Origin of the sequence: Actinomadura sediminis, from assembly GCF_042675525.1 — a bacterium.
Taxonomy (GTDB): domain Bacteria; phylum Actinomycetota; class Actinomycetes; order Streptosporangiales; family Streptosporangiaceae; genus Spirillospora; species Spirillospora sediminis.
Genome location: NZ_JBHTJA010000051.1, coordinates 1 through 48,490 on the forward strand (window position 1 = coordinate 1; position 48,490 = coordinate 48,490).

The 48,490-nt window shown below is 74.5% G+C and carries 41 protein-coding genes, 1 tRNA gene, 2 pseudogenes and 2 riboswitches; of the genes and pseudogenes, 16 read left to right on the forward strand and 28 right to left on the reverse strand.

Annotated elements, in window-relative coordinates:
• From ACFQ11_RS22865 to ACFQ11_RS22880, 4 genes and pseudogenes are all read right to left on the reverse strand, one after another.
• Positions 1-284, reverse strand: a pseudogene (locus tag ACFQ11_RS22865) (hypothetical protein); the annotation flags it as partial.
• The gene (locus ACFQ11_RS22870) at positions 278-3,160 is read right to left on the reverse strand and encodes a bifunctional glycosyltransferase/CDP-glycerol:glycerophosphate glycerophosphotransferase (protein ID WP_378301885.1); all 2,883 of its coding nucleotides are present in this window, start codon (positions 3,158-3,160) and stop codon (positions 278-280) included. The pseudogene ACFQ11_RS22865 and the gene ACFQ11_RS22870, both read right to left, overlap by 7 nt.
• 162 nt (positions 3,161-3,322) lie before the next feature.
• Entirely contained in the window at positions 3,323-4,141 is an 819-nt protein-coding gene (locus ACFQ11_RS22875) for a CHAP domain-containing protein (protein ID WP_378301887.1), read from the reverse strand.
• A gap of 12 nt (positions 4,142-4,153) precedes the next feature.
• A riboswitch (cyclic di-AMP (ydaO/yuaA leader) is annotated at positions 4,154-4,308 on the reverse strand.
• A gap of 448 nt (positions 4,309-4,756) precedes the next feature.
• Positions 4,757-6,655, reverse strand: a complete 1,899-nt coding sequence (locus ACFQ11_RS22880) for a PP2C family protein-serine/threonine phosphatase (protein ID WP_378301889.1) — start codon at positions 6,653-6,655, stop codon at positions 4,757-4,759.
• Between the two features lie 288 nt (positions 6,656-6,943).
• Between ACFQ11_RS22880 and ACFQ11_RS22885 the strand changes: the two genes are divergently transcribed.
• Positions 6,944-7,017: transfer RNA gene (locus tag ACFQ11_RS22885), tRNA-Pro, on the forward strand.
• Positions 7,018-7,969: 952 nt separating this feature from the next.
• On the opposite strand, the gene ACFQ11_RS22890 is transcribed toward ACFQ11_RS22885, so the two are convergent.
• The 4 genes from ACFQ11_RS22890 to ACFQ11_RS22905 form a co-directional block, all read right to left on the reverse strand.
• Positions 7,970-8,431, reverse strand: coding sequence for a hypothetical protein (locus ACFQ11_RS22890; protein ID WP_378301891.1), 462 nt, complete (start codon positions 8,429-8,431; stop codon positions 7,970-7,972).
• 240 nt (positions 8,432-8,671) lie between these two features.
• On the reverse strand, positions 8,672-9,679 hold the full coding sequence (locus ACFQ11_RS22895; RefSeq protein WP_378301893.1) for a YbgA family protein: 1,008 nt from the start codon (positions 9,677-9,679) through the stop codon (positions 8,672-8,674).
• Positions 9,676-10,173 (reverse strand): RNA polymerase sigma factor, encoded by a 498-nt coding sequence (locus ACFQ11_RS22900; protein WP_378301895.1) that lies wholly within the window; start codon positions 10,171-10,173, stop codon positions 9,676-9,678. Before ACFQ11_RS22900 ends, ACFQ11_RS22895 begins: the two co-directional genes overlap by 4 nt.
• A gap of 107 nt (positions 10,174-10,280) precedes the next feature.
• Complete coding sequence (locus tag ACFQ11_RS22905; RefSeq protein ID WP_378301897.1) at positions 10,281-11,225, reverse strand: MerR family transcriptional regulator; 945 nt, start codon at positions 11,223-11,225, stop codon at positions 10,281-10,283.
• Positions 11,226-11,403: 178 nt separating this feature from the next.
• Between ACFQ11_RS22905 and ACFQ11_RS22910 the strand changes: the two genes are divergently transcribed.
• The 6 genes from ACFQ11_RS22910 (at position 11,404) to ACFQ11_RS22935 (ending at position 18,151) form a co-directional block, all read left to right on the forward strand.
• Positions 11,404-12,693 (forward strand): cryptochrome/photolyase family protein, encoded by a 1,290-nt coding sequence (locus tag ACFQ11_RS22910; RefSeq protein ID WP_378301899.1) that lies wholly within the window; start codon positions 11,404-11,406, stop codon positions 12,691-12,693.
• Between the two features lie 135 nt (positions 12,694-12,828).
• A complete protein-coding gene (locus tag ACFQ11_RS22915) occupies positions 12,829-12,975 on the forward strand; it encodes a hypothetical protein (protein WP_378301901.1) in 147 nt (48 codons plus the stop codon).
• A gap of 15 nt (positions 12,976-12,990) precedes the next feature.
• Positions 12,991-14,526 (forward strand): SDR family oxidoreductase, encoded by a 1,536-nt coding sequence (locus tag ACFQ11_RS22920; protein ID WP_378301903.1) that lies wholly within the window; start codon positions 12,991-12,993, stop codon positions 14,524-14,526.
• 145 nt (positions 14,527-14,671) lie between these two features.
• On the forward strand, positions 14,672-16,177 hold the full coding sequence (locus tag ACFQ11_RS22925) for a phytoene desaturase family protein (RefSeq protein WP_378301905.1): 1,506 nt from the start codon (positions 14,672-14,674) through the stop codon (positions 16,175-16,177).
• Positions 16,174-17,100 carry a phytoene/squalene synthase family protein gene (locus tag ACFQ11_RS22930; RefSeq protein WP_378301907.1) on the forward strand — a complete coding sequence of 309 codons (927 nt, stop codon included), beginning with the start codon at positions 16,174-16,176 and terminating at the stop codon, positions 17,098-17,100. Before ACFQ11_RS22925 ends, ACFQ11_RS22930 begins: the two co-directional genes overlap by 4 nt.
• A 1-nt stretch (position 17,101) precedes the next feature.
• Positions 17,102-18,151 carry a phosphate acyltransferase gene (locus ACFQ11_RS22935; protein ID WP_378301909.1) on the forward strand — a complete coding sequence of 350 codons (1,050 nt, stop codon included), beginning with the start codon at positions 17,102-17,104 and terminating at the stop codon, positions 18,149-18,151.
• Between the two features lie 5 nt (positions 18,152-18,156).
• Here the strand turns inward: ACFQ11_RS22935 and ACFQ11_RS22940 are convergent, their stop codons facing one another.
• Entirely contained in the window at positions 18,157-18,828 is a 672-nt protein-coding gene (locus ACFQ11_RS22940) for a spheroidene monooxygenase (RefSeq protein ID WP_378301966.1), read from the reverse strand.
• 40 nt (positions 18,829-18,868) lie between these two features.
• On the opposite strand from ACFQ11_RS22940, the gene ACFQ11_RS22945 reads away from it, so the two are divergent.
• Positions 18,869-19,591 (forward strand): glycerol-3-phosphate acyltransferase, encoded by a 723-nt coding sequence (locus ACFQ11_RS22945; protein WP_378301911.1) that lies wholly within the window; start codon positions 18,869-18,871, stop codon positions 19,589-19,591.
• A 286-nt stretch (positions 19,592-19,877) separates the two neighbouring features.
• On the opposite strand, the pseudogene ACFQ11_RS22950 reads toward ACFQ11_RS22945, so the two are convergent.
• The 3 genes and pseudogenes from ACFQ11_RS22950 to ACFQ11_RS22960 form a co-directional block, all read right to left on the reverse strand.
• Positions 19,878-20,588: pseudogene (locus ACFQ11_RS22950) on the reverse strand (glycosyltransferase family 2 protein); the annotation flags it as partial.
• Complete coding sequence (locus ACFQ11_RS22955; RefSeq protein ID WP_378301913.1) at positions 20,585-22,042, reverse strand: phytoene desaturase family protein; 1,458 nt, start codon at positions 22,040-22,042, stop codon at positions 20,585-20,587. The pseudogene ACFQ11_RS22950 and the gene ACFQ11_RS22955, both read right to left, overlap by 4 nt.
• Positions 22,030-22,797 carry a carotenoid biosynthesis protein gene (locus ACFQ11_RS22960; protein WP_378301915.1) on the reverse strand — a complete coding sequence of 256 codons (768 nt, stop codon included), beginning with the start codon at positions 22,795-22,797 and terminating at the stop codon, positions 22,030-22,032. Before ACFQ11_RS22960 ends, ACFQ11_RS22955 begins: the two co-directional genes overlap by 13 nt.
• Before the next feature lie 458 nt (positions 22,798-23,255).
• Between ACFQ11_RS22960 and ACFQ11_RS22965 the strand changes: the two genes are divergently transcribed.
• Entirely contained in the window at positions 23,256-23,885 is a 630-nt protein-coding gene (locus tag ACFQ11_RS22965) for a hypothetical protein (protein ID WP_378301917.1), read from the forward strand.
• A 23-nt stretch (positions 23,886-23,908) separates the two neighbouring features.
• Entirely contained in the window at positions 23,909-24,754 is an 846-nt protein-coding gene (locus ACFQ11_RS22970; protein ID WP_378301919.1) for an NAD(P)H-binding protein, read from the forward strand.
• Between the two features lie 68 nt (positions 24,755-24,822).
• On the opposite strand, the gene ACFQ11_RS22975 is transcribed toward ACFQ11_RS22970, so the two are convergent.
• The 4 genes from ACFQ11_RS22975 to ACFQ11_RS22990 form a co-directional block, all read right to left on the reverse strand.
• Positions 24,823-25,557 carry an SAM-dependent methyltransferase gene (locus tag ACFQ11_RS22975; RefSeq protein ID WP_378301921.1) on the reverse strand — a complete coding sequence of 245 codons (735 nt, stop codon included), beginning with the start codon at positions 25,555-25,557 and terminating at the stop codon, positions 24,823-24,825.
• A gap of 210 nt (positions 25,558-25,767) precedes the next feature.
• Positions 25,768-26,661 carry an NAD(P)-dependent oxidoreductase gene (locus ACFQ11_RS22980; RefSeq protein ID WP_378301923.1) on the reverse strand — a complete coding sequence of 298 codons (894 nt, stop codon included), beginning with the start codon at positions 26,659-26,661 and terminating at the stop codon, positions 25,768-25,770.
• 11 nt (positions 26,662-26,672) lie between these two features.
• Complete coding sequence (locus tag ACFQ11_RS22985; RefSeq protein ID WP_378301926.1) at positions 26,673-28,133, reverse strand: MFS transporter; 1,461 nt, start codon at positions 28,131-28,133, stop codon at positions 26,673-26,675.
• A gap of 37 nt (positions 28,134-28,170) precedes the next feature.
• Positions 28,171-28,758 carry an NADPH-dependent FMN reductase gene (locus tag ACFQ11_RS22990; RefSeq protein ID WP_378301928.1) on the reverse strand — a complete coding sequence of 196 codons (588 nt, stop codon included), beginning with the start codon at positions 28,756-28,758 and terminating at the stop codon, positions 28,171-28,173.
• A gap of 149 nt (positions 28,759-28,907) precedes the next feature.
• On the opposite strand from ACFQ11_RS22990, the gene ACFQ11_RS22995 reads away from it, so the two are divergent.
• Positions 28,908-32,129 (forward strand): BTAD domain-containing putative transcriptional regulator, encoded by a 3,222-nt coding sequence (locus ACFQ11_RS22995; RefSeq protein ID WP_378301930.1) that lies wholly within the window; start codon positions 28,908-28,910, stop codon positions 32,127-32,129.
• 123 nt (positions 32,130-32,252) lie between these two features.
• On the opposite strand, the gene ACFQ11_RS23000 is transcribed toward ACFQ11_RS22995, so the two are convergent.
• Entirely contained in the window at positions 32,253-32,513 is a 261-nt protein-coding gene (locus tag ACFQ11_RS23000; RefSeq protein ID WP_378301932.1) for a helix-turn-helix domain-containing protein, read from the reverse strand.
• Positions 32,513-33,013, reverse strand: a complete 501-nt coding sequence (locus tag ACFQ11_RS23005; protein WP_378301934.1) for a DUF2975 domain-containing protein — start codon at positions 33,011-33,013, stop codon at positions 32,513-32,515. The genes ACFQ11_RS23000 and ACFQ11_RS23005 overlap by 1 nt, the downstream gene beginning before the upstream one ends.
• A gap of 178 nt (positions 33,014-33,191) precedes the next feature.
• On the opposite strand from ACFQ11_RS23005, the gene ACFQ11_RS23010 reads away from it, so the two are divergent.
• Entirely contained in the window at positions 33,192-33,686 is a 495-nt protein-coding gene (locus tag ACFQ11_RS23010; RefSeq protein WP_378301936.1) for a DnaJ family domain-containing protein, read from the forward strand.
• Positions 33,687-34,019: 333 nt separating this feature from the next.
• The gene (locus tag ACFQ11_RS23015) at positions 34,020-35,369 is read left to right on the forward strand and encodes a YibE/F family protein (RefSeq protein ID WP_378301938.1); all 1,350 of its coding nucleotides are present in this window, start codon (positions 34,020-34,022) and stop codon (positions 35,367-35,369) included.
• 60 nt (positions 35,370-35,429) lie between these two features.
• Here ACFQ11_RS23015 and ACFQ11_RS23020 read toward each other — a convergent pair whose 3' ends face one another.
• Complete coding sequence (locus ACFQ11_RS23020; RefSeq protein ID WP_378301940.1) at positions 35,430-36,038, reverse strand: HNH endonuclease family protein; 609 nt, start codon at positions 36,036-36,038, stop codon at positions 35,430-35,432.
• Between the two features lie 339 nt (positions 36,039-36,377).
• Between ACFQ11_RS23020 and ACFQ11_RS23025 the strand changes: the two genes are divergently transcribed.
• Positions 36,378-36,800 carry a PPOX class F420-dependent oxidoreductase gene (locus tag ACFQ11_RS23025; protein WP_378301942.1) on the forward strand — a complete coding sequence of 141 codons (423 nt, stop codon included), beginning with the start codon at positions 36,378-36,380 and terminating at the stop codon, positions 36,798-36,800.
• Positions 36,801-36,819: 19 nt separating this feature from the next.
• Here the strand turns inward: ACFQ11_RS23025 and ACFQ11_RS23030 are convergent, their stop codons facing one another.
• From ACFQ11_RS23030 to ACFQ11_RS23070, 9 genes are all read right to left on the reverse strand, one after another.
• Positions 36,820-37,686 carry a TIGR03620 family F420-dependent LLM class oxidoreductase gene (locus tag ACFQ11_RS23030; protein ID WP_378301944.1) on the reverse strand — a complete coding sequence of 289 codons (867 nt, stop codon included), beginning with the start codon at positions 37,684-37,686 and terminating at the stop codon, positions 36,820-36,822.
• A 114-nt stretch (positions 37,687-37,800) separates the two neighbouring features.
• Complete coding sequence (locus ACFQ11_RS23035; protein WP_378301946.1) at positions 37,801-38,265, reverse strand: pyridoxamine 5'-phosphate oxidase family protein; 465 nt, start codon at positions 38,263-38,265, stop codon at positions 37,801-37,803.
• A gap of 211 nt (positions 38,266-38,476) precedes the next feature.
• Positions 38,477-39,136 (reverse strand): M15 family metallopeptidase, encoded by a 660-nt coding sequence (locus ACFQ11_RS23040; protein ID WP_378301948.1) that lies wholly within the window; start codon positions 39,134-39,136, stop codon positions 38,477-38,479.
• A gap of 3 nt (positions 39,137-39,139) precedes the next feature.
• Positions 39,140-39,318: riboswitch (cyclic di-AMP (ydaO/yuaA leader) on the reverse strand.
• Positions 39,319-39,512: 194 nt separating this feature from the next.
• Positions 39,513-40,118, reverse strand: a complete 606-nt coding sequence (locus ACFQ11_RS23045) for a dihydrofolate reductase family protein (protein WP_378301950.1) — start codon at positions 40,116-40,118, stop codon at positions 39,513-39,515.
• Positions 40,119-40,647: 529 nt separating this feature from the next.
• On the reverse strand, positions 40,648-40,836 hold the full coding sequence (locus ACFQ11_RS23050; protein ID WP_378301952.1) for a ferredoxin: 189 nt from the start codon (positions 40,834-40,836) through the stop codon (positions 40,648-40,650).
• Positions 40,833-42,125: a cytochrome P450 gene (locus ACFQ11_RS23055; RefSeq protein WP_378301954.1), complete on the reverse strand. Its 1,293-nt coding sequence runs from the start codon at positions 42,123-42,125 to the stop codon at positions 40,833-40,835. The genes ACFQ11_RS23050 and ACFQ11_RS23055 overlap by 4 nt, the downstream gene beginning before the upstream one ends.
• A 121-nt stretch (positions 42,126-42,246) precedes the next feature.
• Entirely contained in the window at positions 42,247-43,452 is a 1,206-nt protein-coding gene (locus ACFQ11_RS23060; protein ID WP_378301956.1) for an acyl-CoA dehydrogenase family protein, read from the reverse strand.
• A gap of 2 nt (positions 43,453-43,454) precedes the next feature.
• Positions 43,455-44,510, reverse strand: a complete 1,056-nt coding sequence (locus ACFQ11_RS23065; RefSeq protein WP_378301958.1) for an acyl-CoA dehydrogenase family protein — start codon at positions 44,508-44,510, stop codon at positions 43,455-43,457.
• Positions 44,511-44,628: 118 nt separating this feature from the next.
• Entirely contained in the window at positions 44,629-45,648 is a 1,020-nt protein-coding gene (locus tag ACFQ11_RS23070; protein ID WP_378301960.1) for an enoyl-CoA hydratase/isomerase family protein, read from the reverse strand.
• A 53-nt stretch (positions 45,649-45,701) separates the two neighbouring features.
• Here ACFQ11_RS23070 and ACFQ11_RS23075 point away from each other — a divergent pair, with 53 nt between their 5' ends.
• Together ACFQ11_RS23075 and ACFQ11_RS23080 are read left to right on the forward strand one after the other, a co-directional pair.
• Positions 45,702-46,907, forward strand: a complete 1,206-nt coding sequence (locus ACFQ11_RS23075; RefSeq protein WP_378301962.1) for a CoA transferase — start codon at positions 45,702-45,704, stop codon at positions 46,905-46,907.
• A 314-nt stretch (positions 46,908-47,221) separates the two neighbouring features.
• A partial coding sequence (locus ACFQ11_RS23080) for an amidohydrolase family protein (RefSeq protein WP_378301964.1) occupies positions 47,222-48,490 on the forward strand: 1,269 nt, incomplete at its 3' end.

A 48,490-nucleotide genomic window follows, 5' to 3' on the forward strand; every position in this document is an offset into this window, starting at 1 on the left:
CGCGGCGAGCGCGGCCGGAGGGCGAGGGCGGGCGGCCGCCAGCGGCCGTGCAGCGCCACCACCCGGTACGCGCCGGCCGGATCGTGCGCGGCGGGCCCCGGCCCCCGGGTGATCCCGACGAGGGTGACGCGGTCGCCGCGGGCCGCGAACAGCCGCGCCATGTGGTGCGCCCACCGCTGGACGCCCCCGATGTCGTCGGCGTTGTTGCAGACGACGAAGACGTCCCGTCCCGCCGCGGCGCCCCCGGCGTCGCCGCCTCCGCCCGGCTCCCTGCCCGTCAGCATTCCCGCCCCCGATCGGCGAAGTAGCGTTCCACCACCGTCCGCGCCGCCGTGCCGCGGTCGTGCTCGCCGAACCGCGCGGCGAACGCCCGGCGCCGGGGGGCGTGCACCGCCTCCGCCGCGTCCAGATCCGCGAGGGCGGCGACGAGCTCGTCCGGCGTCCGGGTGATCGGCCCGGGCGCGTCCCGTTCGAGGTCGACGTACCCGCGTTCGGGGTCGCCCCCGGCACCGGACGGGGCGTCCGGGAGGTGCAGGACGATCGGACGGTCCAGCAGCGCGAAGTCGAACATGATCGACGATCGGTCGGTGATCAGCGCGTCCGCGAGCAGCAGCAGCGGGGTGACGTCGGGCACGTCGCCGGCGTCGCGCATGTACGCGCGCGCGGACGGCGGGAGGTCGGCCCGGCAGAGGTAGTGGGGGCGCAGCAGCAGCACGAACTCCTCGCCCAGCTCCCGCGCGAACACGTCCGGGGCGACCGGCGGCTCCAGCGTCCGGACGGGACGGCCGCGGGGGTCCGTCGCGAACGTCGGCGCGTACAGCAGCACCCGGCGCCGGTCGCCCTCCAGCCCGAGGGAGCCGCGCAGCGCGGCGACCTCGGCCGCCGTCTCCGGATCGGCGTCCGCGCCGCGGACCAGCGGATCGTTGCGGGGATACCCGGCGGGCAGCGCCTCGGCGCGGACGCCCAGAGCCGGGCACAGGGTTCGGACGTCGTGGTCCGAGCGCACCAGGAAGCAGTCGTAGCGCTCCACCATCCGGCGGAGCCGGTGCCGGTCCGCCGCGGGAGCGCCCTTCAGCCGCGGCTGGTCGAGGCCCATCGGCTTGACCGCCGAACCGTGCCACGTCTGGACGTAGGTCGTCTCCGGCCGTTTGCGCAGACCGTCCGGGAAGCCTTGGTTGTCGATCCAGAACTCCGCCCGTGCGAGCGCCCGGTAGTACGCCCACGAGCCGCGCCGGACGAGCCTGGCGTCGGGCGGGAACCCCTCCGGCGACGACCGGTAGGACCACACCGCGTCCACGGCGCGTCCCGATCTGCGCAGCTCGCGGTAGATGTACTTGGGGCTGTCGGAGTAGGACCGGCCGAGGTGGCTCTCGAACACCGCCAGCCCGGGCCGGACCGGGAGCCGCGTCAGGACCCGGTTGAACACGGCCGTCTTCGTCCGCCGCGACGCCAGCGCCCGCCGCGCCGACCGGTGCCGCCGCCGCGCCCGCCGCCAGGACCGCCGCCCCGCCGGAGTCGCCGCCGCGCCCCGCACGACCGCCCCGGCGAACCGCGCGCCGCGGCCGCGCCCGTCCAGGACGAACGACAGGTGCCCGGCCGCGGTCACGTGCGAGCGCAGGACGTCCCCCGCGAGGCGGGTCAGCCGGGGCCGCACCGGGAGGTCCACGTCGTTGAGCGGGGGCGACCCCGTGCCGCTCCCCGGCCGGGTCACCATCGTCTCGCCGTTCACCGTCACGCGCAGCCGCACGTCCCACAGCGGGTCGACGAAGCCGACCGGCCGGACGCACCGCCGCGGATCGAACTCCGCCCGCCACGCCAGCCGGTCGCCGCGGTGCTCGACGTCGGCGCCGACCCGGGCCGCCGGGGCCCGCCCGCGCCGGTCCCGGAACACCAGCACGGCCGACAGGTCGGCGTCCGGCGGCACCCGGCCGAGCGGGTTCAGGACGTGCCCGGCGATCCGGGCGCAGCCGTCGCGGACCTCCAGCCGCGTCACCGTGTTCCCCGGGGACAGCTCCCGCAGCGGCCGCAGGTGGAAGCCGAACCCGGTGACGTCCAGCACGCGCCGTCCGAGCGCCCCGCGCGGCGGGCGGGCGCCCCAGTAGATCCGGCCGTCCCGCTCCGCCAGCGGCGCGCCCAGCACGGGATGGTCGGGACGGTGCTCGGCCGCGGCCAGCGCCGCCGCGTGGTCGCCCTCCCGGACCAGGTAAGCGGCGACCGCCGCCATCGGGTTGGCGTCCTCGAACGCCCGCGGGTCCAGCTCGGCGAGGTAGCCCGCGGCCAGGTCGAGGAAGCGCGCCCGGTGACCGGGGTCGCGGCCGCGCAGCTCGCGCAGGTACAGCAGCAGGTCGTGGTTGAGGAACTTGACGTCCTTGGCGCGCTTCAGCCCGTGGGCGCCGCGCAGCGCGAACAGCATGTCGATGCGGCGGTGGATCTCCAGCCGGTCCGCGAAGTTGGCGAGCTCGGCCCGCCGGTTGGAGATCGACGGGCCCGCCGCGGCGTCCTTGACCAGCCAGTTGTAGACGCGGTGCGGGATCAGCGCGGTGCGCCGGGCCGCCAGGTAGGCCTCGGCGGTGAACAGCAGGTCCTCGTAGTGGAGCCGTTCGACGAACCGCAGCCCCTGCTCGTCCAGGAACTCCCTGCGGTACGCCTTGTTCGTGGACAGCGTGTCGTACAGCAGATCGGGGTTCTCGCTGAGAGAACCGTAGACGGCGCTGCGCTCGTACAGCCACGGATACCAGGGACGGGTGCGGTTCTTCGCGCCCGCCGGCCGGTTCAGGAACACCCTCGTGCACAGGCCCGAGACGAGGTCGGCGCCCGTCTCCTCTCCGGCGGCGACCAGGTTGAGGCACGCGTGCCGGTCCAGCAGGTCGTCGCTGTCGAGGAACATCACGAACCGTCCGTCCGAACGGTCGACCCCGGTGTTGCGGGGACGGCCGCAGCCCCCGGAGTTGACCGGGAGGTGCACGGCCCGGACCCTGCCCGGGTGCGCGGCGGCGAGGCGTTCCGCGACCTCCCCGGTGCGGTCGGTGCTCGCGTCGTCCACGATCACCGTCTCCACGGAGCGCAGCGACTGCGCCAGCGTCGAGGCGACCGCTCGGGGCAGCCGCCGCGCGTCGTTGTAGGCGATCACCACCACACTGACATCCGGGCGCACCCGCATGGGCCTCCCTCCGCTGCTCCGCGTGCCAGGGATTCCTTTCCAGGAACGGCGGAGGGAGGTCCAAGCGCGGCCAAAGCCTGTCAATGGTTCGCATTACCGTCGGAACGCCGAAGGCGCCCGGCGGAGCGCCGGGCGCCTTCGTGATCGGCCGGTGCCGGTCGATCAGGCGTACTCGGGGTAGCCGTAGCCCACGATCTGGCCCTTGTCGCGGACCTTCTCCTCGACGGCGTCGTTGCTGTTGCCCTCGATGGTGCTGACGGTCCCGTCGCCGTTGTCCTTCTCGACGATGCCGACGTGGTCGATGTCGCCGATGGAGCCGTCCGAACCGGCGCCCCAGTCGAAGAACACGATCGCGCCGGGCTTGGCCTCCTGGCCCCAGCGGCCCTGGTCCTTGAACCAGCTCGCGTGCGAGACGGTGTAGGCGTCCCAGCCCATGCCCTTGACGCCGGTCTGCGCACCGAGCCAGGACACGAACATGTCGCACCACGCGGCGCCGTCATAGGCGTCCACCGAGAAGCCGCCGCTGCTGGCGGCCGACTCGGCGCGCGGCGTGGAGGTCCACCACTCGTGGAACTTGGTCATGTTGCCGGGGCCCTCTTCCTCGATGCCGACCTGCTCCTTGGCCAGGTCGATCACCTCGGACGCCTCGACGGCGCGCGGCGGCACCTTCCAGCCCTCGGCGCGGGCCTCGGCCAGGCTCATCGTCGAAGACGACGACTCGGCCTTCTCGGAGGTGTGCGTGACGGCGGCGGCCTTCTCCACCGTCGCGTTCGCGGCCTCGGTGGCCGCGCTCGCCCCGGCCACGGGGTTGAACACCGACAGCCCGACGGCGCCGGCCAGCACCGCGCCGACGGCGACGCCGACGGCCCGGTCCTCGGGGGTCATGCGCTTGATCGCGAGTTCGGGAGCCAGCCGCTTGACGGCGGACTGGGGGTTCAGGCGCTTCACGGACTCGGAAAGACGATCGAAACGACCGGTCATGCAGGGAATCTCCTTGTCTCCCATGACGCCTACCGGGTTAGCTGACGGATTCGGGCATGGAAGAGCCCTACGGCGCGCTCGGGACGCGCCGATTCACCCCTGGAACTTGGGTCCCCGGCTCCGCTGCGGCCCTCGTCGGACCTGTGCGGACTCGGCCTTCACGCCGCGCGTGCGGCGCTGGATTGTCGGATATCTCTGAGCGACTGCTCTTGAGGGGCGCGCGTGCATGGCGCGCGTCGCGTGCGTGGACCGCTCCGCGACCGGCGGCCGCGCCCCTGGCACGGCCGGTACAACGCGTGGATCGCGCTGCGAGATTCGGGTTGAAGGTACCAACCTTCGCAACGAAAGCAAACCAGGCCAAAAGTGATCTTTTCCCTGGTCAAGCGGCCTTCAAGGACTCCTCAACACCCACCCGCGAGACGTTCTTCCCGATCTTTGCCGGCGGTTCCGAAACCCCTATTCCACGGGGCCTGCCGCGCGCCACCGTCCAAGGCTTCCCTAGATCGACGAGACGCCCCCGCCCCGCGGCCCGACGCCGCCCACCGGCCACCCAGAGGGCATTTCGTGTGCCCTAAGTCACAACACCACGTCGCCGCAGGTCGAAGGCGGTGTCCGTCACTCCACCCGGAGCGCGAACAAGGTCGTGTCGTCCGCCGCCCGGTCGTGCTCCATCCGCGCCAGCACCTCGTCCAGCGCCACCTCCGGACGCCCCGACCCCTCCTCGAGGATCTGCGTGAGCCGCGCGATGCGCTCGTCCAGATCCGCGTCCCGGCGCTCCACCAGCCCGTCCGTGTACAGGAAGACCATGTCGCCCCGCACCAGCGGAGTCTTGATCGTCGTGTACTCCCAGCCGGGCATCGCGCCCAGCATCGGGTCCCGGACGACCTCGAGCGGCGCGGCCCGCCCGTCCCGCACGAGGATCGGCGGCGGATGCCCCGCGCACGTCCACTCCATGACGCCCCGGTCCGGATCGAAGTGCCCCACGATCGCGGTGCCCGTCGCGGGCGGGTCCATGGTCCCGACCAGCTCGTTCAGCCAGCCCACCAGCCGGCCCGCCGGCTCCCCGGTGAACGCCAGCCCCAGCAGCCCGTTCCGCGTCCGGGCCATCGCCGCCGCCGCGGGCAGCCCGTGCCCCGCCGCGTCCCCGATCGCGAACAGGCCCCGCCCGTCCGGCAGCCCCCGCGTCGCGAACCAGTCGCCGCCGATCCGCGCCGCGCTCTCCGCCGCCAGGCTCCGCAGCGCGATCCGCACCCCCGGCAGCCGCTCCACCTCCCCCTCGTCCGGCAGGATCGCCCGCCGCAGCGTCACCGCGACCCGCCGCTCCTGCGCCGTCCGCGCCTGCTGCTTCAGCATCTGCCGCCGCGTGTCGGCCAGCGCCCGCTCCACACCCCGCCGCCGCGTGATGTCCTGCGACACGATGTTCACCGACACCGGCAGGCCCGCGTCGTCCAGGACCGGCTCGGCGAAAAGCCACAGATGCCGCGGCCGCCCGTCCGCCCCGATCACCCGGTGCTCGGCCTCCACCGGCTCCCGCCGCAGGAACAGCGTCTGCAGGGCCTCCTCCACGAGCGGCATGTCGTCGTCGGCCACCACCTTCGGCAGGTCGTGCGGCATCGGCGGGACCTCGTCCGGCGACAGCCCGTAGTTCGCGAGCATCTGCGGCGTCCACTCCGCCGCGCCCGTCACCAGGTCCCACTCCCCGAACCCCAGCTGGGCCAGGCGCTCGACCCGCTCCAGCCTCCGCGCGAGCCGGTCCTCCCGGCTGTGGTACCGCCACACGACGCACACCCCGGTCGGCACCTGCACGCACCGGACGCTCATCCGCGACGTCCGCGAAAGCCCGCTCTGCGCCGTCGTGTACATGATCGACCCGCGCTCCAGCGTCCCCGCGCCCCCGAGAACCCCCACGTACTCCTCGAACAGCCCGGTCAGCGCCGTCCCCGGGTCCGTCTGCAGCAGCCGCCGTCCCGTCAGCTCCTCGGCGCCCCGGCCGAACAGGTCCTTCGCCTGCCCGTTCAGGGCCGCGTACAGGAAGTCCGCGACGTCCCCCTCGGGCCCTCGAACCGGCACCAGATGCGCCGCCGAGTCCAGCGCGCCGTCCAGCACCCCCCGCGCCACGGGATCGTCCGGCAACCCGGCCAGGATCTCCCGATCGTTCCCGGTGTCCTCCGCCGTGACCCGCCGCAGCACGTCCTCGGCCTCCGACAGGACCTCCCGCCGCGTCGTCGCCACCTCCGCCCGCGGCGCCCGCCGCGCCGCCGCGACGGCCTCCGCCGACCCGGCCCCGACGTCCTTGACGACCAGCGCCGCCGCCTCGGCGAGCTCCATGTCCAGGTCGCGCGCGAGCCAGATCAGATGCTGCAGCGCCTCCCCGGGCGGCACCCCCAGCCGACGCGCGAGCACGACCCGCGCCTCGGCCAGGATCGCGCGGTCATGCGCGGCCCCCCGCAGGTCCTCCAGGTCGGGCACCGCCGCGTGCACTCCCGGCGCTCGCGGCCCCTCCGCTTCGGCCAAGCCACTCCCCCGTTCGGCACTGCATGCCCCGAGAGAAAAAAGCTACATACGCCAACGAAGGACTATTCATCCCCTTCCGGGTCTCCTACCCGTATCTTTAACCCGCTTTTCCCTGGATGCCCGAACTCCACCACTTCCGGTGACCCTCCAGGGACCAACCCCTACCCCAACGAGTGACCCAGGTCACACCCCGCCGACCACACCGCCCACCGCCACCCTCGGATTCCCGGTACGCACTACCCCGCGAACTGCGCTAGAGTAATCACGCCCGCCCACACAGGGCGGCACCGGGACGTAGCGCAGTTTGGCAGCGCACTTGACTGGGGGTCAAGGGGTCGTGGGTTCAAATCCCGCCGTCCCGACGCAGCTCAGAGGCCACATGCGATCTTTCGCACGTGGCCTCTGGTCGTTCGTACAGCAGTGATGTACAGCTACGCGTCCGGCTCGCCGGTCCCCGTTGGTCACGTCCGGGCTCGATAGACGGTCTCCGAGCTGCTTGAGAGCCCTCCTCTTCGCCGCGGCCGGTAGTTTCGCGCAGAGAGCCGCGCGTGTGTCGAGTGTCGTGCACTTGCATGGTCCTGACGCCGGCGCACTTGTACCGGAGGTCGAAGCTGCGATTGATGGTGCGAGGTTCGATGGGCCGTTCCGGATCCCGGCCATGAGCGCCTCGAGTTGCGGGGCGTTGTCCCGCTGCCCGGCAGTGATCATTAGTGACAGCGGTTTCTGGCCCTGACCGCAGGCCAATGCGGCTTGGCCGACAACGCGCCGCGCGAACGCCCCGGCGCGTGATCGCCGGGCTCGGATATGGCTGATTCGGATGGCCTCGTCCACCTCGATCAGGCGGGTGCGGTCGTTGATGTTGCCGACGGCCACCGCAGACGCCGGGGCAGGCCGCGGACGTCGTGCCAGGCGGATATTGGTGGTCAGCACGCCGAGGGCCTGCCCGGGTTCCTGTCCAGCCGGTGCCGGTTTTCCCCGGTCGTCCCCCCTTTTTTGCGGGCGTCGGAGGCGGGGTTGGTGGGCCTGCATGGTGGTGGGGTCCGCGAACACCGCCGACCAAGCCGCCGCTCGATCGCGGCGTGGTGGGGCCTGACCGATGTAGAGGGTCTGCCACGAGCCGTATCGCGTATGTCCCGCCGGTCGGCGCCGGTACACAGGGTTCCGTTGATCGCCTGCCGGTGGTTCCGCCGCTGCCCCGGGCGGTGGTGACCGGCAGCGGCTCGATCCTGGTCCGGGCGCGTCGGTCAGCCTGTGTCGGCGAACCGTGGCCACCAGCAAGTCGTAACTACAAGAGCCAGGTCCGTGAAACGGGCCTTAGCCAGGGGCGTCCCTCGGCTTGCCCGGTATGAGTTTCAGCGCGCCATGGGAGACGCCGACGCACAGTGCCGTGGGGACGAGCACTGCGAGCGCCGCGACCAGGCTCGCCAGCAGCGAGTTCGCGATGGACGCGTCGGTGGCCAGGGCGGCGAGGAACACGTAGATCATGGCCAGTGCTCCGGCTGCGGCCGAGGCGGCGAGCCACCTGGTGAGCAGGCGTCCGCTCTTCGCGGCCACCTCTCCGATGACGCTGGCCGGTATGAACAGCAGCGGCACCAGGACGACGCCCACGACGCCGGAGAGCAGCACCAGGAAAGGCCCCGCGAGCGGGCCGCCGGTGTCCGTGTCAGTGACGACCGCGTACGCGAGCAGGCCGACGTAGACGGCGACGCCCTGGAGGGCGAACGCCAAGCAGGCGACCACCGCACCGACCAAGTGCCCGCCGGCTCTTGCGAACACAATGCCCTCCCTGTGTTGGTACAGCGCGCCAAGAGTACTCACCGTTCCCATGGGCTGGCCGGTTGCGGTTTCAAGATGGGGGCGTCAGCCGCTTGGTCGGGGTTGGACGACATCGGTGTGGGTCCCTTCGTGGCCTCCCCGGCGTCGGACGTGCGGCGACTGGTCACGCCCGTGCGGTGGGGTGTGCCCGCGCTGGCGGCATCGCTTGGGCGCTCTTCGGCTACGGAGTCGCGGGGGTGATCACACGTGGTGGCGGAGGGCGAGGTCGTCGGGAAACGGTTCGAGGTAGGTCTGGTCGGCGACGTAGCGGTCGTGTTCGCCTTCGGCGTGGTGGCGCAGAAGGGCGATCGGGACGCTGAGGGGTGCCCGTCCTTCGCGGTAGGAGCCGATCGCGGTGAGGATGTCGTGGCGCCGGGTCGCGTCGAGGTCGTCGCCGATGAAGCCGAGGAGGTGCTGGAGCGCGTTGGTGTGGCGGCCCCGGCCGGCGCGGACGGCGAGCGTGGCGGCGAACGCCCGGCGGTAGTCGGCTTCCAGGTCGGCTCTGGGACGGTCGCCGACATGGGCGACGATGCGTCCGGTCTCGCGGTATCCGCCGGGAGAGTGCGCGAGCAGCTGCATCTTGTGCCGGCTGTGGAAGTCCACCAGGTCGCGCGGCCGCCAGTCGGACGAGAAGAGTTCGCGGAGCCGGGCGTGGGCGAACACGCGCTCGACGAAGTGCTCGCGCAGCACCGGGTCGTTGAGCCGGCCGTCCTCCTCGGTGGGCAGGTCGGGCAGGGCGGCGCGGATCCGGGCGGCGAACACGCCGAGGCCGGTGCGGTCGACCGGTTGGCCGTCGGTGCGTTCGCCCGGCCGCCCGGAGGCGTAGCGGGGGAGGTTGAACAGTCCGCAGGTGGGCGATCGGGCTTTCAGGACATAGCCGTCCAGGTCATCCAGTGCGGGAATTCTGCGGTCGGCCAGGGAGTGCATGGCGTCGGTGTGGTCGGTCTCGTCCTTGGTGACGATGTGCCCGTCGGTGCGCAGTCGCATGGTGGGCCGGGGCGAGCCGAGGCCGATCTCCATCTCCGGGCAGACGGGGATCCAGTCGACGTGCCGGGACAGCGATCCGGTGAGGAAGCGGTCCCGGCTGTGGCCGCCGTTGTAGCGGACGGGCGCGCCGAGCAGGCAACTGGACGCCGCCAGACGCGGCCTCGGGTGCTCGCGGGCGCCGGGGGGCGGTGTGCTCGTGGTCGCGGATGTCGGCGTGGTCATAGCATCTCTCGCATCCTGCGCATCCCGGCGACGGTGCGTGCTTTGACGGTGCCGAGCGGGACGCCCAGCCGGTCGGCTATCTCCCGCTGGGTGAGCTGCCCGTAATGGGCCAGCGCAATCGCCTGGCGCTGCGGTGCGGGCAGGACGGCCAGCGCCGCGCGCACGTCGCAGGCGTCGTCGACGGCCGAAGCGGTGTCGGCGATGCTCCGGTCGTCCATCGCCCGGGCGGTGCGCCGCCGGTGCGCCGCCTCCGAACGCAGCAGGTCGATGGCCCGCCGGCGGGCGATGGCCAGCAGCCACGGTTCCAGGTCGCGGTCCGGGTCGAGGCGATCCCGGGTCCGCCACATCTCCCAGAACACGGTCTGCACGATGTCGTCCAGGTCGCGGGCGGGCACCAGGTGGGCGACATGACGGCGGATGCGGGGGCCCAGGCTGCGGTAGCACTCGGCCAGGGCCGCCTGCTCCCCGTGGGCGATGCGTTCGGTAAGGCTCATCACGTCCCCTAAATCGCTTCAAAACCTATTCATAGTCACGGCCGGTGGACGCGCGCAACCACCGCACGGCAAAGCGGGCGAAAAGGGTGGGCAGTCGCGGGGTCCGGTCAGCGCCGCGGCGTGACCGCCTGGAGCTCGGCGACCGCCCAGGACAGCGTGGTTACGAGGCGGACGCGGGGCGGGATCCGATCAGCCCATCCGGGGCCGCCGATCACCGTTCGCAGGGGCGGCCGGCCGGTGGGCAGTCCGGCGAGCCAGGACGGATCGCCGGTCTCGGACGTCTGCGACCAGACGAACGCCGCGGGCGGGCCGGTCCGGTCGATGGCGGCCGTCAGCGCCGGGACCGGCACCCGCGCGCCGAGGACGGTGGCCGCCGTCCCGGCCTCGGCCAGTGCGGCGGCCAGCGCGTACACCGGCAGGCAATGCTGCTCCTCGGGCGCGCACGCCAGCAGCACCGGCGGCACGGAACGTCCGCCCGTGCCGCGGGGACGTGCCCGCTCGGTGAGGGCGCTCAGCAGCACCGCCGACAGCAGGTGCTCGACCTCGACATGGGCGCCGGACGCCGCGTGCTTGCGGCCGATCCCGACCAGGACGGGCACGAACAGCAGTTCCCACGCCGCCACGACTCCCTCGCGGTCCAGCGCGGCGTGCACGGTGGTGGTCATCGCACGCTCGTCCAACGCCATCGCCGCCCGGGCGAGCCCCCTGACCCGGGCCGCGTGGGGGCCGCTGCGCGCGGCGGGCGTGGCGTCCAGCGGGATGCGGTTGCCGCCCGCGCCATGCCCCCGGGGCGACGCGGGACCGGCGGGAGGCGCGTCCAGTGCGGCCCGGGCGGCCTCGGCCGGTGGCGCGCCGGACACGATCAGCCGCTGCATCGCCTCCAGCCGGGCCAGGTCGTCGGCGGTGTAGCGGCGGTGGCCGCCGGCGCTGCGGCCGGACGGTCCGATGCCGTACCGGCGGTCCCAGGTGCGCAGCGTGGACGCCGCCACGCCCAGCCGCCGCGCGACCGCGCCGACCCCCAGCCCGGCCCCGCTCCCGGACTCCGCCGCCATGCCGATGCGCCCCTTCCTCGTCCGACCCCACATCGTCCCACCGCCGCACCCCGCAGCGTTCGCCATAAAGGCTTTCGTCGGCTTCGTTCGCCCCGGTTGCGTCCGTGACGATCTCGCCGCCCCGGCTCATGTCCGCACGGCGGCAACCGGCGCCGGTGCCCGCTCCGAACTCCTGGTGATGAGGACTTCGATGATGCTGTTCACCCGTGACCTGCGGGTCCGTGACAATCCCGCGCTGGCGGCCGCATGCCGGGCCGAGCGGGTCGTGCCGGTGTTCGTCTTCGACGACGCGCTGCTGGACGGCCCGTTCGCCGCGCCCAATCGCGTCCGGTTCCTGCTCGACGGCCTCGCCGACCTCCGGGAGTCACTGCGCGAGCTGGGCGGGGACCTGGTCGTTCGGCGCGGCGATCCCGCCACGGAGATCGCCCGCCTGGCCCAGGAGACGGGCGCGGAGAGCCTGTTCCTGGCCGACGAACGGTCGAGATACGCGACCCGGCGCTTGAGCAGGCTCCGCGACCTGCCGCTCAGGGTCACCACGCACCCCGGCGTCACGGTGGTGCCGCCCGGGGACCTCGCCCCGGCCGGCGGCGACCACTACCGGGTGTTCACACCGTACTGGCGGGCCTGGGACGGCCGTTCGCGGCGGCCGATCGCGCGGACTCCCCCGTCCGTCCGGCTGCCCGCCGGCGTGCGCCCGGGGCCGCTGCCGCGGTTCGCCGACCTGGCTTCGGGAGCGACGTCCCGCGATCTGGCCGCCGGCGGTGAGCGGGCCGGACGCCGCCGTATGGCCGACTGGCTGCGGGACGACGCCGCGGACTACGACCGGGTGCACGACGACCTCGCCGCCGACCGCACCTCCCGGCTCAGCCCATATTTGAAGTTCGGCTGCGTTTCACCGCGGGAACTGGACGCCGCCGCACCGGACGGGTTCCGCCGCCAGCTCGCCTGGCGCGATTTCCACCACCAGGTCGCCGCCGCCTTCCCCTCCCTCGCCACCCGCGACTACCGCCCCCGCGGGCACCGGTGGAACCTCGACGAAGACGCCTACACCGCCTGGTGCGAGGGCCGCACCGGCATCCCGATCGTCGACGCCGGGATGCGGCAGCTCCACGCCGAGGGGTACATGCACAACCGGGCCCGGCTGATCACCGCCTCGTTTCTGACCCGCGACCTCGGCATCGACTGGCGGCGCGGCTTGCGCCACTTCAACGACCGGCTCGCCGACGGCGACATCGCCGACAACGCCGGGAACTGGCAGTGGGTGGCCGGCACCGGCAACAGCACCCGCCCCAGCCAGGTCATGAACCCGCACCGCCAGGCGGCCCGCTTCGACCGGGGCGGCGACTACGTCCGCAGGTACCTGCCCGAACTGTCCGACGTCGACGGCCCCGCCGTCCACCGCCCCTGGACGCTCCCCGAGGCCCGCAGGCGCGCCCTCGACTATCCCCCGCCGATCACCGATCCGTGAACGTCCACGACTGATCGCCCGTCGTGCTCGAGGGGCGGTTCGCGGATCCGCGTTCGACCAGGCAAAGGATTATTCAGACGGCGCTTGTGAGGGTGGGGGCCGGGTACGGGGTGACCCACCTCCCAAGGAGGAGCAATGATCACAGCTCTGCGCGAGTGGGGCGTCCTCGTCGGCCGATGGGCGCCGACCGTCGCCATCGGCGTCGCCCTGCGCACGGAAGGAACGGGCGACGGCGGCATGCCGGCGGACGGCCGCGCGCCCGCACCGGCGGCGACGCCGTAACGGCGGGGACGGGTCATGGACGTGCGAGAGGACGCTACGGGGCGCCTGTTCCTGGTGACCGGGGCCGGCGGGTACATCGGCGGGCGGCTGGTGCCCGAACTGCTGCGCGCCGGTCACCCGGTGCGGTGCATGGTCCGCTCGGCGCGGCGGCTCCGCGACCACCCGTGGGCGGGGGACGTGGAGATCGTCGAGGCCGACGCGACCGATCCGCACTCGACGCGGCGGGCCCTGGACGGCGTGGACGTCGCCTACTACCTGATCCATGCGATCGGCGGCGGGGGCGGCTTCGCCGAGGCCGACCGCCGGGCCGCGCGCACCTTCGCCGCCGCGGCCCGCGACGCCGGGGCGCGCCGGCTGGTCTACCTGGGCGGGATGGAGCCGGAAGAGGAGTTGTCGCCGCACCTGCGGTCGCGGGCCGAGGTCGGCCGCATCATGCTCGACGCCGGCGTGCCGGCGGTCTGGCTGCGCGCCGCGGTGATCATCGGGTCCGGGTCGGCGTCGTTCGAGATGCTGCGGTACCTGACCGAGCGGCTGCCGGTGATGGTCACCCCGCGCTGGGTCCGCTCGCGGATCCAGCCGATCGCGATCCGGGACGTCCTGCACTACCTGGTCGCGGCCGCGGACCTGCCCGCCGACGTGAACCGGGGCTTCGACATCGGCGGCCCGGACGTGCTCACCTACGCCGACATGATGCACCGCTACGCCGCCGTCGCCGGGCTGAAGCGGCGGGTCATCGTCCCGGTGCCGGTGCTGAGCCCATGGCTCTCGAGCCTGTGGGTCGGCGCGATCACGCCGGTACCGGGGGGCCTGGCGCGGCCGCTGGTGGAGTCGCTGCGCAACGAGGTGGTCCGCCGCGAGCACGACATCGACCGGTACGTGCCGCCGCCGCCCGACGGCCCGACCGGCTTCGAACGCGCGGTGTCGCTGGCCCTGCGCCGCGTCCGCGACGCCGACGTGGCCACGCGCTGGTCGTCGGCGAGCGTCCCGGGAGCCCCCAGCGACCCGCTGCCGACCGACCCCGACTGGGCCGGGGGCAGCCTTTACACCGACGAGCGGAGCCGCGAGGTGAACGCCTCGGGCGAACGCCTGTGGGCGGTCATCGAGGGGATCGGCGGCGAGCGCGGCTGGTACTCCTTCCCGATCGCCTGGCGGGCCCGCGGCGCCGTGGACCGGCTGGTGGGCGGCGTGGGACTGCGGCGCGGCCGCCGGGACCCGCGCCGGCTGAGAATCGGGGAGACGGTCGACTTCTGGCGCGTGGAGGAGATCGAGCCGGGGCGGCTTCTGCGGCTTCGTGCCGAGATGCGGCTGCCCGGCCTGGCCTGGCTGGAACTGGGCATGGCGCAACAGGACGGCCGCACCCGTTTCACCCAGCGGGCGCTGTTCCATCCGCGGGGGTTGGCGGGGCACGCGTACTGGTGGGCGTTCCGGCCCTTCCATGATCGCGTCTTCGGGGGGATGTGCCGCGGCATCGCCCGGGCGGCCGAACAAGCCCGCACGTCCGGAACCTCCCGGCCCGGGACGGCCGTCCCCGAGCGGGGCGGAGCGAAGTGAGCGAGCCACCGATCACGTTCCGGACGCGTCCGGCCGGGCGTCGCGGGACGAAAGCGGATCAGGGAACGCCGGCGGACGAGTGGGAGCAGGCGATGGCCTTCCGGTACCGGTCGGGCGGAGACCACGGCTCCGGCGGGCGGCGTTGATGGGCTCGCCGGCACCCGCGCCGCCGCCGGTACCGCGGGCCGCGCACGGCCCGGTGGTGGTTGTCGGCGCGGGTCTGGCCGGGTTGTCTGCGGCGATCCATCTCGCCGCCGCCGGCCGCGAGGTCGTGGTCGTCGAAGCCGGGCAGGAGCCGGGAGGATGCTGCGGGACGGCCCGGGTGGGGCCCTACCGGTTCGACACCGGGCCCTCGGTGCTGACGATGCCGGACGTGCTGACCCGCACCTTCGGCGCGGCCGGTGAGGACATCGACCGGTGGCTGCCGCTGCGGCGGCTGGACCCCTTCTACCGGCTGGCCTTCCCGGACGGCTCGCACCTGGACGTCGTGGCGGGCGCGCGGGCGATGGCCGACAACGTCCGCGCGTTGTGCGGACCGGCCGAGGCCGCGCGGTACCTGCGTTTCCGGCGGCGGCTCGGGACGATGTTCGAGGCGGAATGGGCATCGTTCATCGATGCCGACATGACCCGGTTGCGCGACATGGCGCGTCCGTATGCGCTGCTGAAGCTGGCCACGGCCGGCGGGTTCAGGCGCCTGGACCGGTTCGTCGCCGGGCAGCTCGGCGACGAGCGGCTCATCCGGGCGCACACCTTCCAGTCGCTGTACGTCGGGCTCCCCCCGCATCGGGCCCTGGCCGTCTACGCGGCGGTGGCGCACATGGACACCGTCGGCGGGGTCTACTTTCCCCGCGACGGCGGCATGCACGCCGTCCCCCGGGCTCTGGCGGACGTCGCGGAGAAAGCGGGCGCGTGCGTCCGGTACGGCGTCCGCGCCGAACGGGTGGAGACCGGAGCGTCCGGTGTGCGCGCCGTCCGGCTCGACACCGGCGAGCGCATCGCCGCGAGCCACGCCGTGGTCGCCTGCGACCTGCTCCGGGCGCACTCGGGGCTGCTTCCCGAGCAGGCGGCGGACTGGCGGCTGCGGCGCCCCCGCCACTCGCCGTCCTGCCTGGTCGTGCATTTCGGCCTGGAACGGCGGCTCCCCGGGCAGGCGCACCACACCGTGCACTTCGGCCGGGAGCCGGAGGCGGCGTTCTCCGCGCTGGCGGCCGGACGCCCGCAACCCGACCCCAGTCTCCTGGTCACCCACCCCGGGGACGACTCCACCGCGGCCCCGTCCGGACACGCGACGCTCAGCGCGCTCGAACCCGTCCCGAACCTGGCCGGCGGGGCCGACTGGGACCGGCTCGCGGCGCGGCTGGAGAAGCGGCTGCTGGGACGTCTGACCGCGCTCGGGTACGGCGACCTGTCGGATCGGCCGCGGCTCACCTTCGACCCGCGGGCCTGGGCGCGGCTGGGGCACTCGGCGGGGACCCCGTTCGCGCTGGACCACCGGTTCGCCCAGACGGCGTGGCTGCGCCCGTCGGGCCGCAGCCGGCGCGTCCCCGGGCTGCACTTCGCCGGGATGTACACCGCCCCGGGAGTCGGGGTCCCGCCCGCGTTGATCTCCGGCCGGCTGGCCGCCGCCCGGATCCTGGAGGACAGCCGATGACGACCGCGAACCCGATGACGTTGACGGCCAGCTACGAGCACTGCCGGCGCAGCAACGCCCGCCACGGCCGCTCGTTCTATCTGGCCACGCTGCTGCTGCCCGCGTGGAAGCGCAGGCACGTCCACGCGCTGTACGGGTTCGCGCGGCACGTCGACGACATCGTCGACGTCGGCGCCGGCCACGGCTCCGCCGCCGGGAGGGCCGCGGCGCTCGACGGCGTGGCGGCCCGGCTGGAGTCCGGCCTGGCCGGGGATCCGGTCGACGACCCGGTACTGCCCGCGTTCGTGCACACGGTCCGCTCCTTCGGCGTCGAGCACGACGACATCCGGGCGTTCCTGGCCTCGATGCGCGCCGATCTGACCGTCACCCGCTACGACACCTACCAGGACCTGCTGGCCTACATGGAGGGGTCGGCGGCCGCGATCGGGCTGATGATGCTGCCGGTGCTGGAGACGGTGCCCGGCGCCGAGCGGGTCGCGCGCGAACCGGCTCGGGAGCTGGGGCGGGCGTTCCAGCTCACCAACTTCCTGCGGGACGTGGCCGAGGACAAGGCGCGCAGCCGCATCTACCTGCCGCTGGAGGACATGGACAGGTTCGGGGTGCGGGAGGCCGACCTCGCCCGGGGCCGTTCCGGCAGGGCGTTGCGCGAGCTGGTGGCCTTCGAGGCCGACCGGGCACGGCGCCACTACCGGCGCGCGCAGGAGGGCATCGAGATGCTCGTGCCGTCCTCGCGTCCCTGCATCCGGGCCGCGGCGGCGCTGTACGGCGGCATCCTGGACCGGATCACCGCGGCCGACCACGAGGTACTGGCGGGACGGGCACGGGTTCCGCGGCGGCGCCGCGCCGCGATCTTCACGCGGCACCTGGTGGCCGCGTCCGCCGCCGCGCGCGCCGAACGGCGCCCGCCCGCCATGGAGGGCTGAGATGGCCGCACTCGAAGACGTCCCGTCCCCGGGCGCGCCCGCCGCGCGGGTCCGCCCGTCCGGTCCCGCCCGGCTCGCGCAGCGCGAGAGCACGGGGCCGGGAAGGCCGGTCGTGCTGGACGCGATGGGCGGTGATCACGGGCCGCCGGAAACGGTTCCGGGCGCACTGGCCGCCCATCGCGAGCAGGGGGTGCGGGTGACCCTGGTCGGCCGCCGGGAGCAGATCGTCCGGGAGTTGCGCCGGCACGGCGGCGTCGGCGAACTGGAGATCGTGCACGCCGACGACATCGTTCCCATGGCGGACACCGGTGCGCGGGCGGCCGCCCGTCCCGCCACCAGCCTGGCGGTCGGCTGCGAACTGGCCCGGCGCGAACGGGCCGCCTTCGTCTCGGCCGGCTCCACGGGGGCCGTGGTGGCCCGCGCCGTCCGGACCCTCGGACGCGCGCCGGGCGTGCTGCGTCCCGCACTGGCCGTCGCCCTGCCCACGGCGACCGGTTCCACCGTGCTGGTCGACGCGGGCGGGACCGCCGATCCGACCGCGCCGATGCTCGCGCAGTTCGCCGTCCTGGGCAGTCGATACGCGCACGCGGTGCTGGGCGTGCCCGACCCGCTGGTGGGGCTGCTGTCGATCGGTTCCGAGCCGGGCAAGGGAAACCGGCTCGTCCGCGAAGCCGCCCGGCTGCTGCCGGACCTGCCGGTTCGGTTCCACGGCAACGTCGAAGGCGATGACGTGCTCGCCGGAACCGTGGACGTGGTGGCCACCGACGGGTTCACCGGCAACGTGGTCCTGAAGAACATCGAGGGATGCGTCCGCACCGTGCTGAGCATGGCCGCCGACGGCCCGGCCGCCGTTCCGGAAGCGCTCGAGAGGGTCGGGCGGCGCTACAGCGCCGACACCCACGGCGGTGCGGCGCTCCTGGGGCTGACCGGGTCGGTCCTCGTCGCCCACGGATCGTCCGGGTCCACCGCGATCGCACGGGCCTGCACGGTCGCCTCCGCCCTGACCATGGCGGACGCCCCCATGGGCGCGGCGGCCGGGGACCGCCCGTGAACCGGTCATTCCCGGGCGTGACCCCGCAGCGGGTCACGGCCGTCCCAGCTTCCCCGGCTCCCGTAGGGGACGAACCGTGCGAACAGTTCTTCCGAGTACCAGTCGCGTGCACGTACCTGCCCGATCACGTCGCGGTGGGCGTCGCTTCGATAGGCGAACCGGTCGATCGCCGCCCCGTCCCGCCACAGCGAGAACGTCGCCTGCCGTGCCAGGGGCCACTCCCCCACGCCGATCGAGGCCAGGCATCCCTCCTGCTCCCGCAGGGCGCGGTCCACTCCGGGGACCGCGCGGTAGAACGCCGTCAACCGGCGCGGACGGATCGACGCGCGGGTCAACACCGCCAGAGGTGCGTCCGCGTCCGGTACGTGCTCGTACAGCGCACGGCCGGCGCCCGGGGCACTGAACGGGTCCCGGCCGCCCCAGCGTCCGCGCGAGGCCAGCGGCCGCAGCCGCACATGCCAGGATTCCGCCGCCTCGGCATCCCAGCGGTTCGCCACCGGGGAGCGCTCCACAAACTCCTCCAGCGCCGCCTCGCCGTCCCAGACCGCGAACAGCGCCCAGCGCCGCAGGTCGGCGCCCAGGCTCATCGAGCGGCCGCGGCCGGTGCCCAGCAGCCGCCAGAACGACAGCCCCGCCGTGGCGCGCAGCCTCGGGCGGTCCAGCGCCATGTACCGCATGGCGTCCACGTTCGCGTACCTGAGGAGATGGAAGGAAGCGATGACGCCCGTATCCGTGGAATCCGTGCTGGTTCCGGTCATCGGCGGCTACCTGCTCGGCTCGGTGCCGGTCGCGGTCCTGGTCGGCCGAGCCCACGGCTTCGACCCGCGCTCGGTCGGAGACCGCAACCCCGGCTTCTGGAACGTCCGGCAACGCCTGGGCGCCCGCTCGGCCGCACCCGTGTTCGCCGGCGACCTCCTCAAGGGCACCGCGGCGGGGCTGCTCGGGCTGGCGGCCGGCGGCAACCGGACGGGCCCGGCCGGGCAGGTCCGCGGGCCCAGCGTCGTGCCTGTGTACGCGGCGGTGGGCGCGGCGATGGCCGGGCACGCGTGGCCGCTGTTCGCCGGGCGCCGCGGCGGACGCTGCGTCCTGACCTTCGCCGGCGGCATGGCGGTCATCTGCCCGCCGGCGTTCGGGCTCGGCCTCGCCGCGCTCGCCGCCGGCGGGCTGGCCACCGGTTCGTTCGCCGCCGGCGCGCGGCTCGCCGTGTTCTCCCTGCCCGCGCTGCAACTGGCGTTCGCCCCCGCCTCGCACGTCGCCGGCACCGGGATGCTGATGGCCTTCATCGGCGCCCGCTTCGGACAGGCCGCCCTCGCCGAACGCGCGCAGCGGCGCCGTCCGAGCGTGGACGCGCGGAAGAACCGCCCGCGCTCCGGCCGTAGGTTCGGCCCCGCCAGGTACGGGCGGGGCGCAGCGCGGAAAGCGTCAGCCGGACGGCGGTGACCGGGTCCAGCAGCGGCGACACCATCATCCCCGGACCCGGAGTGCTGTAGCTGGCCCGCAGCGCGGCGGTGAGCAGGAGGCGCTGCCCGAGCAGCGCCAGGTCCAGTGGCGCGGGACGTCCGGCGAGGAGGCGCAGCATCGGCAGCGCCATGGTCAGCCACACCGCCGCCAGGTCGCCGGCGAGCCCGATCGGTGTCGTCACGTCCCGCAACGCGATCGAGCGTCCCCACTCCCGCCACACGTCGGCGGCGCCGGCGTGCATATCGACCTCCAGCAACGCGCCCGCATCGACGAACGCGACCCGCCACCCGTCGCGCGCCAGCAGCCGTCCCAGCGCGACGTCATCGGTGAGATGGCCGCGCACCCGGGCGAACGCGTCGGCCCGCACCATCGCGTCCTTGCGGAAGGCCAGGCACTGACCGTTGACCAGCAGCCGTCCGGGAGAGCGTGCGGCCGGGCCGAGCGGCCCGAACCGGTACACCAGCGTGGCCAGGAACGACGCGTGCAGCGCCTGCTCCACGCCGTCCCCGGTGATGAAACGGGGACCGGCGCTGACCAGGTCACAGTCCTCCAGCAGGTCGGCGAGCGCCGCGCACAGCCCGGCCCTGGGGCGGGTGTCGGCGTCCAGCAGCACCACGACGGGACCCGCCGCGGCCCGCACCCCCTGCCGCAGCGCCCACTGCTTGCCCACCCATCCGGCGGGGGGCTCGCTGCCCGCGACGACGGTCGCGCCGAGGCCGGAGGCCAACCGCGCGGTACCGTCGCGGGACCGGTCGTCGACGACGATCACTTCTTTCACCGCCGGATCGGCCAGCAGCGGCACCGCGCACTCCCGGAGCCGCCGCTCCTCGTCGCGGGCGGGGATCACCACCGAGACCGGCTCGGCCGGACGGGCGCGGGGAGTCGCGGCCAACGGCGGGGGGCGGTGCCGTCCCCGCGCCAGCCGAGCCGCCACCACCAGCGCCGCGGCCGTCTCGGCGGCGGTCAGCGCCCTCACGACCGCACTCCCGCCCGCCCGGTCCGGACGGACGGGAAGTCCTCCTCGACCAGGGACGCCACGATGCTTCCGCCCATCGCCACCAGCGGGAGCCCGCCCCCGGGATGCACCGACCCGCCCACGAGGTACAGGCCGCGACGAGGCCCGCGGTTGCCCGGACGGCGCAGCGGCGCCAGCCGCCCCCGGTACGCGGCGCCGTAGATCGCCCCGCCCCACGCCCCGTACCGGTCCCGCAGGTCGGCGGGCGTGAACAGCTCGACGAACCGCAGCCGCCCCGACAGGTCGTGTCCGCGCCCCGCCAACCGCTCCAGCACCAGGTCCCGGTACGCTTCCGGTGCCATCGGCCACCGCTCCGGGTCGCGCGCGGGGACGTTGACCAGCATCGTCCAGTTCTCCGCCCCGGGCGGCGCCTGCGACGGATCGTCCACCGCCGAACAACCGATGTACACCGTCGGGTCCGCGGGCGGCACCCGCCGCCGGAAGATGTCGGCGAACTCCCTCCGGTAGTCCGCCGAGAAGACCACCGAATGGTGCGGCAGGCCGTCGGTTCGGCCGTCCACACCCGCGAGCATCAGGAACGCCGAGGACGACGTGCCGAGCCCGGCGATCCGGCGCAGCCGCCGCCGATCGGGCAGCAGCCTGCCGTACAGCTCGGCCGCATCGACGTTGACCACCACCGCGTCCGCGGAGTCCCGCTCCCCGGACGCCAGCACCACACCGGTCACCGACGCGCTGTCGGACGAGACCCGGGCGACCGTGCTGCCGGTGCGGACCTCCACGCCCGCATCGTCCAGCAGTGCCGCCAGCTCGTCCGCCAACCGCGGCAGGCCGCCCGGCACGTACCAGCCGCCCTCACCGTGCTCGATCGCCACGGCGCACCCCAGCGCCGCCGGCGCCCGGTAAGGGCTCGACCCGGCGTACGTGGCGTACCGCCCGACGTACTGCCACAGCCTTCGATCGTCGAAGAACCTCCGCGCCAGACCGTGCAGTGTCCGTCCCGGCGCGACCGCCAGAAGGTCACGGGGGCGGGCGTCCGGCGACCGATGGCCGATCGGGCCCGCGAAGAACGTCCGCTGCGACGCCTCGTAGCATCTCCGTGCCCAGGCATGGAAAGCCCGCCACGCCGTGCCCTGCCCCGCCAGCCGATCCACCTCGGCGGCCATCCGAACCGGGTCGCGGTGGGCGCGCAGCACCGACCCGTCGGCGAACCTGTACCGGCACAACTCGTCCAGGGCAACGGTCTCCCGTGCGACGCCCAGCTCCCGGAACACGTCCGGCAGGGTGAGCAGCGACGGCCCGAGCGAGAAGCCGAACCCGTCGCGCGTCCGCTCGGCGAGCTTGCCGCCGAGCCGCCCCGACCGCTCGTGCAGCCGGACCCGGTGACCCGCCCGTGCCAGCAGCAGCGCGGCGACCATGCCGCCGACCCCGCCGCCGACGACGATCACCTCGGCCATCGGTCTCCTCTTCCGGCCGCCCGGGTCCCGGCGAACCGCCGCGCCGTCGCCAGGACCGCCGCGGGGACCGCGAAGGAGCCCATCGCGGTCCCCCCGGCGACCGCCACGAGCGGATCGCGCGGCTCGAACACCGCCGCGAACGCCAGCGTCTCCATCACCGCCATCACCGCGTACGTCGCCACCAGCCCCTCCGCCACGTCCTGCTCCACACCGACGATCGACTCGAACACGCCCATCAGCAGCGCCGACACTCCCAGCCACCCGGCGAAGTTCCCCGCGGGCACCCCCCGGTACGCCCCGTCGCGCGCCCATCGCCACAGGCCCAGCCGCAGCATCTGCGGATCCAGGAACACGTCCCAGGCCGTGAGCGCCGAGGCTCCGACCGCCACCCGCGCCCACCTCCGCCCGTCCGGGACGAGCGTGGCCGCGACCGCGTGCGACGCCAGCCCCATGCCCGCCCACGCCGCCGCGACCGCGACCGGAACACCGCCCACCTGCGGCCGCAGAACCTTCGTGTAGGAGTACCGCCCGAACGGCACACCGGCCCGCACCCCGACCCACTCCACCGCATAACCCAGCGCCACCGCCGCGCCCACGGCCCGCACCGCGCGCCCGGCGCCCAGGCGGGAGGCGGCGAAGCATCCCGCGCCGGCGGTCAGCAGGCCGACCACCGGGCCCGTCCACCGCACCGGATCCGGCCGCACCCCCGACGCGACCTGCGCCGCGACCATCGACGCCAGGCAACCGACGCCCATTGCCGCGAGGTCGTCCGATCTCTTCTCGCGACACTCCGAAGCCCGAGCGCGACGCCGCGATCTCAATCTCACACCTTCCCTTCGGAGCCGACCGATCCTCCGGATGCCCGTTGGAAGCGGACACCTGGTCACCAAGGCGCATGCCCGGCGCCTGAACGGCCGGTGCCGTAGGGGCCCCGGCGAGGCGCCAGGGGGAGCGACACGTTGACGCGCTACCCAAAGCGACGCCTCCCACACAGTCGTCGCAGGGCAGAGGGCGGTGGACGGGTGGACGAGTGGGCGGCACCTCTCGTTGCACGCCTCGACGCGCGAACGCCCGGGGCGGTGCTGCCGACCGGAAGGGGGCGGAGCCGGGACGGTGCGGCGGGGAGCCGGACGGGTGTCAGTCGTGCCTTCAGGAGAATCCGCCAGTCAGTTGACGGATTCGCGGGCGGGGCGCGCTCCCTAGCGTCGTTCCCATGAACACGACAGCCAACGTTCTGCCCGAGGTCACCCGCCCGAACGTCGGCACGGTCATGTCCAGCGAATGGACCGTGCGGACTCCCGAACGCCAACTGGAGACGGTCGAGATCCTCGTCGACGTCTGGTCGGACACGTCTCGCTGGCCGGACGGGCTTTACACCTACAGCTTCTACCTCGGCACGGACGGTTCGACGGTCCTGCACTACTCGCAGTGGAGGGACGACCAGGCGTACCGGGACTTTTTCCAGGCCGGCCGCAAGCCCCGCGTCGAGCGGATCGACGCGGCCGTGCCCGGGATCGAGCGTCATGACCTGGCGTTCTACGACCTGCACCGCAGCGTGCGGGCCGCACCCGCCGGGGCGCGCCCGGAGGCGATCGTCACCGAGTTCGTCCCGGCCGAGGGCCCCGAGCACGCCCGGCGGCTCGCGGCGGAACTGGCGGCGGCGCGGGAGCGCGTCCAGCCGGACGGGCTGGTGTCCGCGCACTTCCACGTCGCGTCGGACGGCTCGCGCGTCCTCGACTACTCGGAGTGGGCGGACGAGGCGGGGGCCCGCGCGTACCTGGCCGCCGCGGGAGGACGCCGCGTCAAGGTCTTCCGCCCGTACCGGGCCCTCGCCGCCCGCTGACCCGCCGACGAGAGGAGGCAGTGATGTACCTCGTGACCGGTGCCACCGGCAACGTCGGCCGCCATGTGGTGCGGCGGCTGCTCGACGGCGGCGCGCCCGTCCGCGCCCTGACCCGGGCCCCCGAGCGCGCCGGCCTGCCCGATGGCGTGGACGTCGTCCGCGCGGACCATTCCGACCCGGACGCCCTGTCGGGGGCGCTCGCCGGGGTGGACGCGGTGTTCCTCGTCTGGCCGTTCGGCACGGCCGGTGCGGCCGGGGCGGTCGTGGACGCGATCGCCCGGCGCGCCCGGCGCGTCGTGCTGCTGTCGTCGATCGCCGTGCGCGACGACGTCGAGCGGCAGACCGACGCGATCGGCGCGCTGCACGCCGAACTGGAGCGGCCGATCGAGCGGTCGGGGCTGGACTGGACGTTCCTGCGTCCCGGCGGGTTCGCCGCCAACACCCTGGCCTGGGCGCCGGAGATCCGCGCCGACGGGACGGTCCGGGACGCGTTCGGCGCGGCGGCCATGCCGCTGATCCACGAGCGCGACATCGCGGACGTCGCGGTCCGCGCGCTCACCGAGGACGGCCACGCCGGGCGGCGTTACGCGCTCACCGGTGCGGAGGTCCGGCGGCAGGACGAGTTCGCGCACGTCATCGGCGAGGTGATCGGGCGCCCCGTGCGCTGGGAGGAGATCCCCCCGGAGGCCGCCCTGCGAAAGAGGATCGAGGCCGGCATGCCGCCGTCGTTCGCGCGCGTGATGGTCGAGGGGTACGCCGCGCTGCGCGAGCGTCCCGCTCCGGCCACCACGACGGTGGAGGAGGTCACGGGCGTCCCGCCGCGGAGTTTCCGCGCGTGGGCCGCCGACCACGCGGACGACTTCCGCTGACCCGTGGCGGGGCGGGCCGATCCCGCGTGGGTCCGGCCGGTGAGCGCCTGGTCGCCCCTCGCCCGCTGTCAGTGCTCCTCGCGGCGCCACGCGTGGACGCCGTCGGCGGGGAGCGGGGCGAAGCCCGCGGCGGTCAGTTCGGACGCGAGGCGCTCGTCGGAGACGACGTGGCAGTCGAACTCGGCGGTCTCCTCGGCGACGAGGTCGTCGCCGTCCCAGGTCCGGTAGGTGTTGACCCAGCGGACGAGATCGTCCCCGGCGACGTCGGCGCGGGTGACGACGTCGTACCGGCGGCGGCCGAGGGCGCGGCCGGGGACGGTGGCGGCGGGCACGGGCTCGGCCTTCTGCGGGTACTGCGGCTCGATCAGCAGGAGGCCGCCGGGTGCGAGGGCCTCGGCCCAGCGGCGCCACAGGACCGGGCGCTGCTCCGGCGAGAAGTGCATGACGAGGTTGAACATGACGACCGCGTCCACCGGGGCCGGGAGGCGGACGGTCAGGGCGTCGTCGGGCAGGACGGTGACGCGGCGCGCGAGGCCGGGGTCGCGGGCGAGCCGGGCGGTGAGGGCGGCGCGCATGATGCGGGCCGGTTCCACGGCGAACACCTCGCCGGCGAGACCGGCGAGGACCTCGGTGAACCAGCCGGTGCCGGGGCCGACCTCGGCGACGGCGCGGGCGTCGCGCAGGAGCGTGCGGAGGGTCGCGGCGAGGGCGTCGCGGGGCTCCTCGGGGAAGATCAGGTCGTAGTAGGGGGCGTTGACGGCGTAGCCGAGGCCCTCGGCGGCGCGTGCGGCTTCGTCGGTCATCTCTCTCCATGGGGTGAGCGCAGGTCGGCGATCACATCGGGGTCGACACAGTGCGCGTGAATGAAAACCGTTATCGAGATCATGTCACGCCGGACCCACCGGACGAAACCTCGGGATCAACCGCGAACTTGGGCGTGGCTCCGGCACGCGAGTCTGTGGATCGCCACAGTCTCCCGGCCGGGCCACGCCCAAGTCGGATGTGTACGGGAGTTACGTCCGGCTGGGCCCGGCCAGCAGCTCGAACAGGCTCGAGAACCCTTGGCCGCCGTGGCCGTCGGCGATCCGGCGGTCCATCAGGTCCTTGACCTCTCTCATCCGGACGGCTTCCACGCCGAGGGATTCCCGGTGGTCGATCATGTCGTTCATCAGCGCGGCCTGGACGTTGAGCGGACCGAGGTCGGGTGCGTACTCGCCGCTCTGGACGGCCTTGGCCATCGAGGTCAGCAGCGGCGGGAACGCGGCGACCGAACCGGCGACGCGCTCGGCGAACTCGACGACGTCGACCCCTTCGGCCTGGACCAGCCGGAGGACGTGCAGGTAGCCGATGAGCAACTCGTAGGCCACCGCGACCTGGGCCATGAACTCCACGGCGGCCAGGCCCGCGTCCTCGCCGTGGTAGGCGATGGTGCCCAGCTCCCGCAGCGTCGGCTCGTGCGCGTCGAACGCGCCGCGGGAACCGCTGAAGGGGAACATGATGTTGGGGGTCCCCACGTACGGGGGGTCTCCCATGATCTTGCCGTCGATGTACTCGGCGCCGCGTTCCCGCGCCCAGCGCTCGTGGGCCCGTGCCTGACCGGCGGAGCCGCTGGTGACGTTCACCAGCACCTTGCCCGCGACCGCGGACCCGACGGACGCGAGGACCTCGTCGACCGCGGTGTCGTCGAGGAGGCAGACGACGACGAGCGGGCTCGCCGCCACCGCCTCCGCGGCCGTGGAGGCCGCTATGGCGCCGGCCTCCGCCAACGGCGCGGTCTTGCTCGCGGTCCGGTTCCAGACCGTGGTGCGGTACCCGCGGTCGACGAACGTCCTGGCGATCGCCGATCCCATATCGCCGAGCCCTAGCACGGTGACCTGACGGGCGGTCGTGTTCTCGGTGGTCGTCATGGTGATTCCTTTCAGTGGAGGTTGGGAACGGGCTTCTCAGCGGCGGGGGTGACGGGGGCGGGGGGCGGGGCGGTGCGGCGGGGCACGAGCAGGGCGGCGAGGATGCCCGCGAGGGTGAGCACGGCCGCGACGTAGACCGCGTTGCGCAGGCCGTCGGAGGTGGCGGCCCGCAGGGCCTCGCCGGTCTGGTCGGCGAGCCCGGAGGCGGAGACGCTGACCAGGATCGCCAGGCCCACGCTGGTGCCGATCTGGAGGGCGGTGTTGGCCATCCCCCCGGCGGCGCCCTGGTCGTCGTCGGCCACGCCGGTGCCGGAGGTGCCGAACATGGTCGGGTAGATCGTTCCCATGCCCATGCCGTAGACGAGCAGGCCGGCGAGGATCGTCCAGTACGAGCCGTCGGTGCGCATGCCGGCGGCCATCAGCGCGCCGCCGGCGGAGCCGAGCAGCAGGGCGATGATCAAGGTCCTGCGGGCGCCGATGCGGATGATCAGTCGTTCGGCGACGAAGTTGGCGGCGCCGATCATCACCGAGAGGGTCAGGAAGACCAGCCCGCCCTGCAGCGCCGAGTAGCCGAGCACGTCCTGGAAGTACAGGGTGAGGAAGTACACCAGGTTCTGCATGGTGATGCCGAAGGTGAGGATCACCAGCAGGCCGGCGCGGAGGTGGGGGTTGGCGAACAGCCGCAGCGGCATCAGCGGGTGCCGGGTGCGGGCCTCGATGACGACGAACCCGGTCAGCAGCGCCGCGGCGAGGACGGCGGAGGTGAGGACGGACGCCGCGGTCCAGCCGACCTCGGGGCCCTGGGCGATGGCGAAGACCAGCAGCGTCAGGCCGGCCGTCCCGGTCAGGGCGCCGGGGATGTCGAAGCCGCGTCCCCGTTCGCGCGGGCCGTCCGGGCCGAGCAGGGCGAACGCGCCCACGGTGCCCGCCACGACCAGCGGCACGTTCACCAGGAACACCGCCTCCCAGCCGAACGCGTGGGTCAGCACGCCGCCGAGCAGGGCGCCCAGGCTCAGCCCGCCCGCGCCGGCCCCGGCCCACACGGCCAGGGCCCGGACGCGCCCGGGGCCTTCGGCGAACCTGGTGGTGACCAGCGAGAGCGTGGCGGGGAACAGGACGGCGCCGCCGATGCCCTGGAGCGCCCGCGCGGCGATCAGCGTCGCGGGGGAGGTCGCCAGGCCGCCCAGGAGCGAGGCGCCGCCGAACAGGAGCATGCCCAGGACGAACATGCGGCGGCGGCCCAGCAGGTCGGCCGAGCGGCCGCCCAGCAGCAGGAAGCCGCCGAAGAAGATGGCGTAGGCGCTGACCACCCACTGGGTGGTGTGACCCGACAGCCCGACGTCGCGGGCGATGTCGGGCAGCGCCACGTACACGATGGTGAAGTCGAGCGAAGTGATCAGGCTGGAGAAGGCCAGCAGGCCGAGGACCCAGCGCGGCCTTCCGGCGATGGCGGGCTTCTTGTGCGATGACATCGCGGTCTCCTCAGAGGGTTTCGGGGCAAGGCTTCCGTCACGCCGCATAGGGGCGTTGGGCGCGGGCGTCCCGCAGGGTGCGGGCCCACCAGATCAGCTGGTCGAGCAGGCTCTCGGCCGCCGCGCGGCAGCCCGCCGCGTCGATCGGGCGGCCGTGGTCGTCGAACCTGTCCCGGCAGGAGTGAAAGCTGACCGTGTTGCGGACGGTGACGGCGTGGAGCTCGGCGAAGACCTGCCGGAGGTGCTCGACGGCGCGCAGACCGCCGGACGTTCCGCCGTAGGAGACGAAGCCGACCGGTTTGGCCTGCCACTCGTCCACGTACCAGTCGACGGCCGTCTTGAGCGAACCGGGGAAGCTGCGGTTGTACTCGGGCGTCACGATCACGAACGCGTCGGCCCGGTCCAGCCGTTCTCCCAGCGCGCGTACCGGTTCGGGCGCCTCGGCGGGCCCCGCGTCGTCGGCGGCGAGCACGGCGGGCAGGGCCGTCTCGGCGAGGTCGATGACGTCGATGCCGAGGTCGGGGCGCCGGCCGGCCTCCCCGGCGAACCAGGCGGCCACCGTGGGGCCGAACCGGCGGTCCCGGGTGCTGCCGACGATGATGGCGAGGTTCAGCGATCCGGTCATCGCGCTCTCCCTTCGAAACTTCCTGTGCGGCTCGGTGGGTCGAGCATGGCGACCGGCGCTTATCCGGCGCTTACCGCGCGCTTTCCGCCGATGGCGGGAGGGGGTAAGCGGGGTCGATCCCGGGAGAAAGCGCCCGATATCGTGAGGGGATGCGATTCGGGGTGCTCGGGCCGCTGGGGGTGTGGACGGCGGACGGCGCCCCGGTGGTGGTGCGCGGGGCCAAGGTCCGCGCGCTGCTGGCCGTCCTGATCGGGCATGAGGGGCGGCCGGTCCCGGTGGACCGGCTGATCGACGACCTGTGGGGCGACGCGCCGCCCCGCAATCCGTCCGGGGCGCTGCAGGTCAAGGTCTCGCAGCTGCGCCGCGCCCTGGACGAGGCCGAGCCCGGCGCCCGGGACATGGTGTCCTTCGAGGAGTCCCTGGGATACCGGCTCCGGGTGGACGCCGAGGCCGTCGACGCGATGCGGTTCACCGGGCTGCTGGCGCGGGCGCGCGAGACCTCCGACCCGCGCTCACGGGCGGGCCTGCTGACCGAGGCGCTGGGGCTGTGGCGCGGACCGGCCTTCGCCGACTTCGCCGACGCGGAGTTCGCGCGTCCGGTGACGGCGCTCCTGGAGGAGCGGCGGCTCACCGCCCTCGAGGAACGGGCGGAGGCGCGCCTGGAGATCGGCGAGCTGGGCGCGCTCGCCGACGAGCTCGGCGACCTGGTGGAACGACACCCGTTGCGGGAACGCCTCCGCTCCGCGTACATGCGCGCCCTGTACGGGGTCGGACGGCAGACCGATGCCCTCCAGACCTACGCCGACCTGCGGACGCGCCTGCGTGAGGAACTGGGCCTGGACCCCGGGCCGGAGATCGCCGAACTGCACGGGCGGATCCTCGAGCAGGACTCCGCCCTCGCCACCGCGCCGGGGGCGCCGCCGCAGACGAACCTCCCCGCGCAGATCAGCGAGCTGGTCGGGCGCGACGAGGCGATGGCGCGGGTCCAGGCGCTGCTGAAGGCGGCCCGGCTGGTCACCCTCACCGGCCCCGGCGGTGTCGGCAAGACGCGGCTCGCCCTGGAGACCGCCGCGCGGGCAGCCGCAGACCACCCGGACGGCGTGTGGCTCGTCGAGCTGGCCGGCCTCGACCGGACGGCCGGGGCGACGGGGCCCGACCGGCTGGTGGAGACCGTGATCGCCGCGCTGGGCATCCGCGACGACACCGCCCCGGGCCTGCCGCGTTCCGGGGAGCCCGCCGATCCGGCCGCGCGGCTCGCCGACGCGCTGCGGACCCGCCGGACGCTGCTCGTCCTGGACAACTGCGAGCACGTGATCGAGGAAGCGGCCGCGTTGAGCGAGCGGCTGCTGCGGGCGGCGCCGGAGGTGCGGATCCTCGCCACCGGCCAGGAGCCGCTGGGGCTCGCCGGGGAGTCGGTGTGGCCCGTCCCGCCGCTGGAGACGCCCCACTCCCCGGCCGACAACGGGCCCGCGACCCTCCGGAGGTTCAGCGCCGTCCGGCTGTTCGAGGCGCGCGCGGCGGCCGCCGTCCCGGGGTTCGCGATCGACACCGCCAACGCCCGCGCGGTCGCCGCGATCTGCCGCCGGCTGGACGGCGTCCCGCTGGCCCTGGAGCTGGCCGCCACCCGCCTGCGCGCACTGGACGTCCACGACCTGGCCGAACGGCTCGACGACCGGTTCCGGCTGCTCTCCTCGGGGCACCGCGGCACCCCGGCACGGCAGCGGACCCTGCGCGCGATGATCGACTGGAGCTGGGAGCTGCTGTCCGAGCCCGAACGCCGCGTCCTGCGCCGGCTCGCGGTGCACTACGAGAGCTGCACGCTGGAGGCGGCGGAGGAGGTCTGCGCGGACGGCGACGGCGTTGCGCGCGAGGACGTCCTCGACCTGCTGGCCCGCCTCGTCGACCGCTCGATGGCGGTCCGGACCGGCGGCCCTGGTCAGACCCGCTACCGGCTGCTGGAATCGGTCGCGGCCTACGCCCTGGACCGCCTGGAGGAGGCCGGCGAGACCGAGCGGGTCCGCCTCCGGCACCTGACCTTCCACACCGCACTGGCCGAACGCGCGGAGCCGCGGCTCCGCGGCCCCGACCAGCGGCGCTGGCTGCGGCGCCTGGACGCCGAGCACGCCAACCTGCGCGGCGCGCTCGAGGAGGCCGTGCGGCGGCGCGACGCCGGCCTCGCGCTGCGCCTGGTCAACGCGCTGGCCTGGTACTGGTATCTGCGCGGCAGGATCGGTGAGGGACGGCGCGCGTTCGCGATGGCGCTGGGCGTCCGGGCCGAGGTCCCTTCCGCGACGAGGGCGCGGGCCGAGGCCTGGCGGACCGGTCTGGATCTGCTGGGCGAGCGCACCGCGGACGTCCGCACGCCCTCGGCGGCGATCGCCGACCCGGGCGAACGCGCGAGAGCGGAGTGGTTTCTCAGCGACGTGCTGCTCGGTGCCGGCGATCTGGACCTCAGCCGGGATCTGGTGGAACGGGCGCTGCCGGTGTTCCGGCGGCTCGGCGACCGATGGGGCGCCGCCGCGGCCCTGGCCACGGAGGCGAACCACGCCCTCGTCCGCGGCGACCTCGGCACGCTCGAACGGTCCGGGGAGGAGAGCCTGGCGATCTTCGGGGAGCTGGGCGACCGGTGGGGGCGGGTCCGGGCCGTCGAGCTGCTCGGCCGGCTCGCGGAGATCAAGGGCGACCATCGCAGGTCCGCCGAACTCCGCCGCGACGGACTCCGGCTGGCCGAGGAGCTGGGGCTGTGGCTGCAGGTCTCGCTGCTCCAGTCCGGGCTCGGCCGGCTCGCCCTGCTGGCGGGCGACCACGCCGAGTCGGACCGGCGCCACGAGCGGGGCAGGACCCTCGCCGCCGAGCACGGCTACCGCCCCGGCGAGGCCTTCGCCCTCACCGGCCTGGCGCTCACCGCCCGCCGCGCGGGCCGCCTCGACGACGCCGAGGCCCACATGCGCGAAGCCCTCGCCGGGGCACGCGAGGTGCGGTACGCGCCGGGGATCGCGCTCGGGCTGGGAGAGCTCGGTTTCACCGCGGAGCAGCGGGGGGACGCCGCGGCGGCCGGGGAGCTCCACCGGGAGGCCCTCACCGTCGCGCAGGGCATCGGCGACCCCAGGGCCATCGCGCTCGCCCTCGAAGGCCTGGCCGGCGCGGCGGCCCTGGCGGGCTCCCCCGCGGAGGCGGCACGGCTCCTCGGCGAAGCCGCCGCCCTGCGCGAGTCCGCAGGCGCACCCCTGCCGCCCGGGGAGCGCGGAGACGTCGACCGCATCACTGCCACGGCGCGGTCCGCCCTCGGCGACGAGGCCTTCACGACGGGCTTCACGACGGGCTTCACGACGGGCTTCGCCGAAGGCCGCGCCGCCTCCCGTTCCTCCTGAGCCCGGGCGCGCCCCCGAAGGCCGCCGCACCGGCGGACGCCCACCGGCCGTGCCGTGGTCGCCGCCGTGGAACCGCTGTTCGCCACGGTGCTCGGACTGCGGGCCGGACGACGTTCCGTCTCGTCATCCGTCCGCGGCGTCCGCGGCGTCCACGGTGTCGGCCGTCGAGTGCGCGGTATCCGGTGCCTCCCAGCGCAGCAGGTCGCCCGGCTGGCATTCGAGCACCTCGCAGAGCGCGGCGAGCGTCGTGAACCGCACCGCCTTGGCGCGGCCGTTCTTGAGCACCGCCAGGTTGGCGGGGGTGATCCCGATGCGGTCCGCGAGCTCACCGACCGACATCTTCCGCTTGGCCAGGAGGACGTCGATGTCGACGACGATCGGCATCAGATCACCTCATCGAGCTCGGCCCGCATCCGCGCCGCCTCGGCGTCGCGGGCGACGGCCCGCGCGAGCAGCATCCGCAGCACCAGCATGATCAGGGCCACGCCCAGGACCGCCACGCCGGCGCCTCCCACCAGCAGGACGATGCCGGGCGCGACGGCCTCCCCCGGCGCGAGGACGACCCCGAAGGCGAACGTCAGCAGCGCGCCGGCCGTGACCGCGCCGATCGCGATGTCCACGTACCGGAAGGCGGCGTGGGAGAACACCGTGCCGCGCCGCACCATCGTCACCAGCCGCCACACGCAGACCAGGACGATCTGGATCGTCGCGATGCCCAGGATGAGGATCACCAGGATCGGGACGCGCATGTGCGCGTTCTCCGGGTCGAGCTCTTCTTCCAGGTCGATGGCCAGCAGCCACATCATCACCGTCTGCACGAACACCGAGCCGGCGAGCAGCATCGCCAGCACGGCGCGCAGGGCGAGCACCGTCAGGGTTCCCATCACCCCTCCTTCGATCGAAACACGATCGGAATCTATCGAGAAACGATAGGTACGGCAAGAGGGTCGCCGCGCGCCGGCCCGTGGCGGGCGTGATCGCGGTGGACTGGCGCCGCCGGGGACGCGCCGGGCCGGTCGCCTAGCCTGGGGATCGGCGCGGCTTTCGGGAGGGGAGGCTCGCATGACGGAGCGCAAGCCCGCCGGAATGGGCTTCGAGAGCTGGATCGACAGGCAGATCCGCCAGGCGCGGGAGCGCGGCGAGTTCGATGATCTTCCCGGCGCCGGCAAGCCGCTGCCGAGGCGCGGCGAGGCCTTCAGCATGGACCAGTGGATCGTGGACAAGGCCCGCCGCGAAGGGCTGGACACCGAAGCCATGCTGCCCGAACCTCTGCGGCTCCGGAAGGAGATCGACCGCCTGCCCGACGCCGTTCGGGAGCTGCGTTCCGAAGAGGAGGTCCGCGAGCTGGCGGCGGAACTGAACCGGCGGATCGCCGCCTCGCTGCGACGACCCTCGGAGCTGCCGATCGTGCTCCGGCGGGTCGATCCCGATGCGCTGGTCGAGCAGTGGCGCTCCGGTGCTGGGGAGACCGGCGAGCGATCTTCTGCGGCGCCGCGCCGCGTCGCGGAGCGGCGGGGACGCCGTGGCTTCTGGAGGCGCCGCAAGCCGCGGAGCTGAACGGCGACGGTCCGCCGGCTCCATGCGGAGCCGCGTCCGGCCGGCGGTTTCTCGCTTTCGGTCCAGAGCCGGGCGGCGGGTTCGGTTCCGGCCGGGCGTTCGCGGGCGGCGGTGCCGCGATCGCGGGACCTCGCCCGGGTCACGCACAGTAGAGTGCTTCCTGCGCGACGTCAGAGATGTCCGTCCGCTCGGTTGCGGCGCCGGGCCGGCACACGTGTGCGGCGGCCCGGTCCCCCATGAGGTCCGTGAGCACCGCTCGACCGCGTCTACCGTGCCGCCGGACGGCGACGTGCGCGGCATCGGCACGAACGCACTACGAAGGAGCCGTCGAGCATGGGCGCTCACCATGGCCACGGGGCGGACGGCCACCGCCACCGACCCGCGTCCCGCTCCGCGGTCCGCGCCGTCCTGGCCGCGATCATCCCGCTGTCGCTGGTGACGCTGGGGGCCCTGGTGTGGATGTGGCCGTCCTCGCCCGAGCCCCCGGGCCCGTCGTCCGTCCAGCTGGAGAAGGTGACCGGGACGGTCGTGCGGGTGGATCTCAAGCCCTGCCCGCAGACCGCCCCGCCCGGCAGCTCCCCCATCGACGCCGGCGCTCCGGGCGAGGGGGCGCCCCCGCAGGATCCGCGGCGGTGCGGCACCGCGCACGTCGAGCTGACCGAGGGCCCGACGGAGGGCCGGGTCGTCAGCACCGAACTCCCCAGCGGCCCGGGGACCCGGGTGTTCACGGCGGGCGACGACGTGATCCTGCTGCACATGCCCGCCGACGGCGGGCAGGGCCCGTCCTACCAGCTGTCGGACCACGACCGGTCCGGCTCGCTGTGGCTGGTCGGCGCCGCCTTCGTCCTCGCGGTGGTCGCCTTCGGCCGGTGGCGCGGGCTGACGGCGCTCGTCGGCCTGGCCGTCACGTTCGCGCTGCTCCTGTGGTTCCTGATCCCCGCGATCCTGGTGGGCAGCCCCCCGCTCCTCGCCGCGATCGTCTGCGCGGCGGCCATCATGCTCGCGGTGCTCTACCTCACGCACGGCTTCACGATGTCCACGTCCATCGCGGTCATCGGCACCCTGGGCAGCCTCACCCTCACCGGAGTGCTGGCGACGATCGCGATCGACCTGACCAGCCTCACGGGCATCACCGACGACAGCTCGCTCTACCTCGACCTCAGCTACCGGATCAACACCCAGGGGCTGCTGCTGGCCAGCGTGATCATCGGTTCGCTGGGAATCCTGGACGACGTCACCGTCACGCAGGCGGCGACCGTCCGCGAGCTCGCGCACGCCAACCCGGCCTACACGCTCCTGCAGCTCTACCGGGCGGGCGCACGCGTCGGGCGGGCCCATGTGGCCTCGGTGATCAACACGATCATCCTCGCCTACGCCGGCGCGTCCCTGCCACTGCTGCTGATGTTCAGCGTCGGCAGCCAGCCCCTCGGCGAGGTGGTCACCACCCCGGTCATCGCCCAGGAGATCGTCCGCAGCGCCGCCGGCACGCTCGGGCTGATCGCCGCGGTCCCGCTGACCACGGCGCTCGCCGCGCTCGTCGCCACCCGGCGGGACCGCGCGGACCCCGTCGAGGAGCGCGCCGCCGCTCCCGTTCCGGCCGGAGGCCCGGACGGCTTCCCGCCCGGCCCCCCGCCGAGGGAGCCCCGCGCCGAACGCGTGGATCACCAGTTCTGGGGCGATTGAGCTACAGCCGGTTCGACGCCGCGGCGCCCGTGCGCGCCGGTTCGCGCAGGGCGTGCGCGGTCAGCACTTGTCCAGCAGGCCGGAGAGCGCGTTGCGCTCCGCCGTGTCCACGGTGAGCCCGTACCGCCACTTCACGTCGATCCACGACCGGGCGTACATGCAGTGGAAGGCCGCGCGGGGCGGCGTCCACTCGGCCGGGTCCTGGTCGCCCTTGGACTGGTTGACGTTGTCGGTGACGGCCCATAGCTGGGAGCTGCCCAGGTCGTTGGCGAACGCCTGCCTGCGGGACGTCGTCCAGCTCGACGCCCCGGAGCGCCACGCCTCGGCCAGCGCCACCATGTGGTCGATGTCGATGTCCGACGGCCGGTGCCAGGTGGCGCCGTCGTAGGGGCTGTACCAGGAGCCGCTCGTCGGGTAGCAGTCCGAGCCGACGGTGACGTTCCGGCCGTCCCGCTTGAGAACGGTCTCGCGGGTGTTGCAGGCGCCGCCCTGGTCAATCCAGTGCGGGAATTTCTCGCGGTCGTAGCCGCTCATCGACCCTTCGGCGCGGACGGTGAGGAGCGCGAGGCGGCTGCGGGCGGTGGCCTCGTCCGGGGGCGGCGGGGGCGCCGCCGCGGCGGACGGACCGGCGGCGACGAGGGCTGCGGCGGCGGCCGACAGTGCGGCCACGGCGGGGAGTCTTTTCACGGGAGACCTCTCGGCGGGGGGGTTTCAGCCGCAGCGTCTCCTAAGTCCGTTATGGACAAACATCAATGCGCAAAACAGGAAATGTCTGGCCCTTAACGAGGCGAGGGGGCACTCGCGCGTCGACGAGAAGGACAATTCCGGCCTCTACGGCGGAGACGATCCGGCCTGGCCGATATCTGGCAGACGTTCCCGGTGAGAAAGGGCGGCCCGAATGACCGCATCGAGCGGGCGGCCGCGCGAACCCGTCCGCTCGCAGGTGTCGGCGCGATCACCCGGGGTAGGTGTCACGAGCCCGTCGTCGCCGGAGAACAGGGAGATCGCATGTCCAAGCCGCCGCTGCCGCCGGAGGCCGACGCGCTGCTCGCCAGGCCCAACCCGTGCGTCATCGCGACCCTGCGGTCGGACGGCGCCCCGGTGTCCGCGCCGACCTGGTACCTGTGGGAGGACGGCCGGGTGCTGGTCAACATGGACGAGGGACGGGTGCGCCTGGGGCACCTGCGGCGCGACCCGCGCGTGTCCGTCACCGTCCTCGACGGCGACGACTGGTACACCCACGTCACGCTCATCGGGCACGTCGCCGAACTGCGGGACGACACGGACCTCGCCGACATCGACCGCCTCGCCCGCCACTACACCGGCGAGCCCTACCCCGAGCGGACGCGCGGGCGGGTCAGCGCGTGGATCAGGGTGGACCGCTGGCACGGCTGGGGCAGGCTGAAGGACGGCGACCGGACGTCCGGCTGATCGCCGCCCGTGCCGACCGTCAGGCGGACGTCAGCACGGGGGCGAGGCGGCGCCACTCCTCCCGCGGGAAGGCGTCCTGGTCGGCGGTGAGGACCTGCACGCAGACGTGGTCGGCGCCGGCGGCGCGGTGATCCTCCACCCGCCGCCTGATCGCGTCCTCGTCGCCCCAGGCGATCAGGGCGTCGAACAGGCGGTCGCTCACCGACTCCACGTCCTCGGCCGTGAAGCCGGACCGCAGCAGGTTGCCGGCGTAGTTCGGCAGCGACAGGTAGGCGCGCAGCCAGCCGGTCCCGATCGCCCGCGCCTCGTCCCGCGTCGAGCACAGGATCGCGGTCTGCTCCGGGAGGACGAGCGGGCCGTCGCCCAGCGACTCGCGGGTCCGGCGGGTGTGCTCCGGCGGGACGAGGTACGGGTGGACCCCGCGGCTCCGTTCCGCGGCGGTCCGCTGCATCTTCGGGCCGAGCGCGGCCAGCACGCGGCTCGCCGCGGGCACCGGCGGCTCCGCCCGGTCGAGCCCGTCGAGGAACGCGGCCATCGCGGCCAGCGGCCTGCGGTACCGGCCCGCCTCCGCGGCGTCCACCAGCGGGGCGTGGCTCACCCCGATGCCCATCAGGAAACGGTCACCGTGCGCGGCGGTCAGCGACGCGTGCGCGGCGGCGGCGTCCGCGGGCTCGTGCATCCACAGGTTCAGGATGCCGGTCGCGACGACCGTCCGGCGGGTCGCCGCGAGGAGCTCGCCGACCGCGTCGAAGAGCGGCCCGCCGATGTCGGGGATCCACAGCGCGGTGTACCCCAGCTCCTCGAGTTCCGCGGCCGCCTCGGCGGCCTCCGCGCGGTCGCCGTACCGCAGCTGCTGGCTCCACACACCGACGCCGGAGATCTCCACAGCACCCATTCCCTTCGGACGGACCGGTGAAGATCAAACTACCCGCCGGCACGGTGCGCCCGCCCCCCGCGTTCGGGTTCGCCCGTGCACGGGCGCGATGCGGAGGACGTCCGGTCAGGCCAGCCAGCGGCCGTCGCGCATCAGCTCGCGGCCGCGCAGCTCGTTCTCCTCGCGCCACGCCTGGACGCGCCGCGGGGTGATGCGGAACCAGCGGTACGGCGACTCCTGCGCGCGCGGGTCGAAGCCGGTGGCCGCGGCGAACCGGTCGGCCCGTTCCTTCGGCAGCGCGCCGAGCTCCAGGACCTCGACCTCGCCGTCGATCATCGTCACGTCGCGGGTGGGCCCGAGCGCGAGCCGGACGGTGCCCGAGGCGGCCAGGTTCCGGCCCGTGCGGCTGTCCGCCGGGGTGGCGACCAGGAGCCGCTCCCCGTCCCAGTCGAACGACAGCGGGACCAGGTAGGGGGCGCCGTCCGGCGAGGCGGTGGCCACCCAGACGTCGACGTCGTGGGCGAGCCGGTGCTCGGTGTCGCGGCGGCGCCGGGCGCGGGAGCGGAAGTCGACGGTGGACGGGCCGGTCATGGTCACTCCTGTGGTCGGGGAACCTGTCGTTCTCGGTGCCCCCAGCTTCTCCCGGCGGGAGTACGGGACGCCTCCGTGCCGGCCACGGAAAGCACCACGGACGGCGGGTCGGTGGCGGGCGCCGCGACTTCCGCGTCGGCGGCGGCGCGCGGGCGCGACGTCGTGGCCGAGGGCCCGGCCGTTTCGCGCGCGGCCGGGCCCTCGGGGAGGCTCAGTCGTCCTGGTCGCCGCCGTACTCCCAGTGCCACGGCTCGTACGGGTTGCTGTAGGCCCAGTCCGGGTGGAACCAGCCGTACTCCCCGGCGTTGTCCTCCAGCCACTCGAACTGCGGCGTGCCCTCTTCCTCGACGCCGCCGCACAGGTCGGCGGCGATGCCGAGCCCGTGCTTGCTGTTGCCCGGCGCCGCGGCCATGCCCGCGGGCATGCTCTCGTACAGCTCCGCCTGCCGCTCGTAGCTGCGGTAGGAGCTGCGGACGCACATCTCCTCGCCGAAACGCTCGTGGTAGGCGGCGTTCAGCTCGTAGAACGCCGCGGCGGCGTCGGCCCGGAGCGACTCGTCCTCCTGCGGAAGCGGGCACAGCTCCTCGTCCGGGATGCGGCCGTTCGCGTAGTCGAGTTCGGCGGCCTTCTCCGGCTTGCAGTCGGCCGGGAGCTTCGGGGGTCCGCTCTCGCGGCTCTCGCGGTCCTCGCGGTCCTCGGGGGCCGCCGACGGCGCCGCGTGGTTCGCCGAGAGGGCGGCGGCCCTCGATCCGCCGGGGTCGCCTCCGCCGTCCGCCGACGCCAGCGCGAGGGAGCCGGCGAAGACGCCCGCGAGGGCCATGCCGGCCAGCGGGGCGGAGAACCTGGATGTGATGACGTGCCGACCTATCACGGCTGCTCCTTCCATGCCGCCTACCGGGTTAGCTGACGGATTCGGGCATGGAAGACGCCCTACGACGCCTCTTGGCGAGGCGTCGATTCACCCCTGCGAAGCGACGCGGACCGGCCGGTCCGGGCGTCGATCGCGCTGGTTCCCCGGCTCCGCGCGGTGCGCGGACTCGGCGTCGCCGCCGCCACCCGCACGAACTCGTGCTCGGGGTGGCGCGGACACTGATCGATGGTCTCGGCGCCCCTCCGGGCGCCCAATGTGGGCATGACGGTACCAAAGCCCCAAGAGACCGCAAAGGGGAGGCCAAGTCCGCCCCGGCACGATCAGCGCCGCAGGTAGCCGATGACCAGATCGGCGAGCTCCGGCGGACGGGGCGACGTCACGCAGGGGCGCCGAGCGGCGGGTGCTCGAGCACGCGGGGCCTGTACTCGACAAGCTGGATGCGGCCGTCGAAGGTGCGGTGCTCGATCATCTCGAGGGCCACGTCCGGATAGCCGTCGTAGATGCGTTCCGCGCCCGTGGCCCCGGTGATCACCGGGAACATCACGACCCGGAAGCGGTCGACGAGTCCGGCCCGCAGCAGGGACCGGCACAGGCTCAGGCTGCCGATCGTGCTGAGCAGCCCCGAGCCGCTCGCCTTCATGGCGCGGACGGCCTCGACGGCGTCCTCGCGGACGAGCGTGGAGTTGGCCCACGTCAGCGGCTCTTCGAGCGAGGAGGAGAACACCACCTTGGACGCTCGCGTGAGCTCGTCCACGGACGCCTCCTCTTCGGGCCTGAACTCGTCCTGGCCCTCCGGGACCTCGCCGGCGGCGAAGCCCGACATCAGGCGATAGGTGTTCGCCCCCATCAGGTAGGTGACCTCGGGCTGCTCGCCGAGCCACGCGAGGTACTCCGGACCCTCCAGGCCCCAGAACCCGGGCCATCCCTCGCCCGACGCGTAGCCGTCGAGGGAGGTGATGAAGTCGACGAGAAGTTCCGACATGGCAGGTGTCCTTTCCTAGGGCGTCACGAGGTTGACCGGCCACCAGCCGCGAACTCATCGGCCGCGCCGTGGGGTGGCGAGAACCCCGTCGCCTCCGACTCGGCTCCCGGTAACGCCCGTACTCGCGGGCGAGCAGGTCGGACGGCATCGCGGGCCACCGGCTCGGCGCGCCCGTGCCACGGTCCACGATCAGCACCGGGCCGAGGCCGTCGGCCGCGGTCTCGGCGGGCCGCACGAGGAAGCCGTCCCGGAACTCCTCGACCGGCACCGGGACCGGGCACCCGCCCAGCCGGGCGTCCGGCATTCGGCCGTCCCGCACCCCGGCCATGTCGCGCGCCATCCGGTCCACCGCCGACTTCGCCGTGCCGAACACGACACCGTAGGTGCGGGTGACCCCGGTGCAGGCGGAGATCGCCGTGATGAGACCGGACCCGCGCGGCGCCATGATCCGCGGCCCTGCGCCGGCGCGGCACCCTAAGAAGCGGGGCTTCCCGGGTCCCTCCGGAAAGCCCCGCCCCAGGGGTTCGTCTCACTCCGCCGTGATCGCTCGCTCCGGGCAGTTCCGGACGGCGGCGTGCACCCGCTCCTCGTGCTCGGCGGGGACCTCCGGCACGCGGACCATCGCGTAGCCGTCGTCGTTGAGGTCGAAGACCTCGGGGCACGTGGAGCAGCAGACGCCGTGTCCCGCGCAGCGGTCCTCGTCGATCACGACCTTCATCGGGTCTCGCCCTCCTTCGGGGTGAACTCCAGGTACAGGCTGGTCAGGCCGCGGAGGATGTACGTCGGGACGTACTCGTACCTGCGGTCGTGCGCGGGCCCGTGCCGGCGCTCGGAGACGCGGATGTCGGACGTGCGGTCCAGGATCCGCTCGATGCAGGCGCGGGCCTCGGCGCGGGCGAGCGGCGCGCCGGGGCAGGTGTGGATGCCGCGCCCGAACGCGACGTGGTGGCGCGCGTTGGCGCGGGCCGGGTCGAACGTCGCCGGGTCCTCGAACTTGCGGGGGTCGCGGTTCACTCCCCCGTTCACCACCATGACGGTCGTCCCGGCCGGGATGTCGACGCCGCCGACCGTGGTGGGGACGCGCGACAGCCGGAAGTCGCCCTTGATGGGGCTCTCGTGGCGCAGCGTCTCCTCGACGAAGTTCTGGATCCGCGTGCGGTCCTCGCGCAGCCACGCCTGGACGCCGGGCCGTTCGGCGATCACCTTGAGCGCGGAGCCGAGGAGGCGGACGGTCGTCTCCTGACCGGCCGCGAACAGGTTCGCCGCGACCCGCGCCGACTCGATCGGCGCGGGCGTCGAGCCGTCGGGGAACGTCGCGGCGGCGATGCCGGAGAGCACGTCGCCGCGCGGCTCGCGGCGGCGGTCCTCGATGTAGGCGGCGAAGCGCTCGTACAGGAACCCGAGGGGCGTGTGCGAGAGGCCGGTGTCGTCCGTGGAGCCGATCGTGCCGGTGTTCTCCTGGAGGTTGAACTGTTCCCGGAACTCCGGAAGGTCCTCGTCGGGGACTCCCAGGAGGTCGGCGATGACCAGGAGGGTGAACGGCCCCGCGAACCCGCGGACGAACTCGCCCTCCGTCCCGTCGAGCCACCTGTCGAGCAGGTCGTCGGCCAGCCGCCCCATCTGCTCCTCGTTCTCCTTGAGGCGCTTCGGGGTGATCAGCTTCATCAGCAGGCTGCGGTGCGCGGTGTGCACGGGCGGGTCCAGCGTGGGGAGCTGGTCGCTCATCGGGAGCTCGTCCCGGTGCTTCTCGATCAGTTCGGTGACGTCGTCGCCCTCCAGCGGGACGGGGAAGCCCGGGAACGGGCCGGTCACCGACAGGCACGAGGAGAACGTCTCGGAGTCGTGGAGCACCTCGACGGCCTCGTCGTACCCGGTCACCATCATCACGCCGTGGTTGGGCTCGCGGTGCACCGGGCACTTGCCGCGCAGGGCGTCGAAGTAGGGGTAGGGGTCGGCGTTGAGTTCGTCTCCCCGGAAGAAGTCGACTTTGTCGAGGTCGTCCGCCATCGGATCCGCTCCTGTTCGAAGGACGAAGGCCCGGTCGCGGCCTTCGCGGGTGGAAGGGGGTCGCCCGCGCTCCGCCGTGCCGCGCGGGCCGGCTCGCGCGGGCCGTGTCACGCGGGCCGTGTCACGCGGGGCCGGCCGGTCGCGCCGGCCCGACCCTCGGACGGCTGCGCGGGAGGCCGAGGCGGCGCTCGGCGATGATGTCGCGGAGCACCTCGCTGGCCCCGCCGTAGACGGTGGTGACGGCGGCGGCCCGGAACTCGTGCTCGAAGGCCCCGCCGGCGGGCGCGTCCGGCGCGCCGGGCGCCAGCAGCCCCTCGGCGCCCAGGATGTCCAGGGCGTCGGCGAGGTGGCGCCGGCCGGACTCGCTCCAGTACAGCTTCCGCATGGCCCCCTCGGGGCCCGGGACGCCGCCCTTCGCGGCGTGCCAGTCCATCCAGCCGCCCAGGAGCCGGGAGACCTCCTCCTCGACGGCGATCCGGCCGATCCGCTCGGCGACCAGCGGGTCGTCCAGGACGGTCGTCCCGCCGGGGCGGCGCGCGTCCCGCGCCCACGCGGCGAGGTCGGCGGCGATCGCGTGGTCCACGGACGCGGGCCCGCCGACGCCCCGCTCGTACACCAGCGCGATCCGCATGACGTTCCAGCCCCGGTCGACCTCGCCGATGAGGGCCGCCTCGGGGACGCGCACGCCGGTGTAGAAGGTGGCGTTGGTGACCTGGCCACCGAGCGTGCGGATCGGGCGGCACTCGAACCCGGGGTCGTCCGTCGGAACCAGGAGCAGCGACAGCCCGGCGTGCTTGGGCGCGTCCGGGTTCGTGCGGGCCAGGACGAACACGTGGCTGCAGACCTGCGCGGTGCTGGTGAACATCTTCTGGCCGTCGACGACCCACGCGTCGCCGTCGCGGACGGCCGTCGTCCTCGCGGCGGCCACGTCCGAGCCGGAGTCGGGCTCGCTGTAGCCGAGGGCGATGAGGATCTCGCCGCGCAGCGCGCCGGGCAGGTACCGGCGCTTCTGCTCCTCGGTGCCGACGTGCAGGATCGTGTGCAGCACCATCGAGGTCGTCGCCCACCCGTCGCAGCGCAGGCCCGCGCGGGCGCACTCGTCGAAGACGGCGCGCGCGTAGCCGGGGTCGGCGTCGCCGCCGCCGTACTCGGCGGGCCAGCCGGCGGCGAGGACGCCGTCGCGGGCGAGCCGCTCGTGCAGTTCCATCGTCTGGTGGCAGCCGCTGCGGCGCTGTTCCTCCGCCCACTCCGGGCGCACGTTCGCCTCGACCCAGGCGCGCGCGGCCGCGCGGTGCCCGGCCAGTTCGTCGGATTCGCGGAAGTCCATGGTCACACCCCTGCCGTGGTGGAGGACGCCGTGCCGAAGAGGCGGCGCGGCAGGCCCGCGTAGGCCGCGCGGCGGTCGCCCGCCACGAGCGGCCACGCCTTGGCGCGCCGGTAGTACAGCTGCACGTCGTATTCGAGGGTGCAGCCGTAGCCGCCGTGCATCTGCAGGCTGTCGGACGCCGTGGTGTACGCGGTCTCGGACGCGAACAGCAGCGCCATCGTGGCGAGTTCGGCCGCGTCCGGCGTCCCGGCGTCGTGCGCCCACGCGGCCTTCCAGGCGAGCAGCCGCGCGCCCTCCAGCGCCGTCGCGTCGTCGGCCAGGCGGTGCTGCACCGTCTGGAAGCCGCCGATGAGGATCCCGAAGGCCCGGCGTTCCAGCACGTAGCCGAGACCGAGTTCGAGCGCGCGGGCGGCGAGGCCGGTCAGCGCGGCGCCGGTCAGCGCCTCCCAGCGGCGGACGGCGCGGGCGTGGGCGGCGACGGCGGCCGGGCCCTCCGCGAGGACGATCGTCTCGCCGTCGTCCAGCGGGCGGTCCGCGACCGGCATGGAGCCGAGGTTGGGGACGGCCCGGTCCCGCGCGGACCCGGCGGCGAGCGGTTCGGGCGCCCGGGTCGCGACGAGCGCCCCGTCGCGCGTCGCGACCACCACGTCGGCCACCGCCCCGGCCGGGACGAGCCGGGCGACGCCGCCGGTGACCGGCCGCAGCGCGAGGGTCGCCAGCAGGTCGCCCGCGACGGCGCGGGCCGTCCACGGATGGTCCGGCGCGGCCTCGGCGAGCAGGGCGGTCGCGGCGGCGGCCGCGGCGAGCGGGACCGGCGCCAGCGTCCGGCCCAGGCAGTCGGCCGCGACGGCGAGCTCCAGCAGCCCCGCCCCGCCCCCGCCGTGTTCGGCGGGCACGAGGATCGCGGGCAGGCCCATCTCGACGACCTTGCGCCACAGGCCGGCGTCGAACCCGAGCGGTTCGGCGGCGCGCACCACGGCCGGGGGCGCTTCGCCGTCGAAGAAGTCGCGGAGGCTCGCGCGCAGGACCTCCTGGTCATCGGTGAAGGCCAGGTCCACCAGGCGCCACCCCCACGTCGGGCCGGAGGAGCACACTCCGACATCGATGTTCTCGGTAGCGAGATTAGTATTCTCGTTTGTCCAGAGCAACCCTCCGCAACGGTCGGCCGGTGCCGCCCTATCCGGAGATCTCGTCGACCAGCCCCCACGCCCGGGCGGTGCGGGCGTCCAGCGTCTCGCCGGTGAGCGCCAGGTACAGGGTGCGGTGCCGGCCGATCCGGCGCGGCACGCTCACCGTCCCGCCCGCGCCCGGGATCAGCCCCATCGCGACCTCCGGCAGGCGGAAGGCGGCGTCCGGGCGGGCGACGACGCGGCCCGCGAACGCGGGCAGCTCGACGCCCGCGCCCACGCAGGCGCCGTGCACGCGGACCTCGACCCGGGCCGCGAGCCGGTGCAGCGGACGTCCCGCACCGGCGCGGGTCCGGACGTGATGGGCGGTCGCGAGATCGGGCGCGGTGCCGAACTCGTCGAGGTCGCCGCCGGAACAGAACGCGGGCCCCGCCCCGTCGAGGACGACCCGGGCGATCCCGTCGTCCAGCAGCGCCACCCGCAGCGCGTCCACGAGGGTGTCGCGCACCTGCCGCCCGTAGGCGTTGCGGCGGTCCGGCCTGTTCAGCGTGACGTGCAGGACGTCGCCCGCGCGGTCGACCAGGACGGGGTCGGCGGTCTCCGGCGGGAGCGGGCGCGGCCCGCGGGCGGCGAGCCACCGCGCGAACTCCGCCCCGCCGAGCAGGGTGGAGTAGGCGTAGGACTCGACGTCCAGTGCGGCGGGCACGGGCAGGTGCTCGACCGCCCGCAGCACCTCCCGCAGGACGAGGGCGGCGCGCGGGTTCGCCGTAACGGCCCGGCCGATCGCCTCGAGCCGCTCCCCCGGGTCGGCGACGGTCACGCTCTCCGGCCCCGCGTCGGCGGTGGCGAGGGTGACGTCGAGCGCCCGGGCGAGCACGGGATCGGCGTCGCCCAGCCCGACGAGGAGGCGGTCGGACCCGAGCGCCGCGCGCGCCGCCCGTTCGAGCAGCGCCGGGGACCCGCCGCCCGACAGGTCCACCGCCACGAGCGGGTCGCGCGGGGCGCCGTCCGGGTCCAGCGCGGGGGCGTCCGCCGCACCGTCGGCGAGGTCCTCGATCGAGACGATCATCGGGCTCCCTCCGGTCGAGATCGGCGTCGGGGCGCAGAGTGTATCGTCGGGCCATGTCCGTGCTGGCCGAGTGGGCGGCGAGCGGCGTGGTGCCGCTGACCGGGCGTCCGGACGGCCCGCCCCTGGTGCCGCCGGGACGCGGCGCGGCGCTCGCCCGGGAACTGGCGGAGACGCTGCCGGTGCCGGTGGACGGCCCGCGGCTGCTGTCCGAACGCGCCGCCTTCACCGGGCACCGGCGCGGCGGGACGGTGTCGGCGGGCGGCTCCTGCCGGCTGCTGCCGACCGCCGACGGGTGGGCGGCCGTCTCCTGCGCCCGCCCGGACGACCCGGCGCTGCTCGGCGCGATGATCGGCGCGGAGACGGGGCCGGACCCGTGGCCCGCCGTGGCCGCGTGGCTGCGCGTGCACACCGGCGACGAGCTGGCGGAACGCGCCGAACTGCTCGGCGTCGCGGCCGGGCCCGCCGGGGGAACGCCCCGCCGCCCGGCCGTTCCGGCGCCGCTGTCGCCGCGCTCCGTCGAGGGCCTGCTCGTGGTCGACTTCAGCGCGCTGTGGGCGGGACCGCTGTGCGCGCACCTGCTCGGCCTCGCGGGCGCGCGGGTCGTGAAGGTGGAGACACCGTCGCGCCCGGACGGCGCCCGCCGCGGCGATCCGGGCTTCTACCGGCTGCTGCACGCGGGCCACCGCTCGGTCGTGCTCGATCCCGGCACGGCGCCGGGACGGCACGCGATGGCGGCGCTGGTGGACGCGGCCGACATCGTCGTCGAGGCGTCCCGGCCGCGCGCGCTCGCCCGGTTCGGCCTGGACGCGGACGCCGCCGTCGCCGCCGGGACGACCTGGGTGTCGATCACCGCGTACGGGCGGGACGCCGACCGCGTCGGCTTCGGCGACGACGTGGCCGCGGCCTGCGGTCTCGTCCGCCGCGAGCCGGACGGGACGCCGCTGTTCTGCGGCGACGCGATCGCCGACCCGCTCACCGGTCTCACCGCCGCCGCGCTGGCCTGCACCGCCCCGCCGGGCGGCGGGGGCGTGCTGTGGGACGTCGCCATGTCCGACGTCGTGGCGGCGACGCTCGACCCCCGCGGGCCCGGCGCGCCCCCGGCCGCCGTCCGGCACTGCGACGGGTGGGCCGTCGACACCGGAACGGACGGGCTCGTGCCCGTCGCCGAGCCGGTGCGCCGCCGCGTCGACGGCACGGCGCCCGAATCGGGACGGGACACCGCCGAGGTACTGCGCGAACTGGGGATACCGGGCCCGTGATCCGGCCGCTCACGCGGGACGCCCGACCCCGCGACACCACGTCTCGCGAGCAGGGTCGCCGGTTCGCCGATCCGGCCGCCGCCGACGGACGTCGGCTTCCGCCCCGTGAACGCGCGACACCGGTCTCGTGGCCGGCGCCTCCGTATGGGCCACCGCCGCCCCGGCGATGGGCGGAACGCCGCCACCGCGCCTCCCGGACAACGGACACCCGTCTCGTGATCGGGGCGACCGCGCGGGACGCCGGCGTCCGCGAGACGCCGCGCAGGGGCGGCGGGTACCGTCGCGGTGATGCTCCGGACCGGGGGGCGCGGGACATGAGCGGGCTGCTGCTGCGGGACGCGGAGCTCGACGGGCGCGTGCGCGCGGACGTCCGGGTGGAGGGCGGCCGGGTCGCCGAGATCGGCCCCGGGCTGGCGCGGCGGGCCGGTGAGCGGACGGTGGAGTGCGGCGGCGGCGCGCTGCTCCCCGGGCTGTGCGACCACCACCTGCACCTGCACGCCATGGCCGCCGCGGAACGGTCGGTGCCCTGCGGGCCGCCGGACGTCACGACGCCGGACGGGCTGGCCGCCGCGCTGCGCGGCGCGGTCCCCGACGAGCACGGCTGGATCCGCGGGACGGGCTACGCCGAGGCCGTCGCCGGGCACCTCGACGCCGCGGGCCTCGACGCGTTCCGCGCCGACCGTCCCGTCCGGCTCCAGCACCGCGGCGGCGCGCTGTGGACGCTGAACTCCGCCGCCGTGCGCGCGGCGGGTCTCGCCGCGGGCGGCCACCCGGGCATCGAGCGCGGCGCGGACGGCGCGCCGACCGGACGGCTGTGGCGTGCGGACGCCTGGCTCCGCGAGCGGCTGCCGCCCGCACCGCCCGCCGATCTCGCGGGGGTCGGCGCGCGGCTGCTGCGCCTGGGCGTCACCGCCGTCACCGACGCGACCCCCGACCTGGACGGGACCGCGCTCGCCTCGATCGGGTCGGCCGTCCGCGACGGCGCGCTCCCCCAGCGCGTCCATCTCCTGGGCGTCCCGCTGGAGGGTCCGGCCGAGCCGCTCCCCGGGCGCGTCACCACCGGGCCGTACAAGATCGTGCTCGCGGACTCCGGGCTGCCGTCGCTGGACGACCTCGCCGAGCGGATCGGGCGCGCGCACGCGGCGGGACGCGCGGTCGCCGTCCACTGCGTCACCCGCGAGGCCCTCTTCCTGCTGCTCGCCGCGTTCGACGCGTCCGGCGCGCGACCCGGCGACCGGATCGAGCACGCGGCGCTCGTCCCCGCCGAGACGGCGGGCGACCTGGCCGCGCGGGGGCTGCGCGTGGTGACCCAGCCCGGGTTCATCGCCGATCGCGGCGACGACTACCTCCGCGACGTCCCCGCCGCCGACCGCCCGGACCTGTACCGTTGCGCGGGCCTCACCGCGGCGGGCGTCCCGGTCGGGCTGTCGAGCGACGCCCCGTACGGGCCCGCCGACCCGTGGGCCGTCATGGCCGCGGCGGTCCGGCGCCGCACGCGGTCCCTGGACGTCCTCGGGGCGGACGAGGCGATCGACCCGGCGGCCGCGCTGCGCGGGTACCTCACCGCGCCCGGCACGCCGTAC

Bases quoted from the DNA above. Each gene is read 5' to 3' on its own strand.
- ACFQ11_RS22870 (WP_378301885.1), bottom strand. From the start codon at position 3,160: ATGCGGGTGCGCCCGGATGTCAGTGTGGTGGTGATCGCCTACAACGAC.
- ACFQ11_RS22875 (WP_378301887.1), bottom strand. From the start codon at position 4,141: ATGACCGGTCGTTTCGATCGTCTTTCCGAGTCCGTGAAGCGCCTGAAC.
- ACFQ11_RS22895 (WP_378301893.1), bottom strand. From the start codon at position 9,679: ATGACCACGCCGACATCCGCGACCACGAGCACACCGCCCCCCGGCGCC.
- ACFQ11_RS22900 (WP_378301895.1), bottom strand. From the start codon at position 10,173: ATGAGCCTTACCGAACGCATCGCCCACGGGGAGCAGGCGGCCCTGGCC.
- ACFQ11_RS22905 (WP_378301897.1), bottom strand. From the start codon at position 11,225: ATGGCGGCGGAGTCCGGGAGCGGGGCCGGGCTGGGGGTCGGCGCGGTC.
- ACFQ11_RS22910 (WP_378301899.1), top strand. From the start codon at position 11,404: ATGAGGACTTCGATGATGCTGTTCACCCGTGACCTGCGGGTCCGTGAC.
- ACFQ11_RS22915 (WP_378301901.1), top strand. From the start codon at position 12,829: ATGATCACAGCTCTGCGCGAGTGGGGCGTCCTCGTCGGCCGATGGGCG.
- ACFQ11_RS22920 (WP_378301903.1), top strand. From the start codon at position 12,991: ATGGACGTGCGAGAGGACGCTACGGGGCGCCTGTTCCTGGTGACCGGG.
- ACFQ11_RS22925 (WP_378301905.1), top strand. From the start codon at position 14,672: ATGGGCTCGCCGGCACCCGCGCCGCCGCCGGTACCGCGGGCCGCGCAC.
- ACFQ11_RS22930 (WP_378301907.1), top strand. From the start codon at position 16,174: ATGACGACCGCGAACCCGATGACGTTGACGGCCAGCTACGAGCACTGC.
- ACFQ11_RS22935 (WP_378301909.1), top strand. From the start codon at position 17,102: ATGGCCGCACTCGAAGACGTCCCGTCCCCGGGCGCGCCCGCCGCGCGG.
- ACFQ11_RS22940 (WP_378301966.1), bottom strand. From the start codon at position 18,828: ATGCGGTACATGGCGCTGGACCGCCCGAGGCTGCGCGCCACGGCGGGG.
- ACFQ11_RS22945 (WP_378301911.1), top strand. From the start codon at position 18,869: ATGACGCCCGTATCCGTGGAATCCGTGCTGGTTCCGGTCATCGGCGGC.
- ACFQ11_RS22955 (WP_378301913.1), bottom strand. From the start codon at position 22,042: ATGGCCGAGGTGATCGTCGTCGGCGGCGGGGTCGGCGGCATGGTCGCC.
- ACFQ11_RS22960 (WP_378301915.1), bottom strand. From the start codon at position 22,797: ATGGGCGTCGGTTGCCTGGCGTCGATGGTCGCGGCGCAGGTCGCGTCG.
- ACFQ11_RS22965 (WP_378301917.1), top strand. From the start codon at position 23,256: ATGAACACGACAGCCAACGTTCTGCCCGAGGTCACCCGCCCGAACGTC.
- ACFQ11_RS22970 (WP_378301919.1), top strand. From the start codon at position 23,909: ATGTACCTCGTGACCGGTGCCACCGGCAACGTCGGCCGCCATGTGGTG.
- ACFQ11_RS22975 (WP_378301921.1), bottom strand. From the start codon at position 25,557: ATGACCGACGAAGCCGCACGCGCCGCCGAGGGCCTCGGCTACGCCGTC.
- ACFQ11_RS22980 (WP_378301923.1), bottom strand. From the start codon at position 26,661: ATGACGACCACCGAGAACACGACCGCCCGTCAGGTCACCGTGCTAGGG.
- ACFQ11_RS22985 (WP_378301926.1), bottom strand. From the start codon at position 28,133: ATGTCATCGCACAAGAAGCCCGCCATCGCCGGAAGGCCGCGCTGGGTC.
- ACFQ11_RS22990 (WP_378301928.1), bottom strand. From the start codon at position 28,758: ATGACCGGATCGCTGAACCTCGCCATCATCGTCGGCAGCACCCGGGAC.
- ACFQ11_RS22995 (WP_378301930.1), top strand. From the start codon at position 28,908: ATGCGATTCGGGGTGCTCGGGCCGCTGGGGGTGTGGACGGCGGACGGC.
- ACFQ11_RS23000 (WP_378301932.1), bottom strand. From the start codon at position 32,513: ATGCCGATCGTCGTCGACATCGACGTCCTCCTGGCCAAGCGGAAGATG.
- ACFQ11_RS23005 (WP_378301934.1), bottom strand. From the start codon at position 33,013: ATGGGAACCCTGACGGTGCTCGCCCTGCGCGCCGTGCTGGCGATGCTG.
- ACFQ11_RS23010 (WP_378301936.1), top strand. From the start codon at position 33,192: ATGACGGAGCGCAAGCCCGCCGGAATGGGCTTCGAGAGCTGGATCGAC.
- ACFQ11_RS23015 (WP_378301938.1), top strand. From the start codon at position 34,020: ATGGGCGCTCACCATGGCCACGGGGCGGACGGCCACCGCCACCGACCC.
- ACFQ11_RS23025 (WP_378301942.1), top strand. From the start codon at position 36,378: ATGTCCAAGCCGCCGCTGCCGCCGGAGGCCGACGCGCTGCTCGCCAGG.
- ACFQ11_RS23035 (WP_378301946.1), bottom strand. From the start codon at position 38,265: ATGACCGGCCCGTCCACCGTCGACTTCCGCTCCCGCGCCCGGCGCCGC.
- ACFQ11_RS23045 (WP_378301950.1), bottom strand. From the start codon at position 40,118: ATGTCGGAACTTCTCGTCGACTTCATCACCTCCCTCGACGGCTACGCG.
- ACFQ11_RS23050 (WP_378301952.1), bottom strand. From the start codon at position 40,836: ATGAAGGTCGTGATCGACGAGGACCGCTGCGCGGGACACGGCGTCTGC.
- ACFQ11_RS23055 (WP_378301954.1), bottom strand. From the start codon at position 42,125: ATGGCGGACGACCTCGACAAAGTCGACTTCTTCCGGGGAGACGAACTC.
- ACFQ11_RS23060 (WP_378301956.1), bottom strand. From the start codon at position 43,452: ATGGACTTCCGCGAATCCGACGAACTGGCCGGGCACCGCGCGGCCGCG.
- ACFQ11_RS23070 (WP_378301960.1), bottom strand. From the start codon at position 45,648: ATGATCGTCTCGATCGAGGACCTCGCCGACGGTGCGGCGGACGCCCCC.
- ACFQ11_RS23075 (WP_378301962.1), top strand. From the start codon at position 45,702: ATGTCCGTGCTGGCCGAGTGGGCGGCGAGCGGCGTGGTGCCGCTGACC.